This is a genomic window from Agrobacterium sp. 20P9.1.2 (assembly GCF_057799395.1).
On sequence record NZ_JBYOKI010000003.1, the window covers coordinates 342,730 to 400,006 of the forward strand.

General features: G+C 56.2%; 55 protein-coding genes (1 of these 55 cut by a window edge). 31 read left to right on the forward strand and 24 right to left on the reverse strand.

Annotation, left to right across the window (positions count from 1 at the left end; genetic code table 11):
- Positions 1 to 83: 83 nt before the first annotated feature.
- Positions 84 to 3,629 carry a YobI family P-loop NTPase gene (locus AC27VJ_RS10975; RefSeq protein WP_488684044.1) on the reverse strand — a complete coding sequence of 1,182 codons (3,546 nt, stop codon included), beginning with the start codon at positions 3,627 to 3,629 and terminating at the stop codon, positions 84 to 86.
- An 800-nt stretch (positions 3,630 to 4,429) separates the two neighbouring features.
- Between AC27VJ_RS10975 and AC27VJ_RS10980 the strand changes: the two genes are divergently transcribed.
- Positions 4,430 to 5,128 (forward strand): competence protein CoiA family protein, encoded by a 699-nt coding sequence (locus AC27VJ_RS10980; RefSeq protein WP_488684045.1) that lies wholly within the window; start codon positions 4,430 to 4,432, stop codon positions 5,126 to 5,128.
- Positions 5,129 to 5,132: 4 nt separating this feature from the next.
- The gene (locus AC27VJ_RS10985; protein WP_488684046.1) at positions 5,133 to 5,906 is read left to right on the forward strand and encodes a hypothetical protein; all 774 of its coding nucleotides are present in this window, start codon (positions 5,133 to 5,135) and stop codon (positions 5,904 to 5,906) included.
- 321 nt (positions 5,907 to 6,227) lie between these two features.
- Here the strand turns inward: AC27VJ_RS10985 and AC27VJ_RS10990 are convergent, their stop codons facing one another.
- On the reverse strand, positions 6,228 to 6,536 hold the full coding sequence (locus AC27VJ_RS10990) for a hypothetical protein (RefSeq protein WP_488684047.1): 309 nt from the start codon (positions 6,534 to 6,536) through the stop codon (positions 6,228 to 6,230).
- Positions 6,537 to 6,729: 193 nt separating this feature from the next.
- Here AC27VJ_RS10990 and AC27VJ_RS10995 point away from each other — a divergent pair, with 193 nt between their 5' ends.
- From AC27VJ_RS10995 to AC27VJ_RS11015, 5 genes are all read left to right on the forward strand, one after another.
- Entirely contained in the window at positions 6,730 to 8,796 is a 2,067-nt protein-coding gene (locus AC27VJ_RS10995) for an ATP-dependent helicase (RefSeq protein WP_488684048.1), read from the forward strand.
- A gap of 9 nt (positions 8,797 to 8,805) precedes the next feature.
- Positions 8,806 to 9,483 (forward strand): SOS response-associated peptidase, encoded by a 678-nt coding sequence (locus AC27VJ_RS11000; protein WP_488684049.1) that lies wholly within the window; start codon positions 8,806 to 8,808, stop codon positions 9,481 to 9,483.
- Positions 9,484 to 9,563: 80 nt separating this feature from the next.
- Entirely contained in the window at positions 9,564 to 10,637 is a 1,074-nt protein-coding gene (dinB, locus tag AC27VJ_RS11005) for a DNA polymerase IV (protein WP_488684050.1), read from the forward strand.
- Positions 10,638 to 11,115: 478 nt separating this feature from the next.
- Positions 11,116 to 11,841 (forward strand): type II toxin-antitoxin system VapC family toxin, encoded by a 726-nt coding sequence (locus AC27VJ_RS11010; protein WP_488684051.1) that lies wholly within the window; start codon positions 11,116 to 11,118, stop codon positions 11,839 to 11,841.
- Between the two features lie 207 nt (positions 11,842 to 12,048).
- Entirely contained in the window at positions 12,049 to 14,214 is a 2,166-nt protein-coding gene (locus AC27VJ_RS11015; protein WP_488684052.1) for a DNA cytosine methyltransferase, read from the forward strand.
- Here the strand turns inward: AC27VJ_RS11015 and AC27VJ_RS11020 are convergent.
- Positions 14,199 to 14,909, reverse strand: a complete 711-nt coding sequence (locus AC27VJ_RS11020; protein ID WP_488684053.1) for a hypothetical protein — start codon at positions 14,907 to 14,909, stop codon at positions 14,199 to 14,201. The two genes, AC27VJ_RS11015 and AC27VJ_RS11020, sit on opposite strands and share 16 nt — an antisense overlap.
- 631 nt (positions 14,910 to 15,540) lie before the next feature.
- On the opposite strand from AC27VJ_RS11020, the gene AC27VJ_RS11025 reads away from it, so the two are divergent.
- From AC27VJ_RS11025 to AC27VJ_RS11055, 7 genes are all read left to right on the forward strand, one after another.
- Entirely contained in the window at positions 15,541 to 15,900 is a 360-nt protein-coding gene (locus AC27VJ_RS11025; RefSeq protein ID WP_488684054.1) for a hypothetical protein, read from the forward strand.
- Positions 15,901 to 16,148: 248 nt separating this feature from the next.
- Complete coding sequence (locus AC27VJ_RS11030) at positions 16,149 to 16,991, forward strand: hypothetical protein (protein WP_488684055.1); 843 nt, start codon at positions 16,149 to 16,151, stop codon at positions 16,989 to 16,991.
- Positions 16,992 to 17,003: 12 nt separating this feature from the next.
- Positions 17,004 to 19,256 (forward strand): Mu transposase C-terminal domain-containing protein, encoded by a 2,253-nt coding sequence (locus AC27VJ_RS11035; RefSeq protein ID WP_488684056.1) that lies wholly within the window; start codon positions 17,004 to 17,006, stop codon positions 19,254 to 19,256.
- Positions 19,256 to 20,365 (forward strand): ATP-binding protein, encoded by a 1,110-nt coding sequence (locus tag AC27VJ_RS11040; RefSeq protein WP_488684057.1) that lies wholly within the window; start codon positions 19,256 to 19,258, stop codon positions 20,363 to 20,365. Before AC27VJ_RS11035 ends, AC27VJ_RS11040 begins: the two co-directional genes overlap by 1 nt.
- Positions 20,362 to 22,188, forward strand: coding sequence for a TniQ family protein (locus tag AC27VJ_RS11045; RefSeq protein ID WP_488684058.1), 1,827 nt, complete (start codon positions 20,362 to 20,364; stop codon positions 22,186 to 22,188). Before AC27VJ_RS11040 ends, AC27VJ_RS11045 begins: the two co-directional genes overlap by 4 nt.
- Before the next feature lie 342 nt (positions 22,189 to 22,530).
- A complete protein-coding gene (locus AC27VJ_RS11050) occupies positions 22,531 to 23,553 on the forward strand; it encodes a DUF3644 domain-containing protein (RefSeq protein WP_488684059.1) in 1,023 nt (340 codons plus the stop codon).
- Between the two features lie 82 nt (positions 23,554 to 23,635).
- Positions 23,636 to 23,923 (forward strand): helix-turn-helix domain-containing protein, encoded by a 288-nt coding sequence (locus tag AC27VJ_RS11055; RefSeq protein ID WP_488684060.1) that lies wholly within the window; start codon positions 23,636 to 23,638, stop codon positions 23,921 to 23,923.
- Between the two features lie 43 nt (positions 23,924 to 23,966).
- Here the strand turns inward: AC27VJ_RS11055 and AC27VJ_RS11060 are convergent, their stop codons facing one another.
- A complete protein-coding gene (locus tag AC27VJ_RS11060) occupies positions 23,967 to 24,167 on the reverse strand; it encodes a hypothetical protein (protein WP_113087943.1) in 201 nt (66 codons plus the stop codon).
- 222 nt (positions 24,168 to 24,389) lie between these two features.
- Positions 24,390 to 25,649: a glycerate kinase type-2 family protein gene (locus AC27VJ_RS11065; protein ID WP_488684061.1), complete on the reverse strand. Its 1,260-nt coding sequence runs from the start codon at positions 25,647 to 25,649 to the stop codon at positions 24,390 to 24,392.
- Between the two features lie 157 nt (positions 25,650 to 25,806).
- Here AC27VJ_RS11065 and AC27VJ_RS11070 point away from each other — a divergent pair, with 157 nt between their 5' ends.
- On the forward strand, positions 25,807 to 26,040 hold the full coding sequence (locus AC27VJ_RS11070; RefSeq protein ID WP_488684062.1) for a hypothetical protein: 234 nt from the start codon (positions 25,807 to 25,809) through the stop codon (positions 26,038 to 26,040).
- Here the strand turns inward: AC27VJ_RS11070 and AC27VJ_RS11075 are convergent.
- Entirely contained in the window at positions 26,037 to 27,764 is a 1,728-nt protein-coding gene (locus AC27VJ_RS11075) for an ABC transporter ATP-binding protein (RefSeq protein ID WP_488684063.1), read from the reverse strand. The two genes, AC27VJ_RS11070 and AC27VJ_RS11075, sit on opposite strands and share 4 nt — an antisense overlap.
- A gap of 223 nt (positions 27,765 to 27,987) precedes the next feature.
- On the opposite strand from AC27VJ_RS11075, the gene AC27VJ_RS11080 reads away from it, so the two are divergent.
- Complete coding sequence (locus tag AC27VJ_RS11080) at positions 27,988 to 29,187, forward strand: AI-2E family transporter (RefSeq protein WP_488684064.1); 1,200 nt, start codon at positions 27,988 to 27,990, stop codon at positions 29,185 to 29,187.
- Between the two features lie 19 nt (positions 29,188 to 29,206).
- On the opposite strand, the gene AC27VJ_RS11085 is transcribed toward AC27VJ_RS11080, so the two are convergent.
- The gene (locus tag AC27VJ_RS11085) at positions 29,207 to 29,662 is read right to left on the reverse strand and encodes a GNAT family N-acetyltransferase (RefSeq protein WP_488684065.1); all 456 of its coding nucleotides are present in this window, start codon (positions 29,660 to 29,662) and stop codon (positions 29,207 to 29,209) included.
- A 114-nt stretch (positions 29,663 to 29,776) separates the two neighbouring features.
- Between AC27VJ_RS11085 and AC27VJ_RS11090 the strand changes: the two genes are divergently transcribed.
- A complete protein-coding gene (locus tag AC27VJ_RS11090; RefSeq protein WP_488684066.1) occupies positions 29,777 to 30,187 on the forward strand; it encodes a hypothetical protein in 411 nt (136 codons plus the stop codon).
- Between the two features lie 90 nt (positions 30,188 to 30,277).
- Here AC27VJ_RS11090 and AC27VJ_RS11095 read toward each other — a convergent pair whose 3' ends face one another.
- From AC27VJ_RS11095 to AC27VJ_RS11105, 3 genes are all read right to left on the reverse strand, one after another.
- Entirely contained in the window at positions 30,278 to 31,414 is a 1,137-nt protein-coding gene (locus AC27VJ_RS11095; protein ID WP_488684067.1) for a DUF2336 domain-containing protein, read from the reverse strand.
- A 150-nt stretch (positions 31,415 to 31,564) separates the two neighbouring features.
- Positions 31,565 to 32,173 carry a flavin reductase family protein gene (locus AC27VJ_RS11100; RefSeq protein ID WP_488684068.1) on the reverse strand — a complete coding sequence of 203 codons (609 nt, stop codon included), beginning with the start codon at positions 32,171 to 32,173 and terminating at the stop codon, positions 31,565 to 31,567.
- Positions 32,173 to 32,754, reverse strand: a complete 582-nt coding sequence (locus AC27VJ_RS11105) for a nitroreductase family protein (RefSeq protein ID WP_488684069.1) — start codon at positions 32,752 to 32,754, stop codon at positions 32,173 to 32,175. Before AC27VJ_RS11105 ends, AC27VJ_RS11100 begins: the two co-directional genes overlap by 1 nt.
- Before the next feature lie 109 nt (positions 32,755 to 32,863).
- On the opposite strand from AC27VJ_RS11105, the gene AC27VJ_RS11110 reads away from it, so the two are divergent.
- On the forward strand, positions 32,864 to 33,844 hold the full coding sequence (locus AC27VJ_RS11110; protein WP_488684070.1) for a hypothetical protein: 981 nt from the start codon (positions 32,864 to 32,866) through the stop codon (positions 33,842 to 33,844).
- Positions 33,845 to 33,856: 12 nt separating this feature from the next.
- Here the strand turns inward: AC27VJ_RS11110 and AC27VJ_RS11115 are convergent, their stop codons facing one another.
- From AC27VJ_RS11115 to AC27VJ_RS11135, 5 genes are all read right to left on the reverse strand, one after another.
- A complete protein-coding gene (locus AC27VJ_RS11115; protein WP_488684072.1) occupies positions 33,857 to 34,168 on the reverse strand; it encodes a type II toxin-antitoxin system RelE/ParE family toxin in 312 nt (103 codons plus the stop codon).
- Entirely contained in the window at positions 34,168 to 34,428 is a 261-nt protein-coding gene (locus AC27VJ_RS11120) for a CopG family ribbon-helix-helix protein (RefSeq protein ID WP_488684073.1), read from the reverse strand. The genes AC27VJ_RS11115 and AC27VJ_RS11120 overlap by 1 nt, the downstream gene beginning before the upstream one ends.
- Before the next feature lie 126 nt (positions 34,429 to 34,554).
- A complete protein-coding gene (gene thrS, locus AC27VJ_RS11125) occupies positions 34,555 to 36,567 on the reverse strand; it encodes a threonine--tRNA ligase (RefSeq protein ID WP_488684074.1) in 2,013 nt (670 codons plus the stop codon).
- A gap of 116 nt (positions 36,568 to 36,683) precedes the next feature.
- Positions 36,684 to 37,052 (reverse strand): membrane protein insertion efficiency factor YidD, encoded by a 369-nt coding sequence (gene yidD / locus AC27VJ_RS11130; protein WP_488684075.1) that lies wholly within the window; start codon positions 37,050 to 37,052, stop codon positions 36,684 to 36,686.
- Positions 37,053 to 37,055: 3 nt separating this feature from the next.
- Positions 37,056 to 37,496, reverse strand: a complete 441-nt coding sequence (locus AC27VJ_RS11135) for an iron-sulfur cluster assembly scaffold protein (protein WP_488684076.1) — start codon at positions 37,494 to 37,496, stop codon at positions 37,056 to 37,058.
- A 262-nt stretch (positions 37,497 to 37,758) separates the two neighbouring features.
- Between AC27VJ_RS11135 and folE the strand changes: the two genes are divergently transcribed.
- The 3 genes from folE to AC27VJ_RS11150 all read left to right on the forward strand — a co-directional run bounded on the left by folE (position 37,759) and on the right by AC27VJ_RS11150 (position 40,036).
- Complete coding sequence (gene folE, locus AC27VJ_RS11140) at positions 37,759 to 38,385, forward strand: GTP cyclohydrolase I FolE (protein WP_488684077.1); 627 nt, start codon at positions 37,759 to 37,761, stop codon at positions 38,383 to 38,385.
- Between the two features lie 87 nt (positions 38,386 to 38,472).
- Complete coding sequence (gene hisI, locus AC27VJ_RS11145; protein ID WP_488684078.1) at positions 38,473 to 38,949, forward strand: phosphoribosyl-AMP cyclohydrolase; 477 nt, start codon at positions 38,473 to 38,475, stop codon at positions 38,947 to 38,949.
- Between the two features lie 133 nt (positions 38,950 to 39,082).
- Entirely contained in the window at positions 39,083 to 40,036 is a 954-nt protein-coding gene (locus AC27VJ_RS11150; RefSeq protein WP_488684079.1) for a patatin-like phospholipase family protein, read from the forward strand.
- 25 nt (positions 40,037 to 40,061) lie between these two features.
- Here AC27VJ_RS11150 and AC27VJ_RS11155 read toward each other — a convergent pair whose 3' ends face one another.
- Both AC27VJ_RS11155 and AC27VJ_RS11160 read right to left on the reverse strand, forming a co-directional pair.
- A complete protein-coding gene (locus AC27VJ_RS11155) occupies positions 40,062 to 40,496 on the reverse strand; it encodes a CBS domain-containing protein (protein WP_488684080.1) in 435 nt (144 codons plus the stop codon).
- Positions 40,497 to 40,654: 158 nt separating this feature from the next.
- On the reverse strand, positions 40,655 to 41,404 hold the full coding sequence (locus AC27VJ_RS11160; protein WP_488684081.1) for a rhomboid family intramembrane serine protease: 750 nt from the start codon (positions 41,402 to 41,404) through the stop codon (positions 40,655 to 40,657).
- Between the two features lie 232 nt (positions 41,405 to 41,636).
- Here AC27VJ_RS11160 and AC27VJ_RS11165 point away from each other — a divergent pair, with 232 nt between their 5' ends.
- The 3 genes from AC27VJ_RS11165 (at position 41,637) to AC27VJ_RS11175 (ending at position 44,075) form a co-directional block, all read left to right on the forward strand.
- Positions 41,637 to 42,191, forward strand: a complete 555-nt coding sequence (locus AC27VJ_RS11165; RefSeq protein WP_488684082.1) for a PAS domain-containing protein — start codon at positions 41,637 to 41,639, stop codon at positions 42,189 to 42,191.
- A gap of 93 nt (positions 42,192 to 42,284) precedes the next feature.
- On the forward strand, positions 42,285 to 42,896 hold the full coding sequence (locus tag AC27VJ_RS11170; RefSeq protein WP_113087712.1) for a PilZ domain-containing protein: 612 nt from the start codon (positions 42,285 to 42,287) through the stop codon (positions 42,894 to 42,896).
- Positions 42,897 to 43,463: 567 nt separating this feature from the next.
- Positions 43,464 to 44,075: a transglutaminase-like cysteine peptidase gene (locus AC27VJ_RS11175; RefSeq protein ID WP_113087713.1), complete on the forward strand. Its 612-nt coding sequence runs from the start codon at positions 43,464 to 43,466 to the stop codon at positions 44,073 to 44,075.
- 138 nt (positions 44,076 to 44,213) lie between these two features.
- Here AC27VJ_RS11175 and AC27VJ_RS11180 read toward each other — a convergent pair whose 3' ends face one another.
- Together AC27VJ_RS11180 and AC27VJ_RS11185 are read right to left on the reverse strand one after the other, a co-directional pair.
- On the reverse strand, positions 44,214 to 44,648 hold the full coding sequence (locus AC27VJ_RS11180) for a DUF1489 family protein (RefSeq protein ID WP_113087714.1): 435 nt from the start codon (positions 44,646 to 44,648) through the stop codon (positions 44,214 to 44,216).
- Between the two features lie 54 nt (positions 44,649 to 44,702).
- A complete protein-coding gene (locus AC27VJ_RS11185) occupies positions 44,703 to 46,106 on the reverse strand; it encodes an L-serine ammonia-lyase (RefSeq protein WP_113087715.1) in 1,404 nt (467 codons plus the stop codon).
- Positions 46,107 to 46,160: 54 nt separating this feature from the next.
- Between AC27VJ_RS11185 and AC27VJ_RS11190 the strand changes: the two genes are divergently transcribed.
- Both AC27VJ_RS11190 and AC27VJ_RS11195 read left to right on the forward strand, forming a co-directional pair.
- Positions 46,161 to 46,463, forward strand: a complete 303-nt coding sequence (locus AC27VJ_RS11190) for a hypothetical protein (RefSeq protein ID WP_488684083.1) — start codon at positions 46,161 to 46,163, stop codon at positions 46,461 to 46,463.
- Between the two features lie 324 nt (positions 46,464 to 46,787).
- The gene (locus tag AC27VJ_RS11195; RefSeq protein WP_113087716.1) at positions 46,788 to 47,141 is read left to right on the forward strand and encodes a hypothetical protein; all 354 of its coding nucleotides are present in this window, start codon (positions 46,788 to 46,790) and stop codon (positions 47,139 to 47,141) included.
- Between the two features lie 12 nt (positions 47,142 to 47,153).
- On the opposite strand, the gene AC27VJ_RS11200 is transcribed toward AC27VJ_RS11195, so the two are convergent.
- From AC27VJ_RS11200 to AC27VJ_RS11210, 3 genes are all read right to left on the reverse strand, one after another.
- Entirely contained in the window at positions 47,154 to 47,906 is a 753-nt protein-coding gene (locus AC27VJ_RS11200; RefSeq protein ID WP_113087717.1) for a phosphodiester glycosidase family protein, read from the reverse strand.
- A gap of 184 nt (positions 47,907 to 48,090) precedes the next feature.
- Complete coding sequence (locus AC27VJ_RS11205; protein WP_488684084.1) at positions 48,091 to 48,252, reverse strand: entericidin domain-containing protein; 162 nt, start codon at positions 48,250 to 48,252, stop codon at positions 48,091 to 48,093.
- A gap of 116 nt (positions 48,253 to 48,368) precedes the next feature.
- Positions 48,369 to 49,265 (reverse strand): LysR family transcriptional regulator, encoded by an 897-nt coding sequence (locus AC27VJ_RS11210; RefSeq protein WP_488684085.1) that lies wholly within the window; start codon positions 49,263 to 49,265, stop codon positions 48,369 to 48,371.
- Between the two features lie 218 nt (positions 49,266 to 49,483).
- Here AC27VJ_RS11210 and AC27VJ_RS11215 point away from each other — a divergent pair, with 218 nt between their 5' ends.
- Positions 49,484 to 49,699, forward strand: a complete 216-nt coding sequence (locus AC27VJ_RS11215; protein ID WP_488684086.1) for a hypothetical protein — start codon at positions 49,484 to 49,486, stop codon at positions 49,697 to 49,699.
- Between the two features lie 125 nt (positions 49,700 to 49,824).
- A complete protein-coding gene (glgX, locus tag AC27VJ_RS11220) occupies positions 49,825 to 51,900 on the forward strand; it encodes a glycogen debranching protein GlgX (protein WP_488684087.1) in 2,076 nt (691 codons plus the stop codon).
- Between the two features lie 52 nt (positions 51,901 to 51,952).
- Here the strand turns inward: glgX and AC27VJ_RS11225 are convergent, their stop codons facing one another.
- On the reverse strand, positions 51,953 to 52,381 hold the full coding sequence (locus tag AC27VJ_RS11225) for a response regulator (RefSeq protein ID WP_353575951.1): 429 nt from the start codon (positions 52,379 to 52,381) through the stop codon (positions 51,953 to 51,955).
- Between the two features lie 402 nt (positions 52,382 to 52,783).
- Here AC27VJ_RS11225 and AC27VJ_RS11230 point away from each other — a divergent pair, with 402 nt between their 5' ends.
- Positions 52,784 to 53,824 (forward strand): GlxA family transcriptional regulator, encoded by a 1,041-nt coding sequence (locus tag AC27VJ_RS11230; protein WP_353575952.1) that lies wholly within the window; start codon positions 52,784 to 52,786, stop codon positions 53,822 to 53,824.
- A 2-nt stretch (positions 53,825 to 53,826) separates the two neighbouring features.
- Here AC27VJ_RS11230 and AC27VJ_RS11235 read toward each other — a convergent pair whose 3' ends face one another.
- The gene (locus AC27VJ_RS11235) at positions 53,827 to 55,296 is read right to left on the reverse strand and encodes an NAD(P)H-hydrate dehydratase (RefSeq protein WP_488684089.1); all 1,470 of its coding nucleotides are present in this window, start codon (positions 55,294 to 55,296) and stop codon (positions 53,827 to 53,829) included.
- A 348-nt stretch (positions 55,297 to 55,644) separates the two neighbouring features.
- On the opposite strand from AC27VJ_RS11235, the gene AC27VJ_RS11240 reads away from it, so the two are divergent.
- Both AC27VJ_RS11240 and glnA read left to right on the forward strand, forming a co-directional pair.
- Positions 55,645 to 55,983: a P-II family nitrogen regulator gene (locus AC27VJ_RS11240; RefSeq protein ID WP_007753933.1), complete on the forward strand. Its 339-nt coding sequence runs from the start codon at positions 55,645 to 55,647 to the stop codon at positions 55,981 to 55,983.
- A 69-nt stretch (positions 55,984 to 56,052) separates the two neighbouring features.
- Positions 56,053 to 57,277: the 5' portion of a type I glutamate--ammonia ligase gene (gene glnA, locus AC27VJ_RS11245; protein ID WP_062449491.1), read on the forward strand. 185 nt of this gene lie beyond the right edge of the window; only the first 1,225 of its 1,410 coding nucleotides appear in the window; the start codon lies at positions 56,053 to 56,055; its stop codon lies beyond the right edge, outside the window.

Genomic DNA, 57,277 nt, shown 5'->3' on the forward strand with positions numbered 1-57,277 from the left:
AGATGCAGGCCGCGTGCTGTCGGTGTGCTATCGGGCGAGGATACTGGGAGCGCTTGTGCTGATTCACAACACTCACGGTTGCTCTACTGCATCTTTCGAAATGTGTTCAGCCGAATCTCGTCACCACGAAAAGTTAGTGTCGATGAAGAGATGAGTCGTCTTGCTGTCAGCCATGAGACAAGTTCCTCGTTGAGTGGATGGCGCTCAAGTTTGGGCGATTTTCCGAAGATAGAAATGTCGCTATAAGGTTTTGGCAGTTGCTGGATAATGGTACGCACCTCCTGCGGGGTCATCGACCGGTGCAACTTGTTGAGCAACGATACCTGAAGGGAAGCTGGGCGTGAGTTTACGATGACTGCGTGGATAAAGGTATAGTCAGGGTCTGCAACAACTTCAGTCGATTGGTTTAACACAGGGCCTATGGCCGCAGCCAGTGATGGATTGCCCGGAACAATGTCAGGCGCGACGTCCGCGACAATCGCAAACTTGCACGACAGAGCCAGGTCGGATCTCAATAGCTGAACGCGAATATCGTCGGTGATGGGCAGTTTTTCACGAACCGTGCGATAGGATTCGAAGTTGAACTTGATGAACAACGCCCTGAGATGATCCTCTTCAAGTTGCTCAAACGCCACCCTTGAGAAGGCCACTTTTTTCTCTTCGATCAATATCCTTGTCTTCGTTTGGCCTACATCTGGAAAGTTCGCGACAGGCGATGGAAGCTTGCGTACGTATGATCGATAGACGTCGTCTGGGAGCACATCGTTCTCGATAACAAAACTGCGCAAAACCGACGCTGGCTTCTCGTTGGGCAGCATTCGCCGAGACAATGAGCGACAAACTTTATCTTCCTGCAAATAACCGGTCAGGATTTCGGGAACGAATACGCTACCCGAGATGAACGCAAGGCAGTTTTCCCAGGTATTTTCGATTTTATGCTCTTGCAACAGCGCTTGATGAAACTCGGGCGGGACGCCCGCGAACGAAGGAAAGACGGCCGTCTGCATGGAAAGAAACTCGGACCGTAATTCGAGACCTATGTCGTCGTTTGACAACACTGCTTTTATCGCCTGCAAATCTTCATTCGTGTTGCTGTTCAATTTCAATAAAACAACCTGCACGTATTTTTCAAAATTTGACTCGACGAGTGCTAAAAGAGGTTGGTAGCCGGACTCGCGCAGTGCCGAGTAGTGTTTCCTTTCGAGGTCGCTAAGCTTTGGATACTGAACCACGTGTTCCATTACATGCCGAATATTTGCAATCGACAGTCTATACAAACCCTCTGATGCGACATAGGCAAGGAAGTCAGAGTGCCCGCCGAGACTTGAAACATCCTCGGTCTGTAAGCGTAACGATTTGAGGATGGTGTAATCGAATCTCACAGGTTCGCCGAGGATTCGATCCATCGCTTTTGAAGCAAATCGTGATAACGCAAAGCCGACGGGTTTTTGTGGATCGATATCGGCTGGGGCGTGAGCAATAATCCTTGCTGCGTGCTCGACCGCAAGGCCCCCCTTTAATGCAGCTACGACGAAACGCGGCGAGAGCTTAAACAGCGTGGTGATCAGCTTGTCCACGTGCTTGCCCTGAGCGTAGTAACTCCGAAAGAACATTTCGCAGTCATCTACGTGTGTGGCCATGAACTCGGATGCGCTAACTAACTGAGTTGAAAAGTCTGTCTCATTCTCAAGTAGATAGTCCACGATGAAGCGGTTCAGCACATAAGAGCGGCCGAAGTCCTCTTCCCGCATTGATTCGATTACTTCCGCTACGCTATCGAGTTGGAAATCAGGATCGGGATTATTAAAGCTCCGGATCTTGATCAGGAATTTGTTGTCATTGCGCGAGATTCGCCCGCTGTGGAAGAGTGACGTGTAATGGTAATAGGTGTCGTCCAAATGGCCTTCGAGAATAAGAAATCTGAGTAGATCCCTATGCTCGCTAACTTCTTCAAAAGCTTCCTCTATCGACATCGAGCTCTCCGCAACGATGTCATTGAATCTGCGGGTTCGCACTGAAGCAAGTTGGTTCTTGAGGCTCAGAGCCTCAACATTTCTGCGCTCTCTGTACTCGACTGAGTTATGTTCGACGTAGGCTTTGCGCTCAGCAAATGAACGACGGGGATCAACAGCAGCCTCCACCCCCCGGAGTTCGATGGCGGAACTATTGCCCCTATACGGATTCGTAACCCTGACCGACTGCTCTGCGAGGATTTTCTCAAACTCTGGGTGTCCCGCAAGTTCATTGAATGCAATCTGCCCGTATGTGGTATCCAGATGCGAGAACTGAGGTTGCATTCTTTTCAGCACTTCAAAAGCATAGATACTACGCAGCTCAGCTACGTCATTTAGCAATTGAGAGTCAACCGCGGCCAGATCGAGTTGAACAGCCTCAAGTTCCGCCCGGATTTTTTCTTCGGCGCTTTCAACGAGCTGGTCATACCGGCGCAGTACTTTCGAGAGTGCGCCCTCTTGGCGATGTAATGCGGCGAAGTCTTTCGGAATGACATTCTTGTAGATCAATACTGCAAGCAGTTTGACAGGGTCGAGGGCTTTGTCCGTTTCCACTCTTAGATTGGATGAATATATGACGTATTCATTAAAAATGTTCGCGATCAGTCTTAGATCGTCTAAGAAGCGGGAGACGTCACGAATGAAACGCTTCACCAGTGGTCGGTCGAGATCAAGATTGATGCGCTTGGCATGCTGTAGGACTTTATCGATAGAGTTTGAGTGATTGATCACCGGAATGACTGGGATGATAAATTCGAAGAATTTCGTTCTGTCCGTGTTGACGAAAATGTCGTCACGCAAGGCATAAAGGAAGCGAATCTTCCGGTGAATCCCAGCGTTTTCGTTTACGAGTGCGTTTATCTCCCGCAACGTGACGAAGATGTCGGGATTGTCGAACCGATCCAGGTCTTCAATCACGACAAGATCGTATTCCGTGGCCTGAAAGAAGTAGATTATCTCATCGAGATGCTTGTTGAGGATGGAGTCCTCGCTTGTCGCGTTGGGAGCAATCTGTATGTCCTTGAGCGATATGCTTTTGAGAGAAAGGTTGAAGCTTTTTAGGTATAATCTGAAGATCGCGCCCCAAACGAAAGCGCAACAAATAATCAACGCGATGATATTGAACCAATCGTATCCAACGGTGGAGTTGAAGTATTTTCCGGAAAGGATGTCGGCCTGATTTGAAAAAATATACCAGAGGCACGACACTCCCAAAAAAACAGTCAGAGACCAAAAAGCGGCGACTAGCGCCCTCGGAATCTCGATCCTTTTGAACCGTGAAAGCGGCAACTTGTCAGCGCCCGCGCCATATAGGATCTGTTGTAGTATGCTCCTCTCGATCTCCTGCTTTGTAACCCTGATGCCCTTGACCTCTCCTTCCGGCAAAAACGCTGCCAACGACAGTTCCAACGAAGGCCGCGGGTACTTCAACAGAAACGACTTGATGACGCTGCTTTTGCCGGATCCGTACGGTCCGGTGAGAGCGATGTTGAGCACCTCGCTGCTGTTGGTAGCGAACCGCAGGGCATCTTGGTAGATTCCGGTCTCGTCGGCGTCGCTCGTTGGAGCAAGGTCGACAAACTTTGCGCGCGGCGACGCCTGCTCGGATCCGCCCACTAGAAATTTCCATATATTCTTGAGAGGGCTCATCGCAGTTTTCCGAGTTTTCCTAATGCAGAATCATCGATACCATTCGCGTAGGGGGAGTTCTGAACTGGGAAATTTCTACAGAGGGTACAACTTCTGGCAATATCTGAGGACGGTCCGACTTCAGCTATCCCGCGTTTTTTTCAGCATGGCATCTTGGCCCCTCCTTATTTTACCTCGTAGCCGAGCCGAAAGCTCCACACGGCGCAAACAACGCAGTGTAGTTGACGCCTACAGCATTGAACTAAAAGATTTGCTTCTAGGCGGTGTTCACCGCCAGGACCTCGGCATCGCCACTGTCAACGAAGGGAACGTTGGGAGGGCGGGCGTCAGCTCCTAAGCTTAAGATCCGCACCTCTCTGCTACTTGCACGGGACTTCGAATGCTTTGATTTCGAAAGCTGCCGGATGACAACATCCACGTATTTCGATACCTCATGATCTGCTCCTGAAATGAAGGGCCTATGTCTTTTTGACCTTTGCAGGCAGATGAAAATCGGTTCTGGAATGACCGCTTAGGGCCTAGAGGTGTCTGCCGCTCAGCGCCAACCCCAGACAGTCGCTTTTGGCGGTGCCCGTCCGATACAGGGCCGTTTGCAGATTGCCGGGGGGGGGGGCGACGAAAGGCAGATAGCTGCTTGCGACCAAACCCGCCTTTCACCAGAAACACCGCGGAAGTCCCAATGCGACAGAAGCAGTCATTTGCGTGACAAGGTGAAGCTGATATTCTGAAGGTCAGGCATTACAGCGACAGGCGCGGGGGATTATTGCGTGATCTATGCTTGGATTGATGGCGTAAAGCGGCAACCGATCGCCAAGGGCGAGCGCACCGTCTGCAAGGATTGTGGCGGGCTCCTCACCTCCGTCATGCCCGCGCAGAACGTCAAGCACTGGCGGCACAAGGTGGGCGATTGCGACCGCTGGGGCGAAGGCGAAGGCCCCTGGCATCTGGGCTGGAAAGAGCAGTTCGACATGGGATGCCGCGAAATTGGCCTTTATGACGCCGCCGCCGGTGAGTGGCACCGCGCCGATGTGCTGTGCGGTGCCGGCACGCCGATCGCGACCGTGCTGGAGCTGCAACACTCCAGCATCAGCGAGCAGGAGCGCATGGAGCGCGAGGCCTTCTACCGCCAGAAGCATCGCATGTTCTGGCTTGTTCACCTGCACGACGAGCATAGCTTTACCGGCACCAGCTTCCGCCTGTCGCTGGGCCTCGGCGCGCGCACGGCGACCGTGGACGGCCAAATTTTTGAGATCGTGCACTTCGCGTCGCGCAGCAGCCAGTTCATCGAAAAATGGAAGCGATCGAGCGCGCACGTCTTTTTCGATTGTCAGGGCCACGTCTTCTACCTCGCCAACGAGAGCGTGGCAGCTCGAGCCAATGGCGGTCTTCCGCTGAAGAAAGGCTATTTTGCCTATTCTCGGTTATCGCGGGAAGACTTCATCCGTGCCGTGCACGGGGCGGGCTGACACCATGACCGACCCGAACGGCGGCCTGATGGCAGAAATGGACAAAGGCCTCGACAGCTATATGGCTGCGGCCGACGAAACCGCGGCTGAGCTGCTGCAAGGAGACGACGGCCTGGTAGCCGCGCTCCGGCGCTATGACGATTATCTGCGCCGCGGCCTCTGGGCGCATGTGACACGATCGTCTGCCATCGGCTTCATCCTGCAAATGAACGCCTACATGGTGTTTCTTGCCGGCGTCCGGATGGCCTTGAGCGGCCATGCGGCCGCAGTCTTTCCCCTCCTCCGCACCGCCTTGGAATCCGCTTGCTACGGACTGCTGATCGAGCGCAATCCCGTCCTCGCCGACGTATGGACACACCGCCATCGCAGCGAGGCCGACAAGAAGGCATGCCGCAAAGCCTTCACCTTCGATCAGGGCATCGTCCACCTGAAGGATATGGCACCCGATGTCTATGACCTCGCTAAGCTCGCCTATGAAGGCGCAATTGACTTCGGCGCGCATCCGAATTTGAAGGGCGTCGCCAGCCACCTCTCGATCGACGAGAACCGTCCGGACGGCATGACCGCCGTTACCCTCACCAGCCTGTATGGATCGGCGGACGTCGAAACAGTGCGCGGCCTTTGTGCCTGCCTCGATTTCGGGTTTGCGATTATCGGCATGATCGCCCTCGCTACGCCCGATCCCGGCGAGGATCGGGTAAAGCGCCTGATCGAGGAGCTGCAAGCGCTCGTTGACCTGAAGAACGATGCCGTTGCGCCCTATCAGCGCCCCGAATAGCTATCCGCACGCCGCACGTTTCCGCTGGCCTGTCAGGGTGGCACCACTGATTTGCCCAACATTCGGAATTGGTTGGTTAAGTGACCGGCAGGTTGTGTGCCGGAAGCCGTCATACAGTTGGGTCCTGAAGAATGGCCGCTTTGTCCCAAACACTGCCGGTCCCACTTCAACCGGAGCGATGACTGCTTTCAGGAAGTCGGCGGCAAAACCTGTATGACCTAGATGAAGGCGCGAAGCGGCTGCTTCGTCCGGCCATCAATGACCGCTTTGGGACGGTGCTTTCTTCCACTCCGCGCCACCAGCGGACATAAGAAAAGTACGCTAGGCCATTCTGATCGCTGAAAACTTTGTAATTGCGCTTGGTGCCATGGCACCGTTACGGTTGTCGGACGGGATGTCTGCGGACACTTCGATCTCACCTTCGAGAGAGGCATCGCCGCGCACCGCACCACTTTTCGAGACATCGCCACCAGATGCAACTGACCCTGAGGTGTTCTCCGCGGTGGCTGACTGAATAAAGATGTCCGGACGCGAAATGCCGTGCTGCTGGACGAGGTGCTCCACCGCTAGATTGGCGGCAGAGCGTGTATCAAATGTCGCTCGGATTGTGTTGGTGCTGTCGTCAGCCACTATTTCCACCTCCCAATTGCTCATTTTCACAGACCTCAACGCCTTGGCTCATGGTAAGTTCGAACCAACGGCTCTCAGGGTGAATGATTGTTTAGAGATATGAACAATGACCTTCCAAATTATCCAGCGACAATATATGTTCCGCATTTGTTCATAACGCTTCCCTTCCACTTTCTGCATCAAGCGAGCTCCTATGGCAGTTGCCTACCTCGAAAAACTGAACGAGCAGCAGCGCAAGGCCGTCGAGCATGGCGTTGGGCTGGCTGAGGGCAACACGGCAGGGCCTCTGTTGATCATTGCTGGTGCAGGCTCCGGCAAGACGAACACGCTCGCACACCGGGTGGCACATCTCATCGTCAATGGTGCGGACCCGCGCCGCATTCTCCTGATGACCTTTTCGCGCAGAGCCGCCTCGGAAATGGCCCGCCGCGTCGAGCGCATCTGCCGCAATGTGCTGGGTGCCAATGCCGGTGTCCTGACAGACGCCCTTGTCTGGTCCGGTACATTCCACGGTATCGGTGCGAGACTGCTGCGGATGTATGCCGAGCAGATCGGTCTCAACCTGGACTTCACAATCCACGACCGGGAAGACAGCGCTGATCTGATGAACCTCGTGCGGCACGAACTCGGATTTTCCAAAACAGAAAGCCGCTTTCCGACCAAGGGCACCTGTCTTGCGATCTATTCACGCGCAGTCAACTCGGAGACGCCGCTGAACGAGATCCTGCGCCAGCATTATCCATGGGTCGCCACATGGGAAGAACAATTTAAGGAATTGTTCGGAGCTTATGTCGAGGCCAAGCAGGCGCAGAACGTGCTCGATTACGATGACCTTCTGCTCTACTGGGCGCAGATGGTCAGCGATCCCGATCTCGCCGACGATATCGGCAATCGCTTCGACCATGTCATGGTCGACGAGTATCAAGATACCAACAAACTCCAGTCGTCTGTCCTGATGGCGCTCAAGCCCGGCGGGCGTGGCCTGACCGTCGTCGGCGACGATGCCCAGTCGATCTATTCGTTCCGGGCAGCGACCGTTCGCAACATTCTCGACTTTCCAACATCTTTCAGCCCTGCCGCCGATGTCATCACACTCGATCGCAATTACCGCTCGACCCAGCCCATTCTGGCGGCAGCCAATGGCGTGATCGAATTGGCGCGCGAGCGTTTCACCAAAAACCTGTGGACCGAACGGGAGTCGCTCGAGCGACCCAAACTCGTGACCGTCAAGGACGAGACCGAACAGGCCAATTTCATTGTCGAGCAAGTTCTGTCCAATCGTGAGACTGGCATGACGCTGAAACAACAGGCGGTCTTGTTCCGGACGTCCAGTCACAGCGGTACGCTCGAAGTCGAACTCACCCGTCGCAATATCCCCTTCGTCAAGTTCGGTGGCCTGAAGTTTCTCGACAGCGCCCACGTGAAGGACATGCTGGCCGTGCTGCGCTTCGCCCAGAACCCGCGTGACCGGGTTGCGGGTTTCCGTCTTCTCCAAATGTTGCCGGGCATCGGTCCCAAAAAAGCTGGCACCATTCTCGACACCATCGCCTCCGACCCCGAACCGCTCCTAGCACTCGCGGAAATTCCACCACCACCGAAGACAGGCGAAGACTGGACATCATTCGTTCAATTGCTGGGAGGGCTTCGCAAAACGCAGGAAGGCTGGCCGTCGGATATCGCGCAGGCCCGTCTCTGGTACGAACCCCATCTCGACCGCATCCATGAAGACGCCGATACTCGCAAGGCCGATCTCCTGCAGCTCGAGCAGATAGCCAGCGGCTATCCCTCGCGCGAACGTTTCCTGACCGAGCTGACGCTCGACCCGCCGGATGCCACCAGCGATCAGGCGGGCGTACCATTGCTCGACGAAGACTATCTGATCCTGTCGACCATCCACTCGGCCAAGGGACAGGAATGGCGTTCCGTCTTCATGCTCAACGTTGTCGATGGCTGCATACCGTCGGACCTGGGGACAGGAACGACGCAGGAGATCGAGGAGGAACGGCGTCTGCTCTATGTCGGCATGACGCGGGCCAAGGACAGCCTGTCGCTGATCACGCCGCAACGATTTTTCACACATGGTCAGAACTCGCAGGGCGACCGGCACGTTTATGCATCTCGGTCCAGGTTCATCCCCGCGACATTGCTGCAATATTTCGAAGCGATGGCTTGGCCGAAAGTCTCGGCCGCTGCATCTGAACGCAGTGCCCAGCAGATCCGCATCGATGTCGGCGCACGCATGCGCGGCATGTGGAAATAGGAGTGAGGGATGTGTAACCTCTACAACGTAACAACAACGCGTGACGCTGTCCTGCAGTTCACCAAGGCATTCCGCGATCTGGCCGGGTGGAACGAGGCAAGCTTCGACGTCTACCCCGGCTACCAGGCTCCCATTGTCCGCGTCGCGGAAGACGGTCAAAGAGAGATCGTCCGGGCAACATGGGGCATGCCTTCACCTCCGGCCTACGTGAAGAACTACGATCCCGGCGTCACCAATATCCGCAACGTCGGCTCTCCACATTGGCGGCGGTGGCTCGGACCGACCAGTCGGTGCGTCGTTCCCTTCACGTCCTTTGCGGAACCGGATCCTGCAAGCAAGGTCGGCGGCGGACGCGTCCCGAATGCCTGGTTTGCCAAGGATGAGACCAAACCCTTGATGTTCTTCGCAGGCTTTTGGACGCCTTGGAAAGGCATTCGCAAAGTCAGAGACGGAGAGCAGGAATTTGAACTGTTTGGCTTCCTGACAACGTCGCCCAACGAGATTGTCTCACCCATCCACGAAAAGGCCATGCCAGCTATCCTGACGACGCCGGAAGAAGTCGATACGTGGCTGACGGCACCTTGGGACGAGGCGCGTCACCTTCAGAGACCCCTGCCCGGCAACATGCTGGTCATCGTGCCTCCGGATACAAAACCCGACCTGCCGGAAGAAGGGCTGTTGCTGTGAAGAGATCACGTTGCATCGACCCGGCTCGGGAGCAAATCGACTTCTCTGGGAAGCACAAGGTCGATCGGTAAGGCCCTGACATGCACCCCGTTCGCAAGATCATTCACGTGGATATGGATGCCTTCTACGCCTCCGTCGAACAACGTGACAATCCGGAGCTCCGTGGCAAGCCGCTGGCGGTCGGTGGATCTGCTGCCCGCGGTGTCGTGGCAGCCGCGAGTTACGAGGCAAGAGCCTTCGGCGTCTATTCAGCCATGCCATCAGTCACCGCCAAACGAAAATGCCCTGACCTGATTTTCGTGCCCCCTCGCTTCGAGGTCTATCGTCAGGTTTCCCAGCAAATCCGCGAAGTCTTTGCGCAGTACACACCTGTCATCGAACCGCTTTCACTCGATGAAGCCTATCTCGACGTCACCGAGAACCTGAAAGGCATGGGGATCGCTACTGACATCGCTTTGGAAATCCGCGCGAAGATTAAGGAGGTCACTGGCCTCAATGCTTCTGCTGGCATCTCATATAACAAGTTCCTGGCGAAGATGGCGAGCGACCTGAACAAACCCAACGGCCAGGCGGTGATCACTCCGAAGAACGGACCAGGCTTTGTCGAGGCCCTGCCCGTGAAGAAATTCCACGGGGTTGGCCCTGCAACGGCCGAGCGGATGAAACGGCATGGCATTGAGACGGGCCTGGATCTGAAATCGAAACCACTTTCCTTCCTGCAACAACATTTCGGCAAATCAGGCCCATACTTCTACGGCATCGCCCGCGGCATCGATGAGCGGCAGGTCAAGGCCAACCGCATCCGAAAATCCGTCGGCGCCGAAGATACGTTTGTCGAGGACATCGACCCGCTCGATCTTGCTCAAGCCGAGCTGCGCCCTTTGGCCGAAAAGGTCTGGCGGTACTGCGAAGCGCACGACATCACCGGAAAAACGGTGACTGTCAAAATCAAATATTCGGATTTTACCCAGGCGACACGGAGCAAGACACTGTCCTCATGTGTCTCAAGCGCCGAGATGCTCATCGATGCCGCTGAAATTTTGCTGGCGTCTGTCTTTCCATTCAGAAGGCCAATCCGGCTTGTCGGTGTCACGCTGTCGTCACTCAGCAACGAGGACGTTGGACAAACCCCACAGCTAGAACTTGGCTTGTGATCGCCGGGCCGAGGCGCAGACTGCTTGAAAGAGGTTTCCTACCCCACCGCTTCTAGTTTGAAAGCGCGTCGTCTGGTTGAGGGCAGAGGTTCACCACAAAAATCACCACTTTCGCAGAAGACATTTCGCAGGGCTTGAGAGTAGGACGCCTCCCTGATGCGAGATAAAAGTTGAACGAAACGACGTCGTTACCAGAGAGCTGCTCAGCGTAGAGCCAGATGCGTCTTTGATCGTCGGATCGGCGTACTGTTACACCCCACCTATCACCTTCGAATTCCACCGTGCAGAAACCCGTAGGGAGACGCGCTAGACATCGCTGGAACTCTAGCAAGTCGTCGTGGGAAGAGACACTACAACTCTTCGTCGTCATCTAGGGTACCTGGGAGTTTAGCCCAGTCCTTTACAGGCATCTTCCCCGTGCGGCTAAACGTCAGAACGAAGTGACCGTCGACATCCTCTATGATCTGCGGACCGTCTTTTGACGCGTCGAACAGCTCTTTCGGGTCACTTTCCGCTTGCTGCCGAGTCCACGCCTTATTCATACGAGTTGGTACCTTCAAAGTCCCATGAGACCAAATATTTTGACGCCGGTTCAATTGTACTGTTTTCTGCCGACAACGGCAAATCGATCTTTGGAAAGACGATGCTAAAACAGGATGCTAAATCCAATAGGCGGATGCTGCTTCTGGACACGACGATCCTCAGCGCTCGTGCAAGGAAGCGTCCACCTGAAGGCCTAAGAGATTGGCTGGCGGAAGCCTCCGAAGTCGCCCACCTGTGCATATGCTTTCCAGTTCTAATGGAGATAAAGCGCGGTCTTTATCTTTCAAGAGACGAGGACACAAAAGCTCGTGTCCTACGGGCGATTGAGGATATTGAACAATCGAATTTCTTCTATTTGGGATTGGGGCGTGAAACAGAGGACATACTTGCGCAGATGATGGCTAGTCCGGCGCTGAAAAAATTCTGGTTTCCAAACCCAATTCAAAGACGCCAACGGGTCAGCCACGACCTAATGATTTCAGCGGTCGCAATAACCTACAGTACGCCTATCCTAACAACCGACAGCGATTTCGCCGAGATCCACCGCCACTTTCGACTACCGGGTGTCTATAACCCCCTCACCGACGAATGGGCGGTGGATCCACAGGAGCCGATAACTCTGCCCAAGATAAACTCACCATCTACAGGACCTGTTTTCTAGTCTTACCACTGAGTGCCGCCTCTGATTTCACGCGCGCCGATAATGACGAGACCCATACTTCCAGTTCCGCTCCTCCGCGTTGAGCGCGCTCCTTTTGAAGTCTCACCGCATGCAAATCCTTTTGGGAGGACTGTGTAAATTTAACCATGTCGTTTTCGAAAGTCGAAATCGATGTCTGATACGCGTGCGTCGAGAGGGAGTTCGACGATGCAAGATTACGAGTCAGCGGACGAGAAGTGGATTTTGGAAACAGCAGATGCGATCGGCGACATCGTCGAGAAGATATCCACCGTCTTCGCCAAGTCGGCCCCGCTCATCAACAGGCTCGATGCACTTGGTGACGAGCAGTTTGTTGCCTCTCTTTTAAAAATCCGATCGGGTGTCGGTCGTCATCAGCTCGCGACATTTCGTGCGCTTGCACAAATCTTAAAACAGCGCGAAATCACCGCCAAGGTCTCGCCACGCGCGGCTCTTGTTTTACACGGCGTTACACACGAGATCTGCAGTGAAGCGCTGGACCTTCAGGGTGCTGGTAAGAGCGTGGACGAAGACGCCCTCGATAAGCTCGAATCCTTCGCAAGTTTCACATCGATGACCGATCACGAGAGGTCGGAAGCAAAGCGTTCGAGGCTCCTCGAATCCACGATGATCAAGGCGTCGCCAAGGGCGTTCCGGCTGATCGAGTCCTCTGTCGACACGTTGATCCACGCAGTGAACCAATTCCGCTGGGATCACTTCCCGAGGGACATCTCGGAAGAATTCGAACCGGCTATACTCAGGAAGGAATATCTCGCTGCCTACTCGAAGGTGATGAAGCTAGCCAAGGCATCACTGAAGCATTTCGAGCAGTATCTAGGTCGTGTCGAATCCTTGATCGCCGGGCAACCCGGATCGCACGAAGAGGCGCTGAAGAAAGCCGGAACAGCTCTCGAAAGATTCGCCACAGGCGCATTTGGTGACCGGGGTGGTTTTGCCTTTGAGGGAGATCCATCGATGATCCTGGCGACCGAAATGACCGACGCCCTCCTGTACCTTGCATCCGAGCAGACCCTTTCATATGAAGACGGCCCTCATGCGACCCAATCACAGAAAGCGCTGAGTGCCGTCGAGCTCTGCGCAGGCGCGGGCGGCCAGGCAATAGGATTGATGTCGGCCGGCTTTAGTCACGTGGCTCTATACGAGAAAAGCCATAAGCGAGCTCGGACGCTCAGAAAGAACTGGCCGTCATGGAAGGTTCGCAGGGCCGACATTCGAGAGGTCTCGGACTCCGAACTACTCCAATACCACGGTGTTGACCTGCTTGCCGCCGGTCCGCCGTGCGAACCTTTTTCCCAGGCGGGTACCCGCACTGGTCGCCACCACGACGAGAACTTATTTCCTGAGATGATCCGAGCAGTACGCTTGATACAGCCGCGCGCGTTCATGTTCGAAAACGTCCCAGGTATGAGCCACGATGCGCACGCGGTCTATCTCGCAAGCATCTGCGCGGAGCTTGCGGAACTCGATTACAAGGTTGACGTCTTCACTCTTGACGCAAAGGAATTCGGCCTCCCCCAGGATCGTCGACGGCTTCTGATAGTCGGGATTCGCAACGACGTGGAAGGAACATTCCTTCCACCGGTCTTGAAGCGCCCGCTATACAGACGTGTCTCGCAAGGTCTGGGGCCGGTTATCATCAAACACGAAACACCGAGCCATTTGAGGCATTCCGTGAGGTCAGGGAGCGTCCAGGATCGCTACGACCGATGGGCCGAATCTTGGCGTAAGCAACACGCCGAGGACTATCTCCCGACGATTACCAAAACATCGTCTGAGAAACGGTCAGACCGGTTAGCGAACTGGTTGAAGTATGGATTCGACACGTCCTCCTATGCTGTCGAAGCGCCCACTTTGGACGAGGTCTCCGGCTGCGATTTCAAGCCTAGATACACGCTGGAGGCTTGGGCATGCGCTCAAGGTTTCCCGAGAAATTGGGCCTTCCATGCGACCGGGATAGGCAACTTCAAAATGGTAGCGGACGCCTTCCCCCCTGTGATGGCGAAGGCGATCGCACTCGCGATCCGGGCTGCGCTAACTGGACTGTGTATCGATCTCGACGCCGCACTCTCGGAGGCGCTGATCGACGAGGAAAGGATAGGGTACCGACCACTACGTAGTAGGATAGCTAGATCCTGGCAGGAGACCGAGGGCTTGAAGAAAGCGCATCGAATCCTCGCCGGCGAACCGGAGGCCGACGTCGAGCCGAATGCCAAACGTAGACCAATGTTGCGCGACGTTGTCGACGGTTTAGTGGCGGATAGGGATACGTTCGAATCCTCCTCCCCCACCCAGCTTGAGCAAACCGCATCGGGCCGGCGTCAGTATCGTAGGTGAGACCCCGCTCGCCCACTTTTATCCGCGTATAGGAAATACGCCATCGTCGCGACAGTGCTTTCGCGAGAATTGTGAAAATAGCCGACAGGTTCTCCATCTACGAACGCTCGACATTTCGCCCCGGTTTGATGGAATTCGAGCATGACCTGTCGGCCATGAACGTCGTCAAACACGATGCTTTCGACTAGCCCTTCGTCGGTGAACTGCTGCTCGATCGCCAATCCTTCTATGCGCAGATGCTCTGGAAGCCTTACGATGTTCTGGTAAGCATCATAAAGCTCTTCGCTTTTGATCTCGTCCGATCCGATCTCCATGGTCACGAACGGCTGCTCCCTGAAGTTTTGCTCGATGAACTGCCACATCGCTTCGGGTTCGGCCGGTAGCTCGCAGAACCTCGAATCCCACCAACGACGATGGTACCAGCCGGTATCGCCGATGGGTCGGCGCTCATGCTGCTCGACACTGAGACACGCCCTTTCCCAAGTCGCTTCCGGCAGACCCGTCGCTTTCCTGTCGTCAAAAAAGATGGAGACGGTGCTGTGTGAGAGAAACGGGTCAAGTTCCTTTTTGCGGGGCACGAAATAGACTTCGATGCCGCCGTTGTTCTCCTGCGTTTGCGCACGAAGGTTCAGCTCCTTGAGCAGTGGGCCAATACGTTCGCGGAATTCCATCATCCGGTTTCTGATGTACTTCACGGCTTCCTCCAACTGTTTCGTTGGTGGAAGGATCGGCGAGTACCACGCATGGGACAAAACCGCGTGCTCGTGTGCTCGTGTACGCGCGTGGGCGCCATTGCAGGGCGCCGATGCTGCGGCGTCAATCCAGCCGGATTAAAATAAATCCGTGGACAATTTTGGGTTATGCGGTTACCGATTCGCTCATCGGTCAAGATCTTCTCGATGGAGAGACGACATGTACATCCGCAGCCGAATATCGATACGGGCCTTCCCGCTCTAGCGGAGATCGCGACGCCGTTTGGCCGTCTTCCGGTCTCCCTTCGATCATTGAACCGGAGACCCTGTCATGTGCACCGAAATTACCAAGAACCACACATCCACGCGCTGCCAAGCGAAAAAAACGAATCGCCGCGATATTTTTTCAATTGGGGTCCTGACCACTTATCCGGTTTCGGTTATACGATCGAGAAACCGGAGACGAACGCATGGTGAAGAACAGTGCGGCGGACGCCAGACGGCGACGCTGATCTAAATCAATGAAATCCCAAGAGCTTTGCTAGCCTGCGGCACCTGCCGCCGGAGCGGGAACTCTTGTCCTTAACACTTTCAACGCGACGGCGAACGCCGCCTGCGAATGAGGATCTGTGCCTTGATGACTTTAGAAGATCTTTACTCACGACTGTGTAAGCGCCATCCACATTTCCGCGGCTGGGTCGGCAACTTGGGGCCGGAAAACTTCGCCGTCGGGGCCAGTTTCGCGGTGATAGACCGCTGGCATCGGGAGTGCGGCGGCGATGTGGACGCCCTTCACGACAAGCTTCGTCTGGCGATAATCGAGTTCAATGTGCGCAGGTCTTCCGCGGTGCCGATGCCAACCCGCGACCAGTTCGCGCAGTATGTCGCGCTACACCTGCCCATGATGCTGGGCATCTCATGGCAGAGGATACGAGATGAAGTCCGGATTCCTGCTCCAGAGGAGTCCATCGTCCGCGTGAAACGCTCGCGATAGGAAAACATCGCTTGGCCCTGACGGCTTTAGCGTTCCTATCAGCCCGAGGAGGCTGAACCGGGCATCGCGCGTCCTTCCCCGTCCAGCGGGTTCCAAAGCAACACAGAACAGCCCAACGGCGCCGAACGCACCGGCGGCGAAGCCATGTCATTTCAAGGAGACAACAATGAGCAAACCGAACTCAGAGCATGGGCTCATCCGTATCGAGGCCATCAAGTCTTGGATTTTGACGAGAACAGGAGGCGCAGATGCTTGAGCGCCGCCTGATCGACTACATGGAACGTAAAGAGCGTGGAAGCATTCGCCAAAACAGCGGATCGCGGCGTGTTACGACGGCAGACCGTCCCGCGGCCGGTCGTCTGATCGTAGTGGGCGTCACCCCGCCCAGCGATCCGGGCCTCACGTTCGAAGAAGCGGGAGATCGGACAGACGTCGCTTGGGAGCCGCCCATGCCGTCGACGGCAAGCCGCAAGATTTCTTTGAAGTCGGCAAGTTCCGTCCGTGGACATATGGTCGACATCGCCCGCAACCGACTGCTTACCTTCGAGAGCATGTTGGAATTCTACCTCGCCAACATGCTGCTTTCCTGGAGGCGGACAGTTCTCGTCGAGGATCAGCCACCAGCGCTTGGCTTCGTCTTGGACGGCGTCGAAGCCACGCATACCTTCGATTTTCGCGGAACCGACGACCGAAACTTCCGTACTGCGTATGCGGTCAAGCCACACGATCAGCTTGCATCCGATCAGACATTCCGGAAGGTCGAAGCAATCGGTGCGGCTCATTTTCCGCGCTATGCCCATCAATCTCTCGTTCTTTGTGAGATGCAGATCACCAACGCCAAGGGTTGGAACGCTGTGGACATCAACGAGGCTAGGTCTGCGCGCTGCCAGAAAGATTGCGATCTGGTCCTCGAAGCGCTGAGATCCACAGGTAGGCCAATTGAGATCTGGCGCCTGCAGGACAAATTGTCCGAGGATGCCGCCGTTTGGAACGCGCTCCTTTGCCTCCATTTCGATGGACTGGCACAGATCGAGAGGCCCGGCGTCCGGTTCACCGACGCCGCCCGCGTCGTGGCGACCACGCGGCACTGACGGGGGCTTGTCATGGCGAGCAACCCATTCGAATTCGGTCGCTATGATCGAATTCATCTCGACGAGATCGAGATCACTTTAGAGATCGACGGGAAGGATAAAAAGGCTTTCGTCCGCAAGGAGGGAGATCGGAGTCCATTTATCATGGACAATGACGAGATCAAAGCGGCCCTAGACGGCGACGAACTGGTCGTGGAGCGAAATTACTACGACCCGAGGCGCAAGGATCTTTTTGACCTTATCGCACGCTACGCACGCGATCTGCCGATCCGCCAACAGCAGAAGATCGGCAGGAAGCTCTTTTGGATCATGCTGCTGCGGCAGAAGCGCGAAGCGATAGGCGGAATTCCGCACGACCGCCGCGCTTTCATCATGGCCGAAATTCGCGCCGATTTCATGCGCGACTACAAAGACATGACCAAGCTCGCAGCGCTCGGCGTGGACGTCAGGATACATTACAACAAGCTGCCATCAATCGGCGAACCTCCGCCCTACGATACGGTGGCGAAGTGGTCATCCAAGCTCGACAAGGCCGGCGGCGACGCAAGGGCCTTGATCGACGGGCGCGGGTTGGAAGAGAAAGTATCCAAGTTCAGCACAGAGGAGCGCGAGCTGCAGGGACGCTTTGTATGGCGCGTTTGCTCAAGCACCGAGCCGAACGTCGACTATCTCTTCAGACTGATGAAGGCAGTTGAGCGACGCCTCAACAAGCATCGTCCGCCCGGAATGCAGCTCGATCTCGGCAGCCGATCGACTTTCTACAATCGCGTCGCAGCGATCCCCGATTTCGCGATCTATCTCGGTAGATATGGAGAGGCAAAGGCTAAGGCGAAATACAATATCGTGATCGGCAAGGACCGCGGTCTGCCGATGGATCTTGTGGAGGCCGACGAGTGTCGTCTGGACATCGTCGCACTCTTGGAAATTCTCGGCGTCATGAAGGACCTTTCGGAGGACGAGCAAGAAGCTTTCAGGAGAGCTCGCCTTTGGTGCTCTGCGGTCGTCGATCATGCCACTGGGTATTTCCTGTCATTCAAGCTCCACACCCGCCACCCTTCGGTTGATACCGCACGCGCAGTATTCGAACTGGTCACCATTAACAAAACTCAAATCGCGCAGAACGCGGGGTGTAAGTCGGACTGGTCGCAGACGGTCGGATTGCGAAAGGTCAGATTGGACTGCGCCTCGTGGTACGCAAGCGACGCCGTGATCACCACAATCACCGACGCGAGCGCATCGAAGCTACATCCTCCTGTGAAAAAGCCATGGCTGAGAGGCACGATGGAGCGGGTGTTCGGCATCCTGTCCGCACTTACGCTGCAGAGCTTCAGCGGCCAAACATTTTCCAACGTTGTAAAACGAGGAGACCGTGATCCGACTAAGGGAGCATCCGTCGACCCCGCGATGCTGGAAGCCGTCTTCTTAAGGGCGATTGTCGACATCTACCACAATATAAAAAGCACTGGAAAGCTTGGAGGCATGTCACGTCGCCAAGCTTGGGACGAAGGATGCGCCATCAAGCCGCCGCCCCCGCCTCCAACTTCGTTCCACAGACGCCACATCTACGGCCTCAACTTGGAACGCGTGATCACCACCGAGGGGATCGAGGTCATGGGTTTCTTCTATCAAAGCCTGGAAATCCAGGGAATGCGCCGCAACCGAACAGCGGTCAAGGTGAACATCCGCATCGACATCTGGGACCTGGGCGAAATCACGGCTTTCGACGAGACAGGCCTGAGCTACCGGGTTCGTGCGCGGCTCGAACGGATGAAGGGAATGTCGTACTGGAAGGCGACGACCCTGCTCCACGAACTGCAGCTTATCGACGTGGCGTACACAGACCGCACTCTCGAACACGTGGACGACGCCATCCTCGCGATCGACAACTATGCCGAAGTTGCACGGATGATCCACAGCATCGCCTCCCCCATCATCACGCAGGAGCACGTGGATCGGGTGGAAAAGCATATCCAGCGACCCATGCGGGTCGTTGAAGTGTCCACATACACGCGCCAGCTCTCAACGCAGGACTTCTCGATGGTGCCTTTTCTCGCAGAGGCGTGGGGCCTGGCTGACGAGCCGGACGCCGACGATCTCGAGGTTGCGGCAAGCCAGAGCGAGGCTGCGGTTGCGGCGAAGTATGGCGAACCCGTCAAGTCCAAGCGCAAGCGCTCCAAGAAAGGTGCAGAGGCGCATGAGACGAAGGATGAGACCGCCCAACAGTATCCGACGAGATTTTCAGCTCGCTACACAGAGGAACACTGATGTCTGACCCAATACATGGACGAAGCCCCATCGACGAGAGGCGCAACAAGGCCAACGAACACCTTCGAGCGGTCATGGATCAAGACGATGTACAGCTTGCCGCACGCATGGACGCGATCCGCATGAGAAATTGCTCCACCCCTCGTGACGCACTCGTAAAAGACCACCTCAAGGCCATGAAGCGTAGTCTTGTTTCGACGAAAGGCGAAAAGAAGGCCAAGATCCTTTTTATCGTCGGCGAATCCAATGCGGGAAAAAGCCGTTTGATCGAGACTGCGTTGGCTGGTGACCCTGCGTTCCAGTCTTACGACGACGAATACGGACACGCCATGCAGATGTTGTCTAGTACGGCGCCGTCCCCTTGTCCTCAACGTAACATGGCGATCAGATTCCTGAGAGATATGAGCTATCCCGTAAAGCCCGATATTTTAAAGTCACGTGCCTGGCCGCTGTTCGAACAACAGATCAGGTTCCGCCGAGCGCGATGGATCCTTCTGGACGAGGCTCAGCGAATGATGAGGCTCGATAACCCGACTGACCTCCAGGAAGTATCGGACAATATTATTTCGCTGGTCGATGCTGATGACTGGCCAATCAGGATGATCATGGTCGGCGTGTATCCGTTGGCCGAGTTGAGAAACCGCGACGAACAGATGGAGGCTCGCTCCGAGATCATTGAGTTGTCGCCTGTGCCACACGACAAAACCGCCCGCGTCGAGACCTGGCTCAAGGAGATCATCGAAGATCATGCGGGGCTCGTGATGAACCCGCAGGACTTCACTCCCGAGAACATCGTCTTTGTGGCTCAAAAACTGATCCACGGGTGCGCTGGCAATGCCGGATCTATCATCGAGCAGATCAGATCCGCTGTCGAGGTGTCGATCAGGGCCGGTCGCGGCGAGGTCCTGATCGCGGACTTCGCGCAGGCTTATCACAACGCAACGCGGTGCCTGCCGCATGACAACATTTTCGAAGTCTCGACCTGGAGACACGTTCAAGGGGGAGCCGCCAAGATGCTGGTCAGGAACGAAAAAGACGAGAAGCCGACGACGTTTACTCAGGACAACGCCGGCTTCAGCAAGCCGAAGACCGGAGATCGTCCACGATGAACCAGCTTGGTATGACGGTAGAATTTTATGGAGATGAGACAGTGCCGAGCTTCTGCTCCAGGCTGGCTGCCGCAAACGGGGACTCCAGCATGCGTGCGTTCTGCTCGAATGTGGGTCTCAATGTTCAGAAGATCATCTCTGGCAGCACCAGCGAAATAGAGAGACTAATGCTCTTGGCAGGGCTAGAGCCGCGCGTTGCAGATCGAGGGTATCCTCAGAGGTTCGATAGTCTGGCAAACGCAAAGGGAGAGGTGATCCTAGCGCGCTCCTACTCCACCGCCCGTCTTCGGTATTGTCCTAGATGCCTGCTGGAGGATATTGAGCACGGATCGGGCCCGAAACCGACGCGTCCGTACGGGAGGAAAATCTGGTGCTTGAGCTTCATACGCGCCTGCAGGAAACATGAAGTCGGGCTTCAGACCATCAATAAACGCGATTTTCTTCCTGCCATCCAGCACGACGTTGTCAGGATGATAGATAAAGTACGCAAAGACCTTGATGCCGATCTTCCAAAGCAGGCCTATACCCCCTTCGAACGTTACCTCGAAGACAGAATTACAGGCGGCAACAGAGCAACTTTATGGATCGACGAATTTCCGCTGTACATGGTCGCCCGCCTTTGCGAGACGCTCGGCGCGATGGAGTTGTTCGACAAGATGTTCATGTCCGAACATAGGTCCGAAGCCGATTGGGCCGACGCCTCGCAGGTTGGCTTTGACGTATTGAGCAAAGGCCCAAAGTCATTCGAGGCCCACCTTAGGACTTGCCTAGAGCCGTTCTGGAAATCGAGGAGCCACGTGGGAGGAGGCGTAATATACGGACGGCTCTATCAGTATCTTGATCGCGAGATCGACGACGAGGTGTACGATCCAATCCGAAAAATAATGCATGATGTAGCTGTCGAGACCCTTCCCTTCGGCGAGGGCGACTATCTCTTCGGATCGATAAAAAGGCGTCAGATACACTCCGTGCATTCCGCCGCTTTGGAATACCGGATGCACTGGAAGACCATGCACAAGCTGGCCAAGAGCGCAGGGATAATCATACCTGGAAGCGGATCTACGCCCGAACGCACGCTGATGAAGGCTGGCGAGTTAAGAAAATTGATGGAGGATGTCGGCGATGGAGTCGACTGGGAAACTGCCAGGGATCGGCTTGGGATCAGCGTGGCGATGTGGAAAAGTCTTGCCAAGCATCATATCCGGCCGCTCGCGGTTACGAACCGCCCGAACATTCACTCGCTATATGAACCCGCGGAGATTGCTCGGTTCATCGAGATGGCGATTTCGAAGTCTACGGTGCCCCTGGGCTCATCAGAAGGACTTCTTCCTATCTCAATGATCGTCCGCAAGGCTAACTGCAAATTTTCTGACGTCATCGACCTCCTACTTGAAGGGCGGCTTACGAGGGTAGCGTTCGTCGATCAGGGAGTTGGACTAGGACGTTTGCTATACGACCTGGAGGAAATCGCCGAGCTTGTCCGGCTTCCCGATCACGGACATCTTAGCCTACACGCTGTCTCCAAGAGGATGAAGATCGGTGACGGGGTAATCCGGCGTCTGGTTGATTTGAACTACCTTCCGTCGGAACTCGTTATCAACCCGGTCAAGCGCCGGAAGCAACAAGTCGTTTCAGAGGAGGCAATAGCGCGTTTCGAGCAAGAGTTCGTATCCCTTCATCTTCTGTCGAGGTCGCTTAATCGCATAGCGAGGTTGGTGAAATCGGAGCTTACAAGCCTAGGGGTCGAACCTGCCTTTCCCCGTGGGGAAGTCGGCGCTACCTTCTACCGAAGGCAAAACCTGCCGAAACTCAAAAGCATGTAGCAAAACATAGCCCGGCTATTATGTCGGGCTTTGTTTTATCCGGTCGGGAGCGTGTTCTATTTGGACCGGGGGAATGTTGTTTAGATGGGCAGAAAATAGTTAAGTATTTTCAGTGGGGGTAAGTAGTGGCGGGAGGCTATTTTGGTTGGACGCGACAAAAAACTCACATTATGAATCTCCGGGCACCATAAGTGCCCGGAGATTTTTTATGAAATAAATCCAACAACCATTCTCGAGGCTATTCTCTTGGGAATTGGGCATATTTTAGTATTGAAAAAATAAACGTAACGTTGAAACCTGGCTGGACATCAATCAGTAAAGATTCGAACGCTGGGAGTCGCTTTGAGACGTGCAGGGTATTTTAAGCTGGTAGAGAAATCGCGGGCTGCATGTGTGGCGGCTATCGAGACTTACAACAGAGCATCGTGTCAGTATCGAGAGGAGTCTTTTTCAATACTTATGATAAATGCTTGGGAGTTACTTCTTAAGGCTCGCATCATGCAAGCTAACAACGGAAAAGTTTCAAGTCTACACGAGTTTCGTCACAAAAGAAGGAAGGATGGAACTCCCAGTAAATTCAAGGAGTTGAAGACAACTAAGTCGGGTTCGCCAATGACTATTGGTCTCGAAAAATGCTGTAATATAGTTGCTGGCTATCCAGTGAACCGGATTGACCAACACTGCTTAAAAAACATCGAAGCACTTGTAGATATCAGGGACAGCGCGACCCATTTCATCAATGACAACCCGCTTCTGAAACAAGCACTCGTGGAAATCTCACTTGCATCAGTAAAAAATTACGTCATTTCAATTCAGAAGTGGTTTTCCGTCAGCTTTTCGGATCTCAACATCGCCTCAATTCCAATTTCATTCAATCTTGATCAAAATGAAGTGGAGGCGATTGCCAAGAAATCTCCTGACGCGGTAATAAAATTCCTTGCGCATATGAAGGCATCAGAAGTTGGTTTAGCGTCAATTTCGTCCGACTATTCATTCTCAGTGAAGGTACAATTCGACCTTATCAAGAGTAAAGCTGATGATGCTGTTAAGGCATCTATTGTGAATGTCGATCCGGATCTGACTTTAATCGTTGAAGATGGAAAGGTTCCGCCTGCATATGCATGGGATTACAACACGCTTTGCGGCAAGCTGAGGAAGCGATATTCGAACTTTATTATAAATTCCACATATCATACGCTTAGGAAAACTCTAGAAAAAGATGCGAAGCTCTGCCTCAAAAGATACCTTGATCCAAGCAAGAAAGGCAGCAGCAGCAAGAATTTCTATAACCCGAACATAATAAAAAATTTCGACCAGCATTACACAAAAAAGGAATACGATCTGTTTTCTCACCAAGACGACTGAGCACGCTTAGGCAACAAGAAACAAAAGACGGGTGTGGAAATACCTGAATCATATGAATTACTAGTGGACCTGCCTCGAAGCCATGACCGACGAAGAAGCGGAAGCAAACGCGAAATCCGATGCTGACAATCCGCCTATGACGCAAGAGCAACTTCGGTCTGCTCCTCGTATGCCGCAGGTTAAAGTCATCCGCCGGGCGCTTCGGCTCACTCAGGAAGAGTTTTCGGCTCGCTACCAAATCCCACTTGGGACATTGCGGGATTGGGAGCAAAGCCGCAGCGAACCGGATCAACCCGCTCGGGCTTACTTGAAGGTGATTTCCGTCGATCCGGCTGGCACAGCGGCAGCGCTGCATAAGGGCGCGGCCTGAGGAGGCTGTGTTGGTGCCACCAAGCCTATCCAGCCAAATCCATTCACGTCCGCCGTGCTTCCAACCGGCGCTTGTCGCGGTTGACATATTCCAGACCCAGGCTCGTCAACCGGAACTGTCGTTTTTGAAACTCGCCGCGAATCTGGATGAAGCCCTGCTCTTCGGCTTCGGCCAGCGTTTTCAGGCCGGTGCCTTTCGGCGGTGACTGCCATTCGACGCCGTTGGCGCTGTGCAGCAATACCATTATCTTGATAATCTCGGCTCTCCATGGCTATGCCGCAAACGTGTTTCTTGGCCAGAAAATACCTTCCGGCCAGATTTCGCATCCTTAACGGCCATATTGCAGGCAAAGGCAAGCGGTTTTTGATGCGGGTCTATTGGTCGGACGTCAGCAGACCCCATCCGGTAACGCAGCACACCCATTCCGAGACGGGAGTTAGTGCCTAAAACACCCCACCTCCAAAAATCACTCCAGCAGAAACGCCCGGAAATCATTCACATTTGTTCCCGTCGGTCCCGGCACGAAGAGGTCACCGGCCAGATCGAATGCAGACCACGCATCATGGCCGGAAAGCAGCGCTCGGGCATCGCCGCCGGCGGCGCGGATGCGGCTTATGCTGTCGCCATCGGCAAATGCGCCCGCATTGTTTTCAGACCCATCGATGCCATCCGTATCAGCCGCCAGCGCGGTGATGCCGGAGGCTCCTTGCAGGTCGAGGGCGACGGAGAGGAGGAATTCGGCGTTGCGGCCACCTTTGCCGTAACGTCCGCTGCCGATGGTAACCGTGGTTTCGCCGCCGGAGAGCAGGACCATAGACTTGTCGAAAGCGGTGCTTGCCGCGAACTCGCGCGCCAGTGCCGCATGCATACGTCCAATGTCTCTCGCCTCGCCTTCGATACTATCGGAGAGGATCAGCGGGTGAACGCCTTGGCTGCGGGCAAGATCGGCTGCCGCCTCTAGCGAGACGCGCGCCGAGGCTATGACGTGGACTTCGTGTCCGGCAAAGGCCGCGTCGTCAGGCTTGGGAGCCACCGCGCTGCGGTTGCTCTGGACAATGCGCTCCGGCAGGTCGATGCGATAATCGCGGATGGCGCGCAGTGCATCCTGCGCATCACTCTCATCCGGCACCGTCGGGCCGGAGGCGACGAAGGCAGGGTTGTCGCCCGGTACGTCCGATACCACGAGGCTGACGACCCGCGCCGGATGCGCCAGCGCCGCCAGCCTGCCGCCCTTGATGCGGGAGAAATGCTTGCGCACCACATTCATGGCTGAAATCGGCGCGCCGGAAGCCAGCAGCGCTTCATTGAGTGCAATCTCATCGGCCAGCGAAAAACCTTCGGGCGGTGCAGGCAAAAGTGCCGAGCCGCCGCCGGAAACCAGTGCGATGACGAGATCATCCGCCGTCAGCCCCCTGACATGCACCATCAGCGCCTGCGCTGCCGCAATCCCCGCCTCGTCAGGCACCGGGTGGGCGGATTGCAGAATTCTGCTGCGCTGGCATTCAGCCACCGGCCCGTGGCGCGCCACCACCAGCCCATCGAAAGGGTGCGGCCAGGCGCGCTCGAAGGCCTGCGCCATCTGGCTTGCCGCCTTGCCCGCGCCGATGACGACGGTGCGCCCCTTGGGCGGTTCCGGCAGGTGGCGAAGGATCGCCTCATAGGGGTCGGCTGCCTTCACCGCTACAAAAAACAGCTCCTCTAGAAACGCGCGCGGATTGGAAATCAACTCTGTCCTCCCTCAAGGCAAATCGTTTCGCTTTCCGCGCACAATGGCCCGGTCGTTCCGCTCCGGCAAGTCTGCAAGCGGCCAAGGCGTTCGCTGATTGAACTTCTCTCGCACTGAGGCGTTGGCCTAAACAGAAAATCGGAATTCGGAGGGAACCATGTCCAACACGGAAAATCTCGGACCGGAATATCACGATGACCCGGAAAAGAAGCGTGTGCGCGGTCGCCGCATCGTCTGGTCGCGACGCCGGTCGAAGCCGTGGACATTCACCTTGATCGTCATCGGCACGCTGATCGTCGCGGCCAGCGCCGTCGGGGTGACCTACCTCGTCACCTCGCATCCCGGCAAGCCGGAGCCGAACCCCGGCATCGAAGCGCCAGTAAACCCTTAAACCAGCAACTGTGCGCCAAACTGAGCTTCGTAAAGGCGGCTGTAAGGGCCCTTGGAATTCAGAAGCTCCTGATGGTTACCGGTCTCCACGATACCGCTTTCATCCACCACCACAATGCGCGAGGCATCGCGAATGGTAGCCAGACGGTGGGCTATGACCAGCGTCGTGCGGCCCTTGGCGAGTTCGGCCAGGGACGCCTGAATGGCACGCTCGGTTTCCGTGTCGAGCGCCGATGTCGCCTCGTCCAGAATGAGAATCGGTGGATTTTTGAGGAACATGCGGGCAATTGCCATACGCTGCTTCTGGCCACCGGAAAGCTTGACGCCGCGCTCCCCGATCACCGTATCCATGCCTTCAGGCATATCGTTGATGACGCTATCCAGCCGGGCGCGGCGCGCCGCTTCCCAGATGTCGGCATCGCTGGCGCCCAGACGGCCATATTCGATATTCTCGCGAATGGTGCCGCCGAACAGGAACACATCCTGCTGCACGATGCCGATCTGGCTGCGTAGAGAGGCCAGCGTCAGTTTGCGAATGTCGATGCCATCGATGCTGATCGCACCGCCCGTAACCTCGTAGAAACGTGGCAGCAACGAGCAAAGCGTCGTCTTACCCGCCCCGGAAGGGCCAACGAAGGCGACCGTTTCCCCTGCCCGGATGGTCAGGTCGATGTTCCGCAGAACCTGCTTGCCATCGCTATAACCGAAGCTGACATTGCCATAGGCGATCTCGCCGCGCAGAGCCGGTGCCTCGACGGCGTCAGGCGCATCGGCAATATCCGGGTCGGTATCGATCAGCTCGGTAAAGCGGCGAAAACCGGCAATCCCCTTCGGGTAGGTTTCAATGACGGAATTGATCTTTTCCACCGGGCGGAAGAAGACGTTGACGAGCAGTAGGAAGCCGATGAAGCCACCGCTGGTCAGATCGCCCGTCAGCACGAACCAGGCGCCGCAGATCATGATGATCATCTGCGTAAGACGCATGCTCATATAGCTGAGTGACGTACTTGCCGCCATGATCTTGTAGGCATCGAGCTTCGTGCGGCGGTAGCGCTGGTTGTCCGCCTCGAACAACGCCCGCTCATGGTCCTCATTGGCGAAAGCCTGCACCACGCGCATGCCGCCGACATTCTCTTCTATGCGGGCATTGAACGCGCCGACACGGCCATAAAGCGCGCGGAAATTATTGGTCATGCGGCTGCCGTAACGGCTCGTAACCCACGCGGTGATAGGCACGATGGCAGCGGTGATCAGTGCCAGTGGCACATTGACGGAGAGCATCAGCAGGAACGCACCGAGGAAGGTCATGATAGCGATGAACAGGTCTTCCGGCCCGTGATGCGCCACTTCGCCAATTTCCTCGAGATCCTTGGTCAACCGACCAACCAGATGCCCGGTCTTCTGATTGTCGAAAAAGCGGAAGGACAGTTTCTGCAAATGGTCGAAGGCGCGGCGGCGCATATCGGTTTCGATATTGATGCCGAGCATGTGGCCCCAATAGGTCACGGTCGCCATCAGCCCCGTATTCAGTACGTAGATCACCAGAAGCCCGATGGAGGCCAGCACGATGACCGGCCAGTCGCCAGCCGGCAGCAGCACATCCACGAAGGCCTTGACCGCCATGGGAAAGCCAAGCTCCAGCAGGCCGGAAAGCACAGCGCAGGAAAAGTCCAGAATGAACAGACCACGATAAGGACGATAATAGGCGAAGAAACGGGCAAGCATGATCGTGTCCATAACAGCGTTACCGCCGTCGCGATTGTAAAATTCGCCTTCAACTCTCATATTTGTGTAAAGAGGCCAAGGCGCGTTGCGTTATTTTTACCAAAATCGTCCAATAAGATGTGCGAACAATATAAAAACTAAATGCTGGCAGAATATGTTGTAATCTGTCTACCAAATGATGGCAGACTGCAAACTGTTCGGGGAATGCGAAAGAGACGCGATTTTGAGTAAGGTTGACAATCCACGCAAGACCAGTGAGCCCCGTTGGCTCGGCCCTGCCACGCATGCACGCACCGCACTCGTGCCGTCCATTTCCGCGGCCCGCTGGCTTCTGGTTCTGATTGTCGCTGCCGGAATCTACTTCTTCTACGGCTTCCTCGTGCCGGTGCTTGCCGCACTCGTCATCGGCTTTGCAAGCTGGCCCGTTTATCGTGAATTGCTGCGCCGTGTTGGAGGCAACAACACGGTTGGCGCAACGGTCGCGCTGCTTCTCATCATCGCCTTCCTCATCGTCCCCATTTTCATTGCCGCTTCCTACACGGGCAGCGAAATCCGTGAATGGTTTGGCTGGGCTGTAGAAGTCAACAAGGTCGGCGCGCCCGTGCCAGACTGGATCGCCGCCCTGCCCGGCGTCGGCGCCTGGATGAGCGAGCAATGGGTGCGCTACATCGGCACGCCCGGCGCCATCGGTGAAGTCATTCAACTGGTCAGCGGCGCCAATATCGGCAATATCTACCGCGCCATTGTCGCCGCCGGAAACGGCGCGTTCCACCTGATTCTCACGCTACTGTTCATGCTGATCGCGCTGTTCTTCGTCTACCGCAACGGCGTTGCCTTTGCACGGCAGATCGATCTGGTGGGCGAACGTATTCTGCCTACGCGCTGGGAGCGTATCTCGCGCGTCGTTCCGGCCACCATCAGCTCCACCGTCACAGGCATGACACTGATCGCCATCGGTGAAGGCATCATTCTTGGTATCGCGTACTGGATCGCAGGCGTGCCCTCACCCGTCACGCTTGGCGTCTTGACCGGCGTCATGGCCCTCATTCCCGGTGGCGCGCCGCTGTCCTTCACGCTGGTGTCGGTCTATCTGGTTGCCAGCGGCTCTGTCGGCGCAGGCATCGCTTTGTTTGCCTGGGGCTCGGTGGAACTCTTCATCGTCGACAAGACCATTCGTCCACGCCTCGTTGGCGGGCCGATCAAGCTTCCCTTCCTTCCAACCTTCTTCGGTCTGGTTGGTGGTGTGAAGACGATGGGCTTCCTTGGTCTGTTCATTGGCCCGGTGCTGATGGCACTGCTGGTCGCCGTGTGGCGCGAATGGGTGCGTGAAGTCGAACTGTCAGCAGCAGAAGCCGAAGCGGAGACAATCGAAGCAGAGGTGGAGATCGACGCACCTCCACCGCTTCGAAAAACCGCCTCCTAGGAAACAGTTGTTTCAGAACTCAGAGCTTGAGTTCCATGAACAGGCTGAGCGGGTCTGGCTTGTAAGGTGGAAAGGGTTCGATATCCACAAAACCCGCCTTATGGTACAGACCGATGGCTTCCGGTTGACTGATGCCGGTTTCCAGACGAATGGCTGTGACGCCATGCTGCCGCCCAAACTCCACCAAGGCCTCAAGCATCAACCTGCCGATTTTCAGGCCACGGGCCTGCGGATCAACGAACATGCGCTTGATTTCCGCCGTGCCATCACCCGCCTCAACAAGCGCGCAGCAGCCGACGATCGCTCCATCATTGCGAGCCACGAAGAAAGAAACATTCGGCTTTTCCAGCGTGGTGATATCGACCAGATGGTTGCTTTCCGGTGGATAAAGCGAAGCAGCATAGGCATCCGACATCTCCAGAAGACGAATGATCTCGGGCTGGCGTGGGCTTTCAAGGGTGATGGAGACTGGCATGCTTGTTCCCGTTTATTTTGTGAATGCGGAGTTCCGCGTCGCAATAAGAATGCAATTCCGCTAGATCATTGCGGCTTGTAAGACACTTCCCCTGCCAGAGGCAACAGAGCGACAATGAGAACAGCGCTTGTTTTGATGACCATTCTCGGCTGCGATGACTCCGCAACCGATTGCCAGCATATCGCCACGCTGCAACAGCGCTGGACGAGCATCGAACTATGCGATGCCGAATCGGAAAAGCAGCTGGGCAATTTCGCCAACGCATCCTATCCCGTCGTCGTTGCGGTCTGCCAGACACCGGAAACGCCGCAGACCGAAACGGCCAAGACCGACAGCCAGACACCGGATACAGCGGCCACGACACCCGCTCTGGAAGCACAGGAAGAGCAGACGCTGACGCAACGCGCCATAACCCGCGTGCGCAGAATTTTGCCCTCCACCGAAGGCGTGAAGGAAGTGCTGGGCAAGCCGGTGCGTATGGTGGAAGACAGCTATTCTTGGATCGCCCGGCGTTTTACGAAGTGAGATTACGGTCGCCAGATGTTTTGGGCGGCTCAGCACCCTCGTCTCCGTCATCCCGCGCTCGATGCGGGTGACGGTGGGCTACGATGACGGTTAAGCGGCTTCCGCAACAAGGTCGCTAGCCAGAGAACGAGCGCGCTGTCTGTGCTGCGACATTTGCAACTTTTCGACCATATGCAGAAGCTCGCGCATCGTTGCGTCACCATCGACATGGGCGAATTTTGCCAGCAGGCCCGATGACAGATCAGCCACGGGGTTTGAGTAAGGCGTCTCCACAACATCCCGCCACAGCAGCGTTGCTTCCATGAAGATATCCAGCACTGCGCCGAACAGACCGGCGGAATGGAACAGCGCCTTCAAGGCGTGATGCCGTCCGGTTGCGAGGATGGAGCGGACCTGCCGTTCGGCCAGACCGGAGAGATTGGAAATGGCCTGCGCGAAGAAATCCAGTTTGCCGGAGCAGAGTGTGTTCATCAGAAAAGCGGGCGTCAAATCGCCTCTTTCGCGCAGATGTTCGACCAGCATCGGCATGGCTTCCGCGGTAACATCACCGGCGATTACCACCGTGGCCGCTTCATAGGCTTCGCGAATGACGCCGTGAGCGCGCATGGGTGTCATGGCGTAACAAACGAGATGGGATGTCGCCAGTGCGGCGCCGATATGCCCGACGATGGCGTAGCGCACGTCTGCTGGCAAATCATCCCGCTGTAACAGAAGATCACGGATTTCCGCATCATCAGCGAAACGCTCGGCAACACGTCGCAAGGTGAAAGGTGTAATGCAGGCGCTTCGGTTTTCGAGCAGCACCGAAAGCTCCAGAAACTCACCGATTTCGGCGAGGGCAGCGCAGGCGCCAGCTTCCAGCGCGGGACGAGCGGCGATCATGGCGCGGGTGATCGCGGTGCCATTACCGACGAGATCAACCAGATCGGTTTCCCGCAACACAGGCGAATGGATGATGACGAGGCAGGCGATTTCGGGCTGATCCTGCGCCAGGCAGAAAATGATGGCGCGCGGCGCTTCCGTCGAAAAGGCAAGCGTTTCGGCGAGCGCAAGACGCACTTTGGGCGATGGATCGTCCAGCAGATAGGTCATCGCGTCATAGGCGCTATCGTGACGGTCCTGCGGCAGGGAGGATTGCAAATAGGCCTGCGCCAGCGCGGTAGCCGCCTTGGACCGGTCGCTCGATCCGGCCTTTTCAGACCAACGAAGAAATGCTTTTAGGATCACCCTGCGCGCCCCAACAACAGACAATACCGACTGTTTCGGCGGGGACCGACTCACATGCGAGTCTTTGCCCCTGCCACCCATCGGCGACACTAGGGGCAAAAGGTTTACGTTTGGTTCACCATATAAATTAACCGCTTGGGTACGTCAGGATCAGCGTGCACCCGGCCTTGCCAGCTGGAAGACATCCACGCCGCCGTCGCAATAATCGCGGTAACCCATGCGCGCGATAGGACGGGCGCGGGCCATATCGATGCGACCGTCTTCAATGACAGCTTCATCCAGATGGATGCCGACGACCTGCCCGAACACGACCCAGCTTTGCGCCTCCACACCATCCACATCCACAGGGCGGATGATCTGAGTGACGCGGCATTCCAGCGCCGCATAGGCTTCCGCCACAAAGGGTGCATCTACCAGTTCGCCCGGCTGTGCAGTGAGCCCGGCGATATCGAACTCATTGACGTCATAGGCAACCGGGGCGGATGACGCATTCATTTTCTCCACCAGATGGCGGCTGACGAGGCTTGCGGTGAAAACGCCGTTTTCCTGCACATTGCGCAGGCTGTCCTTCTGGCCGCTGGATGAGAACATCACCAGCTTGGGCGTATCGGAAACGGCGTTGAAGAAGGAATAGGGCGAGAGATTGAGCGAACCGTCCCTGCCCTTCGAGCCGATCCAGCCGATGGGGCGCGGCGCGACGATGGCCTTGAAGGGATCATGCGGCAGGCCGTGAAGATTGCTGTCCGTGGCGTAAAACATCAGGCTTCACCCATCCATGACACGACATCGGCAAGCTCCGGGCGCGGACGTTCCACAGCGGGGAATGTCGTCGAACCGATATGGATGAAGCCAGCCACTTTCTCACCCGCCTTGAGACCGAGGTCGGGCCAGAGGGCTTCGTCGTAGGACACCCACTCCGTCAGCCAGTTGGCGGCGTAGCCATTAGCGTTGGCTGCGAACAGCATATTGAGGCAAACCGCACCTGCAGACATGACCTGTTCCCATTCCGGGATTTTGACATGCGGTGCCGCCGTGCTGACGACTGCAATGACAACGGGTGCGCGGGTAAAGCGCGTACGTTCCACCTCCTGCTGGTCCGGGCCAAGCTGCGGTGTTTTTTCCAGCGCGCGCTTCAAACTCGCCTCGCCCAGCCGCTTGCGCTCTTCGCCCCGATAAACGATGAAGCGCCATGGCGCGATCTTTCCGTGGTCGGGTACGCGCACCGTCAGACGCAATATCTCCTCGATTTCTGCGCGGTCCGGGCCCGGTTCGGCCAGTTGCAGCGCCGGTGTCGAGCGGCGTACATTCAGATAATCGATGAGCTTGATATTGTCTTTCATGTCAGAACCGTTCCATTGTCGTACATATGAAATTAAGGGCCTTGAAATAGCCACGGCATTGCGTTTGAAGTGGTCCCAGAAAAACAAGAAGTCAATCCGGTTGAGAGAAATGACGTCCATCAAATTTGCGGCTGGCCTTTGCGTGGCGCTGGTTTCCAGTGTCGTGCCGCATGGCGTTGCCTTCTCGCAGGATGCCTTCAAGGAATTCAAGCAGCTCGGCGGCACGCCGAAAATGCCCAAGCTGAACGCCTTTAGCGCCCCCATCGCTCCCGATGTGCAGGAAACAAAATCCCGCGATGTCGTGATGGAAGCCAAACTCACCAATGATGGCGAGCCGATGATGGAAGGCCTGGCGTGGCGCGTGTTCAGCCCCATTCCCGGTTCGGACGGCAAGCTGCCCATGCTGGCAAGCTCGGATGGCGGCTCGGCAGAGTTCCATCTTTCTCCCGGTGAATATTTCGTCAACGTCTCCTTCGGTCGCGCAGGCGTGACCAAGAAGCTGAACATACCGACCAGCGGCAAAATCGACAAACAGGTGCTGATCCTCGATGCTGGCGGCTTCGTTTTGAACGCCGTGGCCGGCACCGACAAGCGCATCTCGCCCAACCAGCTTAAGTTCTCGGTCTACTCCTCCGACACGCAGGAAGATGGCGAGCGCCGTCTTGTCATGTCAGACGTCAAGCCCAACACGGTCATCCGCCTCAATGCAGGCACCTACCACGTCGTATCCGAATATGGCGGCATCAACGCCGTCGTGCGCGCCGATATACAGGTGGAAGCAGGCAAGCTGACGGAAGCGACGCTTCAGCACCATGCGGCGCAGGTCACGCTCAAACTCGTGTCCGAACATGGCGGCGAAGCCATTGCCGACACCGCCTGGTCGGTCCTGACCGGCTCCGGCGACATCGTCAACGAAAGCGTCAGCGCGTTTTCAACGATGGTGCTGGCTGATGGCGAATACACGGCCATCGCCCGTAACAAGGACAAGGTCTACCAGCGCACATTCAAGGTCGCTGGTGGCCAGGACTCGGATGTCGAAGTGCTGATGAAGGATCAGGCACCGGAAGAGACGACTGGGGATTTTGAGTGACGCCAGTCACATCTATTCAAAATCTTCGTCCGGATCCAATGTAGGCGTCAGAGGTCGCATCCGACCGTGCCTTATTGCAACGATCTCCATGACATCGGGTTTTCGCACATAGTCCATCAGATAATCACCGAACACCCAGGTCCTGTACCCAGGAACGGCAAGCTCTTCGCTTTCCTTGCCAATATCTGGAAAGCTTTCCAGATTGCTCCGCGCATCGATAAAGGCATTCGTAAAACGCGCAGCGGCAGCGCGACTTTTGCTTTTTAGATACTGAACTTCGTTTCGCAGGTATGTCGCTGCCGAACGCGAAATAATGACGCGCATCAGGCAGCCTTTTCGGACGAGACTCTTTTCAGATCATCGATGACATCGTCGATGTTTTCGTAATCGCCATCATCAATTTCATTGCGCCCCTGCCGGACCGCGAGAATGTCGGCACCTTCGTTCAGCAGATATGTCTTGAGAGCGCGGACGATTATCCAGCTGCGAGACCTTTCAGTGGTTTCGGCGATTGCTTCAATTTCGGCCAAAACTTCCTGCGGAATGCGTAGCGTGATGGGATTGGAAAGAGCTTGCTTTGTCATTCAATCCTCCTGAAATCTGTATTTCATTGTAATACAATTGAACTTCAGGAGCCATAAAAAAATCACCCCCGGATGCATTCCGAGGGTGATTGATTAGCACGTCAACTCTGACACCGCCTGAAGACGTTAAGCAGCTTTCGCCTTGGCAGCCTTCGCCGCACGCTTGCGCTTCACATCCGGTGGTGTTGCTTCATCCACCAAGTTCGCAATCGCCTCATCCAGCGCGTAGGATGTCTGGGCCTGCGAGCCGAGGCGGCGGATGTTGACGGTGCGTTCTTCGGCTTCCTTCTTGCCGCAGACGATGATGACCGGGACCTTGGTGACCGAGTGTTCGCGGACCTTGTAGTTGATCTTCTCGTTGCGGAAATCGGTTTCGACCAGAAGGCCTGCGTCACGCAGGGCTTCCGCCACTTCGCGACCGTAATCGTCAGCATCCGATGTAATGGTGGCGACGACGACCTGCAGGGGGGCGAACCAAAGCGGCATGTGACCGGCGAAGTTCTCGATAAGAATGCCGAGGAAGCGTTCCATCGAGCCGCAGATGGCGCGGTGAATCATGACTGGCTGACGCTTTTCGGAGGCCTGATCGATGTAGAAGGCACCGAAGCGTTCCGGCAGGTTGAAGTCCACCTGCGTGGTGCCGCACTGCCATTCACGACCGATAGCGTCTTTCAGCGTGTACTCAAACTTCGGACCATAGAACGCGCCCTCACCCGGCAGAATGTCGGTCTTGATGCGGCCTTCGGACTGGTCTTCGATGGACTTCAAAACATCGGTCATGACGCTTTCGGCGCGATCCCAGACGTCGTCGGAACCGACGCGCTTTTCAGGGCGTGTAGACAGCTTGACGACGATTTCGTCGAAGCCGAAGTCCTTGTAAACCGACAGGATGAGGTCGTTGATGCGCAAGCATTCCGCCGCCATCTGCTCTTCCGTGCAGAAGACGTGCGCATCGTCCTGCGTAAAGCCGCGAACGCGCATCAGGCCATGCAGCGCGCCGGAAGCTTCGTAGCGGTGAACGTTGCCGAATTCCGCAAGGCGAACAGGCAGTTCTCGGTAAGACTTCAACCCGTGCTTGAAGATTTGAACGTGGCCGGGGCAGTTCATCGGCTTCAAGGCGAAAACGCGGTTATCCGCTTCCTCGTCCTTGGGGTGGGTAAACGCATAGGCCGATTTCACGGCGAACATGTTTTCCTGATACCAGCCCCAGTGACCGGAAGTTTCCCATAGCGAAGCGTCCAGCACCTGCGGCGCGTTGACTTCCTGATAGGTGCCTTCCAACTGACGGCGCATATAGCTGGTCAAGGTCTGGAACATGCGCCAGCCCTTGCCGTGCCAGAAGACCACGCCCGGACCCTCTTCCTGAAAATGGAACAGGTCCATTTCGCGGCCGAGCTTACGGTGATCGCGCTTTTCGGCTTCGGCCAGAATGTGCAGATACTGGTCGAGTTCTTCCTGTGTGGCCCATGCGGTGCCGTAGATGCGGGTCAGCATCGGGTTATTGCTATCACCACGCCAATAGGCACCGGCAACCTTCATCAGCTTGAAGGCCGTGCCGATCTGTCCGGTGTTGGCCATGTGCGGGCCACGGCAAAGGTCGAACCAATCGCCCTGATAATAAATCTTAAGGTCCTGCCCCTCGGGAATGGCATCCACGAGTTCGACCTTGTAGCTCTCACCCTTGGCGGCAAAAACTTCCTTGGCTTTTTCGCGCGACCAGATTTCGCGCGTGAACGGCTTGGACCGACCGATGATCTCCTTCATCTTCTTTTCGATCTTCGGCAGATCTTCCGGCGTGAAGGGCTCGTTCTTGGCGAAATCGTAATAGAAACCGTTTTCGATGACCGGGCCGATGGTGACCTGCGTGCCGGGCCACAATTCCTGCACGGCTTCGGCCATGACGTGGGCGGCATCGTGGCGGATCAGCTCAAGCGCTCTGCTGTCGTCACGGGTGACGATCTCGATCTTGCCATCGACGATGGTGTCGGAAAGGTCGCGCACAGTGCCATCCAGCGCAATCGCGACGGCTTTCTTTGCAAGCGACTTGGAAATGGATTCGGCAACATCGCGTCCAGTCGTGCCGGGGGCATACTGGCGAACGGAGCCGTCGGGAAATGTAAGGGAAACGGCTTCAGACATTATAATCTCCTGTCCAGTCCCGCCAACGAATGCGGGTGGTTTTCATGTGTGGTGATAAGTAAATGCTTACTTATTTGACGCGGCTATTTAAACGTGTTCGCCGCATGGGTAAAGGCTCATTGCTGGGGGTAATGCGAACGAAAATACCGCCATGGCAAATACCACTTCTGTCGTGCGTCCAGCTTTTCCACGACCGGATCAAGCCCGCTGGTGCCACCCGGTCCGCAGCGTGCGACGCGAAACAGGGTCAGCCAGCCACCTGCCCAGAAACCATGCCGGGCAAAAGCCTCATAGCCATATTCTGAACAGGTGGGAATGTGGCGGCAGGAATTGCCGATGAAGCCGGAAAGGACCAGTTGGTAAAAGCGGATGAAGCCCATGCCCAGAAGACGTCCCGGTGTCTTGCGAAACGGGCCGGACCAGTTACGGGAGCGGTTGCTCGGCCTTGGCCTCTCTTCGTGCTGGCAGTTCGGGTCGTTGCACACGGCTCAAGCCGAAAGCGGCTGGTCGGCCTCGATCTGGTCGAGACAGTCGCAGATGGCATCGAAGGTCAGCATGGTGGAGGCGTGGCGGGCCTTGTAATCCTTGACGGGCTTGAGAATGCGCATGTCCTCGAAGCGTCCTTCCGGCCCCTCGCCGCCTGTCGTCAGCATGGCCAGCATGTCGGAGCGTGCCTGACGCACTTCGTCGGTGGTCGCACCAATGACATGATGGGCCATGATGGAGGACGAGGCTTGACCAAGCGCGCAGGCGCGCACCTCGTGGGAGAAATCCGTGACCAAGCCATCGGCCAGCTTGACGTAAACCTTGACCTTGGAGCCGCAGAGCTTGGAATGTTTTTGCGCGCTTGCATCCGCATCAGGCATGGCGCCGGTCAGGGGAATGTTGCCAGCGAATTCCAAAATACGGTTGTTGTAGATATCGTCCATTGGCTCGTCCATTCGCACAGGATTGATTTTTCAAACATGGCGCTATCAGTTGGTAAGGCGTTTCTGCGCGGTGTCACCATTATATGTTATGAGACACCAACGTCATCAAGGTGCGGCAAATTTAATCATGGCGCGTTGAAAAAGTGATGACAGACTTGCCAAATTGCCTGAAAACAACCAGATAGCAGGCGCGGCATCTTTATAAGTCATGCCGTAACCAAGTTCAGATGCGGCATTTCAACCGCATCGGGAGACCCAAGAGATGGATGCAATCGTGAAGAATTTCCCCGGTGCAGGCACACCCAACGGTGCAGCAGACCAGCGCCCTACGCAGGCTGAAGCCGAAGACGCCGTGCGCGTCCTGCTTCGCTGGGCGGGTGACAATCCCGAGCGCGAAGGCCTGCTCGATACGCCCAAACGCGTTGCCAAATCCTACCGCGAACTCTTCGGCGGATACGAGCTGAATGCCAGCGACGTTCTCGGCACGACGTTCGAGGAAGTCGGCGGCTATGACGACATCATTCTCGTGCGTGACATTCCATTCTACTCCCATTGCGAACACCACATGGTGCCGATCGTCGGCAAGGCGCATGTTGCCTACCTGCCGGCTGGCCGCGTTCTGGGCCTATCCAAGATCGCCCGCGTGGTCGAAATCTACGGTCGCCGACTGCAAACGCAGGAAACCATGACGGCGCAGATTTCGCAGGCCATCGAAACGACGCTGAAGCCGCGCGGCGTGGCCGTGATGATCGATGCCGAACACATGTGCATGTCCATGCGCGGTGTGCAGAAGCAGGGTTCCACCACGTTGACCACCAGCTTCTCCGGCACCTTCAAGTCGGAGCCTGCCCAGCAGGCCCGCTTCATGACCATGGTCTACAATCGCTGAGATCAGACCGGTCTGACAGGGCGGCGCTAGCCGCCCTTTTTGATTTTAGCCACGGCAGTGCTTTGCCCGTTCTCATCAGAGGTTTCCATGTCTTCGACATTTCCGCCCGTCCCTGCGGACAAGGAAGAGCTTGAATCTGCCGGTCTGTTTACGCCCAAATTCGATGCGCACGGCCTCGTCACGGCTGTTGTCACCGACATCAAGGACGGCGAGTTATTGATGGTCGCGCATATGAATGCGCAGGCGCTGTCGCTGACGCTGGAAACAGGCATTGCGCATTATTACAGCCGCTCGCGCGACAAGATTTGGAAGAAGGGCGAAACCTCCGGCAATCTCCAGACCGTGCGGGAAATGCGCACCGATTGCGATCAGGATGCCATCTGGCTCAAAGTATCGGTGGCGGGCTATGATGCGACCTGCCACACCGGGCGTCGCTCCTGCTTCTACCGCACCGTCTCGCTTGAAGACGGCAAGGCAGTGACGATGATTACCGACGACGTCAGACATTTCGATCCTGCCGAGACCTATGGCGTGGATGCCGGGCACTCACACCCGAAAGACTGATCTTTCCGGTTCTTTATCCTTTTGCTACCAATATGACAGGGGTCGGGAGGTCGACTGACACCTTGGAGCGGAGCGCGCCTTAAAAAGGCGAAATGTCTCCTTGAATGTCCGCATAGCACTTGGGAGCAGAAGAATGTTGGGTTGGGGACTGAACCGCGAAAATCCGGCGACGGCAACGGCTTTGGAAAAGGTCGAACAGCAGGCGCCATCTCCCATGCCGAAAATCGCTTCGAACCGAATTGCGTTGGCGCTGGGCGGCGGTGCTGCCCGTGGATGGGCTCACATCGGCGTGTTGCGTGCGCTGGATGAGGCAGGCGTCAAGATTGGCATGATCGCGGGCACCTCCATCGGTGCTCTGGTCGGCGGTTGCTATCTCGCTGGCAAGCTGGATGAACTCGAAGATTTCGCCCGCTCGCTCACTATGCGCCGCATTGCCGGTCTGCTGGACCTGACGATTGGCGGCGGTGGACTGTTCGGCGGCATGCGGCTGACCAAGCGCATGCAGGAACACCTCGTCGGCCTCAATATCGAAGACCTAGAACACCCCTTCATCGCCGTCGCGACCGAACTCAAAACCGGCCATGAGGTATGGGTACATCAGGGGGATCTGATCACGGCGCTGCGCTCTTCCTACGCCCTGCCCGGCATTTTCGAACCCGTGCGCTGCAACGGCAGAACCCTGATCGATGGCGCGCTGGTCAACCCCGTTCCCGTCTCCGTCTGCCGTGCCTATGAACAGGCGCTGGTGGTGGCCGTAAACCTCAACTACGATATTTTTGGGCGCTCCGCCGTGGTCAAGCATGGCGCTGGCACCGCTAGCCTCGACACGACAGCCAAAGCTCCAACGGAAGCATCCTCACGCGTTGGACTTCCGGGTGTGATGGTGCAGGCTTTCAACATCATTCAGGACAGAATTTCCCGCTCACGCCTCGCAGGCGACCCGCCGGATTTGACGCTGCACCCTCGCATCAACCACATCGGCCTGTCGGAATTCCACCGCGCGGCGGAATCCATCGAGCGCGGATATGAGGAAACCCGATCGCGGATTCCGGAATTGCAGCGGATGCAGCAGGTGTTTGAGGCGTAATCGTTCCGCCACGTCAGTGGCAACCCTACCCCGCAATATAAGCCTTGATATGCTCCGCTTCCGCCTCGACCTCGCTGATGCGGGCCTTCACCACGTCACCAATTGAGATGATGCCGACCAGACGGCCATCTGCTTCCACCGGCAGGTGGCGGAAGCGACCGCCGGTCATGAGTTCCATCAGATCATCCGTGCTGGAACCCTCGTGACAGCGAGTGACATTCTTGGTCATGACGTCAGACACTTTGGCCTGCAGGGCGGCGGCTGCTTGCGCCGCGATGGCTTTGACGAGATCGCGTTCGGTAAAGATGCCGAGAATGGTGCCCTTGTCATCAGTCACGACAACAGCACCGATGCGGTTTTCGTGCAGGGTTATTGCAGCATCTCCCAGCGACATATCAGGCCCGACGGTTACGACATCGCGGCCCTTGAGGTCGAGCAGTTCTTTCACAAATATCGGCATATTTCCCTCCGTGTCAGACTGGTCTTTTGATCCCGCGCCATGTCTCCTCCACGGGCGCGCGATCAATCTGGAAGGCAATGGTGCGCCAGCGCTCAGCGGAAAGCAATATGTTTCCGACCGCTCAAATACTTCAATCGATTGAGTAGCTTCGCGAGAACCTACCGGCGCTCAGCGGGGTTGCGGTCGAAGAGTGCGAAGAACAGAAAGCCCAGCAGGAAGCCGAAAATATGCGCGTCCCACGCCACTTCACCGCCCACATCACCCACCAGCGGAATGCCGAAGGCAATCAGCACATTGCCCAGCAGCCACATCAGCGTGAAGATGAGAACGGTGCGGTTCGACAGGGATTGAAGAATGCTCTGGCGTGGCAGAAGATGCCCCACGGCGGGATGATAACGACCACCCTGCGATGGAAAGACAAAGCGGCAGGCCGCACCCATGAGTGCGGAGACCACGCCGGACGCGCCGATCAGCACCGTGACATCGCCCCAATGCAGGAATGCATGGCCGAATGCGGCAACGGCGGCTGAAATGCACCAGAGCAAAGTGAAACGCATCGTCCCGATTCGACGCAGCACCGGCGCGCCAAAGGCCATAAGCCACAGACCGTTAAACAGGATATGTTCGATGCCACCATGCAAAAACGAGTAGGTAACGGGCGTCCAAAGCCATTCCAGCCCCTGCTCGGAAAGAGCCGTGGCGTAACGCAGCGGAATGAAGCCGAAAGTGAAGATAAACCAGCCATAACCATCGTCTGAGAGCACATAGGTCGCGACGAGGTGCACCGCGATCATGAAGCCGAGAACGGCAACAAGTGCGCCAGGCAGGTTGAAAACCGGCGATTTCTGCGCGACCTCGGGACGGGCTTTCTCTTCGGCTTCCGGCGATCCGCCTTCATTGTGCGTCATAAGCAAGCTTTCCTTCCCGTCGCGTTCCGCATGTATGCTGTGAGCAATATAGTAACGTTGCGGGAAAAAGAAGCGCCGAGACGTGACTGCTGCTGCAACTTAACAGGCCCTTACGGATTGTCATTGCGCAAGCGCGTGGCATGGAAATCGCATGGATATCTTTAAGCACCGCAAATGAACGTGGCTCTGTATCGAAATGACACAGATCCCCTGCGGGCTCGGAGACCGTGTCATGAAGACAAACGCAAGCCTGGAGATTTACTCCTACTGGAATGATTTACGCGGCAACCGCGCCGCCCCATTGCGCAGCGAGATCGATCCCTCGCATATTCGCCAAGTCCTGCCCGACCTTTTCGTGCTGACTGACACCGGCGAAGACGCGCCAGTATTTCGCTTGACGGGAACGCGGCTCTACAATCTTTTCGGCTGCGAGCTGCGCGACACGGCTTTTTCGATGATCTGGCAGCCGGATGCATCCCATTATGCCTGTCGCATCGCCCATGGGGTGATGCAGCATGAACGTCCCGTCATCTTCGATCTATGGTCGGAAAGCGAGAGCGGCCATGCCGCGCAGGAATTCGAAATGCTGCTTCTGCCGCTGGAGGCCGAGCCGCATTTTCCGCCGCGGCTTCTGGGCGCTCTCGTCTCCGATCCACCGCTTGCGGATTTCGGCCAGCCCTTCAAGCCGCTGGCACTGACACGCAGTCAGTTGCTGGAAGAACCTTGCGATGATGCGGTCAATGGAATAGCGACAAACCGTCCATCGGCATCGCACGTATCGTTATGAGATCAAGTGTGAATATTCGCAGCTTTCCGCGGAACGGTCTGTTAACTCGGGCGCTGTAAAGAAGAGCGATTATTCCTCTTTATTGTGCCGCCCATGTTCTCATCTCGCTCGACCACCGTCGCTTTTGCCGCTCGTTCCGTGGAGACACCTCCCGCGGAGGTTTTGCCCGTAGCTTTGAGCGGCAGATTGATGGTGCCATCGCAGGATGAGTATGATTGCGCAGCACATGAAATGACAGCGGAAACAGCCCGCATCACCTGCTTCGTGCGCCCCAGAAATGGCGACCGCATCATTGCCTATCTGCAGCATATCGGTCGTGTCGAAGGCGTCGTCAAAGCGCTGACCGCCGATGGCTTCACCATCGCCATCATGGCGACGGAGCGCAAGCGTGAAAAGCTGGCCGCACAGCTGGCCTGGATTGCCAAGCGTCACGCGCTCGGCCTTCCCGAAGACCGCCGCCATGACCGTCTGACGCCACGCAATCCACGCGCCGATTTGATGTTGAGCGATGGCAATATCGTGCCATGCCGCATCATCGACTTGTCGCTATCGGGCGCAGCCGTCGAAACCGAAATCCGCCCTGCCATGGGCAGCAATGTGCGTCTCGGCAACATGGCCGGTCGCATCGTGCGTCACTTCATGGAAGGCGTGGCCATCGAGTTCGATGCCGTGCAGTCTCGCGACGCACTGATCGAGTTCCTCTGATACCGTCATTCTGGCTTCGCCAGCAACAACCGGCAGCGCCTCGCGTTAGCCGGTTTTTTTGTGCCTGAAATTCACCTCGGGCACTGCTCGCTCCTCCGTTTTGCTCGTCTCCCGCAGAAAAATCACAGAAAAAACCTGTGCCATCTTGGGAAAACGAAGAAATTTCAGAAAAATGACGAAAAAAATCGGCCTAAAAACGTCAATTCTGCGCAACCTTAAATAGATTTTGGCATCCAGTAGTTGAGTTTGAGCTACTGCAAGTCAGTTTCGACAGACTTAAGTATAGTCAAAGAATAGTTTAAACGAGCACTCATCCACCAAAAGCGGCCTCACGCATTAACCAGATCGCCGACATAACCAATTAAAAACAGAAACTTGAATACCTAAAGCCCCGAGAAATCATAATCGAAACGATAAAATTCTAATCAAATTTTCTTCAAATACAGATCAAAACAAAATCAAATAAAGCGTTGTTTTTCCTAAATTTTACCTCGAATTTGAGCGCCGTTATTTGCCGCCGCTCAAAATATCGATGGCATTCTTCTCCTCACAACGGGGAGACAAGAAATGAAAAACATCAGCCGTTTCGGATTTATGATTGCAGCAATGATCGCAGGTGCATTTGCGGGCCAAGCAGAAGCATCTCCAGCAGCAGCCATGCGCATCATGGGTAAAGCCAATCCACCGATTGGTCACTACGAATTCTGCCAGACCTATCAGAGCGAATGCCAGCCGACATCCGGCGACCGTGGCCCTCTGAGACTGACGGAAGAAAACTGGAAGATGATCCTGGACGTGAACTACACGGTCAACACCACGATCACGCCCATGACGGACATGGAAATCTACGGCGTTGAAGAGCGCTGGGCCTACCCGACCACGGTCGGCGATTGCGAGGACTATGTTCTGCTGAAGCGCAAGATGCTGATGAACAAGGGCATCTCGCCATCCGACCTGCTGATCACGGTCGTTCTTCAGCCAAACGGTTCCGGCCACGCGGTTCTGACCGTGCGTACCGACCGCGGCGACTTCATTCTCGACAACCTTCGCAACAAGGTCATGGACTGGTCCGAGACTGAATATACCTACCTCAAGCGTCAGGACAGCGCCAATCCGGGTCGCTGGGTCAAAATTCAGGATGGCCGTAACGTCAGCGCCGTCGCAGGTATCAAGGAATAATCAGGCGGGCGGCGTCTCCCCCGCCCCTCTCTACCGAGTTATTGGCCGGTCAGGTCACCCCGTCCCCGATGTTGACCGTGCCACGGGCCGGTTCCGTTGCCCCGGAACCGGCTCTTTTTTTGTCTGGAATTTTGCTGGTTAGAGCAGGCCAAGTTCGGCGAGTTCGCGGCGAAGGTCTGATGGCATGTCGTCGGACAGGCCGTTGCCACCAAGATCACGCGGGGCTTCTTCCGCGTTCAGGTAACGCCATCCCTGAAACGGTCTCTTGGGCGCAGGCGAGGTTTCGATGACCTCCGGCCCAAGCACCAGATCGCAGCGGCTGATGCCGTCTTCACCTTTGAACGAGCGGATATCGAGAAGCGACTGGCGGGCCTGCACCTGGCCTTTGATGACCCAATAGAGCGAGCCGCCATCCAGCAACTCTTCCGTCCGCTTGGGAAACATGCGCGTGGTGTGCACACTGTGCGGCTCCAGCCCTGCCGCAATGGCGGTCAGGCACCGGTTGGAAACCCACTCGCGCAAATCCTCGATGGAGTCAGCGCCAACACAAAGCTTGATAAGATGAAGAGCCATGGCGCTATCAAGGCCGTTTTGGCTCGTCCGTCAAGCGTGGATAAGTTGCGCTGTTCAACACTCCACCACATTCACGGCAAGACCGCCGGTGGAGGTTTCCTTGTATTTCTCGCTCATGTCGTTGCCGGTCTGGCGCATGGTTTCGATACAGGCATCGAGCGGCACGAAATGCTCACCATCGCCCTTCAGCGCCAGCGACGCTGCGGTAACGGCCTTCACGGCACCAAGAGCATTCCGCTCGATGCAAGGCACCTGCACCAGACCGGCGATGGGATCGCAGGTCATGCCGAGGTGGTGTTCGAGCGCGATTTCAGCCGCGTTTTCCACCTGTGCCGGGGAACCGCCCATCACAGCGGCAAGACCCGCCGCCGCCATGGCAGCAGCAGATCCGACTTCGCCCTGACAGCCGACTTCAGCGCCGGAGATGGAGGCATTGTGCTTGATGATGCCGCCAATGGCTGCCGCCGTCAGCAGGAAGTCCCTGATATCGTCAACCGACGCATCCTCATGGAAGTGGCGGAAATAACGAACGGTGGCAGGCACGACGCCCGCCGCACCATTGGTAGGCGCGGTCACGACACGGCCGCCAGAAGCATTTTCTTCGTTCACGGCCATGGCGTAAACGCTCAGCCAGTCATTCGCCAGAACCGGGTTGAGCCGGTTGCTGCGCCATTCGGCATTCAGCTTGTCATGTATGGAGCGCGCACGGCGTTTGACCTTGAGGCCACCGGGCATGATACCCTCGCCTTTCAGTCCACGCTCGATGCAGCCATTCATCGCATCCCAAATCTGGTCCAACCGGTCATCCAGTTCCTGCCGTGACATGACGGTTTCTTCATTGGCGCGCTTCATTTGCGAAATGGTGCGGCCAGAACTGTTTGCCATCTCCAGCATCTGCTTGGCGCTGGCGAAGGGATAAGGAACCTTCGGCCCGTTATCCACAGTCTTGCCGCGCTGTTTCATCGCCTCAAGCTCGGTATCCGTCACGACAAAACCGCCGCCGACAGAATAATAGATGCGCTTGAGCAGCATGCGTCCCTGATTGTCATAAGCAGAGAAGGTCATGCCATTGGCATGGCCCGGCAGCGGGTTCTTCTTGTCGAAAATCAAATCTTCTGCGGGGCGGAAAATGTACGTCGGATGGCCCGGAGGTGTCACGCGGCCCGAGGCTTCGACATCGGCAACAAGGCCGTCCATCGCATCGGGATCGACACGGTCAGGGCGCTCGCCCGTCAAACCGAGGATAACCGCACGGCCAGAGCCGTGGCCAATGCCGGTAAAAGCAAGCGAGCCATGCAGGCTGACCTTGATGGCCGAAACCGCAGCACCGGAAGGCCGTGGCCATTCGTCCGACAGGATGGTTTCGAGAAAGCGGTTCGCCGCGGACATCGGTCCCATCGTGTGCGAACTGGAAGGTCCGATACCGATCTTGAAGACGTCGAAGACCGAAAGAAACATGTGTATCCTGCCCTATGTATAGACTTATGGCGCCAGTTTATCTGAAAGGCGCAAATGCGCCATATCAAATATGGGCATGAATTACGCCGACTGCGACATGCGGCAAAGGCTTTTCTGGGCATATTTCAGGCGCAAATGAAAACAGCACGGTTTCTTGGGGAAACCGTGCTGCCATATCTGAAAACTTTTAAGAGAGATTTTTACGGGCTGCCAAAAATGTATGTCAAAGCGAGAAAAGCGGCAAAGCCTGCAAGAGCGCGTATTGTTACAGCCCAGCAGGATTTCTGTGCGGTTTCTTCCATGATTACTCCAGCGTGTTCACTCTCCAGGCCGCTCTTCCGTCGGCCCAGTGGGTGAACCATTTATTAAAAACTCGTGACAAAGGCAATTGCTAAAAACGGCTAAAGCAAGGCGTATTCGCCCACCTGCCATTCACTGCTTGCATAGGTGCAATAAAAAACAATAGGTTAGATGACCATATCGGGACAGGCTATCCACAGGCTCCGTCTCAATTTGGACCAAAGTGTAAACGTGGTTAGATTTGGTTCACCATAAGTGGCTGAGATGTGTATAAACACCCGCAATTTCACAGTTTTTGGTAGACGGGCTTTTCACCGTCTTGAACGTGTCTCGCATCTGCATTATCGGGCGAAAACCAACACGCTAGAGCGGTGAGATATCATGCAGGCAAATGCTTCTTCCTTCCCTGACCGCGAAACGGTCGCGACCAAGATCGCATCCTTGAATGCCGAGGATCAGTCCTGGCTGACACTGCTGCTGGAAAACGCCCTTCAAGACGAAAACCTGCTGGAAGGACTGCATCTGTTTCTGGATCAACAGTCGCAGGCACGGTTTCTCAACACGCTGAAGCTGGAGAAATGCGGTGAGTGGTTTGGCGAACATGCCCCGGCCCGCATGCAGATCCGGCTGCATGAAGTCTCGAAGAGCAGCCAGCACGCGGCCTTCAGCGCATTTCGCAACGGCCTGATGAAGTCCGGCGGTCTGGAAAAGGCCTATCCGAAAGCACCGATCTAAGGATCGCCTGCTTTAATCCGGCACACGCTCGACCACCGCGATGATTGGCCCCATGGGGTGCCAGGAGTCGCGGCGTTTGGCGGCGGGAATATCCACGCTGGAAATGCTGCCATCCAGATAAAGCGCATTCTTCACATGCAGCCGGTCGCGGAACAGCGTGGCGAAATCGTAAAAGCGCACCGCATTTTCCGAGATTGCAAAATGCACGACACCGTCATCCGAGACGCCGACACCGTTGCGGGTGTTGAGGCTGTCGCTCTGCGGTAAAAAGCGCGGATGTAATTCGCCGTCTATTACCAGCATCGGACCTGATTGCGTGGCCAAATCCGGCTTGAGATTAGCGTTGAGATAAGCGCTGGTTTCCAGCACGCCTGCCGTCTGGCCCTTCAGAAAGAAGACGCCATTGGGCTGCATGTGGAAATTGCCCCACCCGCCGCCGGTGCTGATGGCATTCTTTTCCACGCCGTTCTCTATATGCAGTCCCACCGGCGACAGATCGCGGTGATACATGCCGCCATTCATGGCAAAGATGACGAAGCTGTGCTGGCGCCAGAGAGACGTGGAAAGCGCCTCGAAGGAGCCGTAAGGCTTTCCGGCAATATAATCCCACTGATAAAGCCTGATATCGTTTTTCTTCGGATCGAAACTGCACACCGTATAGCGGCCGCCCATATGGTCGAGCGCCTGACAATAGCTCGGCAGTTCCGACGCATTGGCTGCGGTGGAAAACAAAAACGGCAGCAGATATCGAATGAATTTTCTCATCGGTCCTCGTGAATCAGCGAGATTCTATCTGGCACGATAAACTGCCGGAGGACGACGAGAATATGGCTCACATTTCACAGCGCGCTGTTTTCACGAACGCCAGCACGAAAATCTCGTGATAACAAAAAAGCCGGCGAAAAATTCGCCAGCTTCTTTTGGTCTTGGCAGATGCCAAATATGTCGTTTAGTGGCGCGCTGCGCGATCTACGCTTCGTCCGGCAGCCTGCGTGCCGTCTACGGTGCCTGCCACATCCTTGCCGACGCCGCGGATCGTGTTACCGCAAGAGCTGAGGGAAATGAGAGCGATAAAAACAGCAGCAATGCTTGCGAAGAAACGTGTCGACATGCGTGGAAACTCCCCTTGTGTCTGCGTCAATAATGCAGACGATGATCTAAATTGCGCACATAGAACGCGGGAAATTAAAACAGGTTCCGCAGTCGTTCAAAAATAAGTTATCGATCTCAAAGCGGCTGCGCCACATCGCGGAAAGCGTTCCGAATACTGTCGGCCACCGCCTGAACCGGACGCGACGGCTTATCCGCCAGAATGAGGCGAATATCGAAGCAACCAAGCTCCGGCAGCCCATCCTTTTCGCTGAGGATGACCATGTCGTTCTGCACGTAGGAACGCGGCAAAGGTGCGATCGCAAGATCGGCCTCGATGGCCGCCTTCTGAGCCATGGTGTGGCCGCTGAGATAAGCGACGCGGAAACGGCGATTTTGCTTTTCCAGCGAATTGATGGCTTCCGAGCGCCAGATGCAGCCGTCTTCCCAGATTGAAATCGGTAGGGGATCACGCAGATGGGCCGTGCCGCATTTCGCGCCCGTCCACACCAGCCGCTCGCGCATCAGCACCTCGCCGGTATTGCGCATAGGCAGCGACGCGCAATTGACCAGCGCCAGATCGAGCCGATGCTCATCCATGCGCTTGTAAAGCTGCGAGCTGGAATCGATGGTCACATCCACCATGATGGCCGGAAAGGCCTCCGCAAACCGCTTGAGAATGCCGGGCAGCAGCCCACGCTCACCGATGTCTTCCGGCGCACCGAGCCTGACGACGCCGGACAGTTCCGGCATCACGAAACGCGACACGGCCTCGTTGGACAGGGCGATCATACGGCGCGCATAGGTCAACAGCGTCTCGCCATGAGCGGTCAGTGTGACCGAGCGCGCATCGCGCAGGAACAGCGTCGTCTTCAACTGCTCCTCTAGCTTCTTGATCTGCATGGACACCGCCGACGGCGTTCGAAACACGACCTCGGCGGCGGTGGAGAAATTGCCGGTTTCAGCAATCGCGACGAAGGTGCGCAGGATGTCGTTGTCCAACAAAGGCAGCGGTTGGCGGAAGGAAACTGTCATGGCGGATGCCTTCAATTTTTCTGATCAATAAGACGATATCATTTCGTTTGATTGAATGTCAACAATGTCTCATTCTCAAATCCAAGCCAGACGGTGGCGCTGAAAAGCATCACAATTAATCATGGATGACATGACAATCATTCAATTGATTGATGATCGCACTGAGCGCATATCACTATCGTCTGAAACCGAACATGGAGCATGAAAGGAGATACGACATGACCATGATCACCACCCACGGCAGGCGGCCCTCACGGGTTTCGCTGCAGTCGTTCCACTGGTTATCCCGCCTTGTCGAAACAGGCCTTGCACTGCACGCATTATGGCGCCGCAGACAGAACCTGCGTGCCCTTGAAGCCCTGCCTGCAGACACATTGAAGGATATCGGATGGCCAACGACGGACAACAAGCGCATGCAGACTGTTTCCAAGTAAAAGCAGCGCGTAAGACGAAATGAATGGCTCGCAAGACTTGGATCTCGCGAGCCATTTTTTTGCGCTGCGGAACAAATGACAGGCCACCACATTTCCCACTGCCCCAATCAGCTAAGAGGATATCTATGGCCCAGTTCGGTTCCAGCATTTTGCCCGGCGACTTCACCCGCCTTGGCGCCAATTTCGATGGTGATGGTGTCAACTTCGCAATCTTCAGCGCCCATGCCGAACGGGTCGAATTGTGCCTCTTCGATGAGAGCGGAAAAAACGAGATCGAGCGCATCACGCTGCCGGAATTCACCAATGAAATCTGGCACGGCTACATTCCCGGCCTGAAGCCCGGCGCGCTCTATGGCTATCGCGTGCACGGCGCCTACGACCCGGAAAAGGGACATCGCTTCAATCCCAACAAGCTGCTGGTCGATCCATACGCCCGTGAACTGGTAGGTGATATCGAATGGGGTACCGAGCAGTTCGGCTACAAGCTGGACGCCGAAGACAAGGACCTTTCCTTCGATGAGAGCGACAGCGCCGGCAAGATGCCGAAGTGCCGCGTGATCGATCCCAATGATTATGACTGGGCCAACGACAAGAAGCCCAACGTTTCCTGGTCGAAGACGATTTTCTACGAAACGCACGTCAAGGGCTTTACTCAGCTACACCCCGGCGTGCCGGAAAACCTGCGCGGAACCTATGAGGGTCTCGGCGACAAGCAGATCGTCGATTACATCAAGAGCCTCGGTGTAACCTCCGTCGAACTGTTGCCGATCCATTCCTTCCCGGATGACTCGCATCTGTTGGAAAAAGGGCTGAAGAATTTCTGGGGCTACAATTCCCTCGGCTTCTTCTCCCCCGCATCGCGCTACTATGGCCCGAAAGGCATGGCTGGCTTCCGCGATATGGTCAGGGCATTCCACGATGGCGGCATCGAGGTCATTCTCGACGTGGTCTATAACCACACCGCCGAAGGCAACGAGCTGGGACCGACCCTTTCCTTCAAGGGTATCGACAATTTCTCCTATTATCGCACCATGCCTGACGATCCGCGCTACTACATAAACGACACCGGCACCGGTAACACCGTCAACACCTCGCATCCGCGCGTTCTGCAACTGGTGACGGATTCGCTACGTTACTGGGCCGAAGACATGCATATCGATGGCTTTCGCTTCGATCTCGGCACTATTCTCGGTCGCGAGCCTGAAGGTTTCGACCAGCGAGGCGGATTCTTCGATGCCGTGGGTCAGGACCCGGTTCTTTCCAAGCTGAAACTGGTTGGCGAGCCTTGGGATATCGGCCCCGGTGGCTATCAGGTCGGCGGCTTTCCTCCGGGCTGGGCGGAATGGAACGACAAGTACCGCGATACGGTGCGTGAATACTGGAAGGACGAAGACGGCACCGCTGGTGATTTTGCCGCCCGCGTCCTCGGCTCAAGCGATGTCTACGACCTTCGTGGCCGCAGACCGTGGTCGAGCGTCAACTTCATCACCGCCCATGACGGCTTCACGCTGAACGACCTCGTGTCCTACAACGAGAAGCACAATGACGCGAATGGCGAAGACAACAAGGACGGCCATGGCGACAACCGCAGCTTCAACTATGGTGTCGAAGGTCCGACGGACGATCAGGACATCAACGCCGTTCGCGAACGGCAAAAGCGCAACTTCCTTGCCACCCTTCTTCTCTCACACGGCACGCCGATGCTGTTGGCGGGCGATGAATTCGGTCGCAGTCAGATGGGCAACAATAACGGCTATTGCCAGGACAGCGAAGTCAGCTGGGTTCACTGGGAAAACCTGCCGGAAAGCGCTGAAGCCCTGCGCAGCTTCACATCGCGCCTGATCGAATTGCGACAGTCCCATTCGATCCTCAGACGCGAAAGCTGGCGCGACAGCACCCACGCCACATGGCTGAACCCGGGTGGCGGGGAACAGACGCAGGAACAATGGGACGATCTCGGCTGCACCTCGCTCGGTCTTCGTCTGACGCGCGATGATCAGGACGAGGCAGATGGTTGGCAGGACGTGCTGGTTCTGTTCAATCCGCATGATGGCGCAGTGGAGTTCAAACTGCCGGATGCCGATCACGGCTGGATGACGGAGCTGACGACCGCAGACCCAGATGCACCAAGCAACGCCATTGCCAATGGCGAGACTTACACCGCCGAAGGCCGTAGCTTGGTCTTGTTGCGCGCGGCCTGATAAAGCGCCTTGATCTCATCGAACGCCGGAGGAAACTCCGGCGTTTTTGCGTTCAGGGATGTGTGAACTGCAATCCCGCAACGCGGACGCTACGCTTCTTTTTGGACTTTGCCTTGCTGGAGATGGCAGCACGGAGCGCAAAGAAGATATCATCGAAATGGTATGGCTTGCTGAAGAAGCGAACGTCGGACGGCAAATCCAGCGCGTCCGGCGCATGTCCCCCGGAGGTGACAATAATCGAAATATGCTCTTGGCAGGTTTCGAGCATGCGCACCAAATCCAGACCCGACAGGCCGCCGGGCATATCGATGTCGGTGATGACAGCAGAAATCTGGGGCACCTTGCCGATGACGGCCACGGCCTCCAGAACGTTGGATGCTTCAAGCACGGTATAACCCGCTTCTTCCAGCGCATCGGCAAGAGTGAATCTCAGGATCGGTTCATCGTCTACGACCAGAACGGTCAGGCCAGCTTCATGCATACGCAATACTCCGCTCGAAGGCATCGGGCAGGAACGGCACAGTCGTTCTTGGGCAACCCGACACTGAAACACCAGATGAAGCGGCGGTCTTCTGTCTTTTCTTGATCCGCCGTTTCCTCACATCGATAGAACGCGCAACGTGGCGATAGTGTTGAAAGGCTGCGCCGAAAAATTGAAAACAATATTAATAAAATGCAAAATATCGGCTTAAGCCTAAATTAGCGGTTCGGTCCCAGCTCCTCGGCAAGCCCCGGCTTGACGTCCGTCAAACCCCAATCACCCACAGTTTTTTTGACAGCGAAACAGCGGCGTCGTATCTTGCGCCGAGAGTGTCGCAAATGAGATATACAGCGGACGGTTTCCAAGCAAGGAATTGCGTTTCCGCAATGGAGCATGGTCATAATGAGCAAAACTCCTCCCAAGAAACGCTCAGTCGTCTTTTTTATGGTTCCGCAATTCACCATGCTGCCATTCACGGCAGCGGTGGAGACTTTGCGCATTGCCAACCGTATGCTTGGTTACGCAGCTTATGAATGGCGCCTTGCCTCAGCGGATGGGCAGAAGGTCGCCTCCTCCAGCGGTATCGCACTGGAAGCCAACACATCGCTGGCTGAAGAGCGCAAATCGGTCAGCGGCGAAAATCGCCCGAACATGGTGCTGATCTGTTCCGGCATCGATATCGAGCAATACAACAACAAATCCGTCAACGCGTGGCTGCGCGAGGCCAACAACCGCGGCATCGCTGTCGGCAGCCTCTGTACGGGCGCACATGTGCTGGCCCAGGCTGGCCTGCTGAACGGCAAGCGCTGTGCGATCCATTGGGAAAACCTGCCCGGCTTTTCCGAAGCCTTTCCGCAGGTGGAGGTCTATGCCGACCTCTACGAGGTGGATGGCAACATCTATACCTGCGCGGGCGGCACGGCATCGCTGGACATGATGCTGAACCTGATCGGTCAGGATTTTGGCGAAAACCTCGTCAACCGCGTCTGCGAACAGCAGCTGACGGACCGCGTGCGCAACCCGCATGACCGCCAGCGCCTGCCGCTGCGCGCTCGCCTTGGCGTGCAGAACGACAAGGTTCTATCGATCATCGAACTCATGGAAAGCAACCTGTCAGAACCGCTATCCCTGTTGGATATTGCAGATGATGCTGACCTGTCACGCAGGCAGGTGGAGCGGCTGTTCCGACAGGAAATGGGGCGTTCCCCTGCCCGCTACTACCTAGAAATCAGGCTGGATCGCGCACGTCACCTGCTGGTGCAATCGGCCATGCCGGTGGTGGAGGTGGCCGTTGCCTGCGGCTTCGTTTCCGCGTCGCATTTTTCCAAATGTTATCGCGAAATCTACAATCGCACGCCGCAGCAGGAGCGTGCAGAGCGCAAGCTGGTCATGAGCGCATCGCGCATGGCCGCAGCCGCCAGCCAGGGCAAACCCGCTCACTAGTCTTAAAAAGGACGAACCGCCGCGGCCAAATCCTCGGCGGTGAGACCCGGACCCAGACGCTGGGCCGTTTCACCATGCAGCCAGACAGCGGCAGCCGCCGCTTCGAACGCCGGAACCTGCTGCGCCAGAAAACCGCCCGCTATTCCCGCCAGTACATCCCCCGAACCCGCAGTAGCCAGATAGGGCGGTGCATTGGTGTTGACCAGCGCACGACCATCCGGAGCCGCAATCACCGTATCTGCGCCCTTATAGACAATGACTGAATTGCTAAGCACCGCAGCCGCCTGCGCTTTCTCGATCTTGCTGAGACTGTCGTCTGCCGCAATGTCAGGAAACAGGCGACCGAACTCGCCCTCATGTGGCGTCAGAATGCGGGGCGCATCGGCAGCGAAGAGATCGAAGAGACGCTGCGGCTCCTGCTTGAACGCCGTGATGCCATCGGCATCCAGCACCAGCGCCTTATCCTTCAACAGAGAGACGAAGCGGCGCGCTTTCTCAAGATAGCCAAAGCCAGGGCCGAGAACATAGGTATTGTGGCGCTTGTCGCCAGCCCACGCTTCAAGCTCCTCATCGCTTTCGATACCCGACACCATCACCGCCGTCAGCGTCGCAGAAAGCACGCCCAGCGCCTCATGTGGCGCGGCAACAGTAACAATGCCTGCACCGGCGCGAAAGCCCGCCATCGCCGTCATGCGGGCAGCGCCGGTGGCGTGGGATGGGCCGGAGAAGACGGTGAGATGCCCGCGCTTGAACTTGTGCGTATCTTCGTCCGCCTTCGGGAACGCACTCATCCAGAGCGAAGGATGGTTTTCGCAGATCAAGCCGCTGTGCTCCCGAAGAATTCGATACGGAATGCCGATATCGAAAACCTCAAGCTCACCACACAGCGACCGCCCCGGCATCAGCACATGGCCCGGCTTGCGCGCCATGAAGGTGACCGTTCGCTCTGCCTGAAACGCTCGCCCCAACGGCACGCCCCGCTTTCCGCACAACCCGGACGGCAGATCGATGGCGATAACGGGTATGGCGGCTGTCTCGACCTTATCGATGAGGGTAGCCACCTCAACAGGGACATTACGGGAAAGTCCCGCGCCGAAAATCGCGTCGATCACCACATCGCCGGATCGGGGCTTGTAATCATCGAGCGGTTCGAAAGACTGTGCCATGCCATCGAACGCCTGCTTCGCCGCTCCCTTCAACTTGCCAATATCGCCGAAGACAAAGATAGCAACCTCGGAACCGCTCTCCTTCAACGCGCGTGCTGCCACGAAGCCATCGCCGCCATTGTTACCGATGCCGCAGAGCACGACATAGCGGCGCGCTTGCGGATAGTATTTGAGCGCGCATGCGGCAACGGCCTGCCCTGCCCGTTCCATCAGCGCGGAGACGGATATGCCGCTTCTTTCCGCACTCGCATCAATACGCGCCATGGCGGCCGGGTCGATCAAAGCATGGCTGGCTGAAAACATCATGCGGGCATATTCAGCGCAAAATCTTGCAAAAGGCAATCGGCGCAAAATTAGGCAAATTCACTTGCATAAAATATATTCATTTGCACAAAATTTACCCAGATCACACCGTGCATTTACCTTTGCGTAACACGTTCGAAATTTGGCAAAATCGTGAAAAAACCGTTCTATAGCTGGCGATAGACGGTATTTTCACCCGCGAAAACAGGCAAGTTGCGCCAAATTTCGCCTTGTCCAGCCATTTTTTGAAGATTTTTTATTCAAACCCGCTTCCGATCTGGCACGATACGTGCATTCTTGTGGCAGAGCGGAAAGACCGCTTTAACGGGAGAAGCGGAGAGATATTTTCTCATGAAAAAGATCGAAGCGATCATTAAGCCTTTCAAGCTCGACGAAGTGAAGGAAGCCCTTCAGGAAGTCGGACTTCAGGGAATAACGGTTACGGAAGCTAAGGGCTTTGGTCGTCAAAAAGGCCATACGGAACTCTATCGCGGCGCAGAGTATGTCGTCGACTTTTTGCCCAAGGTAAAAGTCGAAGTCGTGCTTGCGGATGAAAATGCGGATGCCGTGATCGAGGCCATTCGCAACGCTGCACAGACAGGCCGCATTGGCGACGGAAAGATTTTTGTCTCGAATGTGGAAGAGGTTATTCGTATCCGCACGGGTGAGACAGGCGTAGACGCCATATAAAAAGACTGAACCCAGCAGGAAAAGCTGGGGCTTCACCTTGTTATCATTACACTCAAGGAAAAGTTTCAAATGACGACCGCAAACGATATTCTCAAGCAGATCAAGGACAACGACGTAAAGTTCGTGGACCTGCGCTTTACCGACCCCAAGGGCAAACTACAGCACGTCACCATGGACGTAGCCTGTGTGGACGAAGACATGTTCGCCGATGGCGTGATGTTCGACGGCTCCTCCATCGGCGGCTGGAAGGCCATCAACGAGTCCGACATGGTGCTGATGCCTGACACGGGAACGGTTCACATGGACCCGTTCTTCGCTCAGTCCACCATGGTCATCATCTGTGACATTCTCGACCCCGTCTCGGGCGAATCCTATAACCGCGACCCACGCGGCACAGCCAAGAAGGCTGAAGCCTACCTGAAGGCTTCCGGTATCGGCGACACGATTTTCGTTGGCCCAGAGCCTGAATTCTTCGTCTTCGATGACGTGAAGTACAAGGCCGACCCTTACAACACAGGCTTCAAGCTCGACTCGTCCGAACTGCCGTCCAACGACGACACCGACTATGAGACCGGCAACCTCGGCCACCGTCCGCGCGTCAAGGGCGGCTACTTCCCGGTTCCTCCGGTCGATAGCCTTCAGGATATGCGTTCCGAAATGCTCACCGTTCTCGGTGAAATGGGCGTTGTCGTTGAAAAGCACCACCATGAAGTCGCTTCTGCACAGCACGAGCTGGGCGTGAAGTTCGACACGATGGTATCCAGCGCCGATAAGATGCAGATCTACAAATACGTTGTGCATCAGGTCGCAAACGCTTACGGCAAGACAGCAACCTTCATGCCGAAGCCGATCTTTGGCGACAACGGTTCGGGCATGCACGTTCACCAGTCCATCTGGAAGGGCGGCAAGCCGACCTTCGCTGGCGACGAATATGCTGGCCTGTCCGAAACCTGCCTCTACTACATCGGCGGCATCATCAAGCATGCCAAGGCGATCAACGCTTTCACCAACCCAACGACCAACTCCTACAAGCGCCTGGTCCCGGGTTATGAAGCACCGGTTCTGCTGGCCTACTCCGCCCGCAACCGTTCTGCCTCCTGCCGTATTCCTTTCGGCTCCAACCCGAAGGCAAAGCGCGTCGAGGTTCGCTTCCCCGACCCGGCACAGAACCCGTATCTCGGCTTTGCCGCGATGCTGATGGCCGGTCTCGATGGCATCAAAAACAAGATCCACCCCGGCAAGCCGATGGACAAGGATCTCTACGACCTGCCCGCCAAGGAACTGAAGAAGATCC

Coding starts and splice junctions, on each gene's coding strand:
- AC27VJ_RS11090 (WP_488684066.1), top strand. CDS start 29,777: ATGAGAACAGCGCTTGTTTTGATGACCATTCTCGGCTGCGATGACTCC.
- AC27VJ_RS11180 (WP_113087714.1), bottom strand. CDS start 44,648: ATGGCTCTTCATCTTATCAAGCTTTGTGTTGGCGCTGACTCCATCGAG.
- AC27VJ_RS11240 (WP_007753933.1), top strand. CDS start 55,645: ATGAAAAAGATCGAAGCGATCATTAAGCCTTTCAAGCTCGACGAAGTG.
- AC27VJ_RS11210 (WP_488684085.1), bottom strand. CDS start 49,265: ATGACAGTTTCCTTCCGCCAACCGCTGCCTTTGTTGGACAACGACATC.
- AC27VJ_RS11205 (WP_488684084.1), bottom strand. CDS start 48,252: ATGTCGACACGTTTCTTCGCAAGCATTGCTGCTGTTTTTATCGCTCTC.
- AC27VJ_RS11160 (WP_488684081.1), bottom strand. CDS start 41,404: ATGACGCACAATGAAGGCGGATCGCCGGAAGCCGAAGAGAAAGCCCGT.
- AC27VJ_RS11215 (WP_488684086.1), top strand. CDS start 49,484: ATGACCATGATCACCACCCACGGCAGGCGGCCCTCACGGGTTTCGCTG.
- AC27VJ_RS11030 (WP_488684055.1), top strand. CDS start 16,149: ATGCTTGAGCGCCGCCTGATCGACTACATGGAACGTAAAGAGCGTGGA.
- AC27VJ_RS11070 (WP_488684062.1), top strand. CDS start 25,807: ATGTCCAACACGGAAAATCTCGGACCGGAATATCACGATGACCCGGAA.
- AC27VJ_RS10995 (WP_488684048.1), top strand. CDS start 6,730: ATGGCAGTTGCCTACCTCGAAAAACTGAACGAGCAGCAGCGCAAGGCC.
- AC27VJ_RS11000 (WP_488684049.1), top strand. CDS start 8,806: ATGTGTAACCTCTACAACGTAACAACAACGCGTGACGCTGTCCTGCAG.
- AC27VJ_RS11060 (WP_113087943.1), bottom strand. CDS start 24,167: ATGGTATTGCTGCACAGCGCCAACGGCGTCGAATGGCAGTCACCGCCG.
- AC27VJ_RS11195 (WP_113087716.1), top strand. CDS start 46,788: ATGCAGGCAAATGCTTCTTCCTTCCCTGACCGCGAAACGGTCGCGACC.
- AC27VJ_RS11135 (WP_488684076.1), bottom strand. CDS start 37,496: ATGGACGATATCTACAACAACCGTATTTTGGAATTCGCTGGCAACATT.
- AC27VJ_RS11035 (WP_488684056.1), top strand. CDS start 17,004: ATGGCGAGCAACCCATTCGAATTCGGTCGCTATGATCGAATTCATCTC.
- AC27VJ_RS11015 (WP_488684052.1), top strand. CDS start 12,049: ATGCAAGATTACGAGTCAGCGGACGAGAAGTGGATTTTGGAAACAGCA.
- AC27VJ_RS11100 (WP_488684068.1), bottom strand. CDS start 32,173: ATGTTTTACGCCACGGACAGCAATCTTCACGGCCTGCCGCATGATCCC.
- AC27VJ_RS11175 (WP_113087713.1), top strand. CDS start 43,464: ATGAAAAACATCAGCCGTTTCGGATTTATGATTGCAGCAATGATCGCA.
- AC27VJ_RS11235 (WP_488684089.1), bottom strand. CDS start 55,296: ATGATGTTTTCAGCCAGCCATGCTTTGATCGACCCGGCCGCCATGGCG.
- AC27VJ_RS11085 (WP_488684065.1), bottom strand. CDS start 29,662: ATGCCAGTCTCCATCACCCTTGAAAGCCCACGCCAGCCCGAGATCATT.
- AC27VJ_RS11230 (WP_353575952.1), top strand. CDS start 52,784: ATGAGCAAAACTCCTCCCAAGAAACGCTCAGTCGTCTTTTTTATGGTT.
- AC27VJ_RS11110 (WP_488684070.1), top strand. CDS start 32,864: ATGACGTCCATCAAATTTGCGGCTGGCCTTTGCGTGGCGCTGGTTTCC.
- AC27VJ_RS11200 (WP_113087717.1), bottom strand. CDS start 47,906: ATGAGAAAATTCATTCGATATCTGCTGCCGTTTTTGTTTTCCACCGCA.
- folE (WP_488684077.1), top strand. CDS start 37,759: ATGGATGCAATCGTGAAGAATTTCCCCGGTGCAGGCACACCCAACGGT.
- dinB (WP_488684050.1), top strand. CDS start 9,564: ATGCACCCCGTTCGCAAGATCATTCACGTGGATATGGATGCCTTCTAC.
- AC27VJ_RS11055 (WP_488684060.1), top strand. CDS start 23,636: ATGACCGACGAAGAAGCGGAAGCAAACGCGAAATCCGATGCTGACAAT.
- AC27VJ_RS11190 (WP_488684083.1), top strand. CDS start 46,161: ATGCGCCATATCAAATATGGGCATGAATTACGCCGACTGCGACATGCG.
- AC27VJ_RS11150 (WP_488684079.1), top strand. CDS start 39,083: ATGTTGGGTTGGGGACTGAACCGCGAAAATCCGGCGACGGCAACGGCT.
- thrS (WP_488684074.1), bottom strand. CDS start 36,567: ATGTCTGAAGCCGTTTCCCTTACATTTCCCGACGGCTCCGTTCGCCAG.
- AC27VJ_RS11225 (WP_353575951.1), bottom strand. CDS start 52,381: ATGCATGAAGCTGGCCTGACCGTTCTGGTCGTAGACGATGAACCGATC.
- AC27VJ_RS11045 (WP_488684058.1), top strand. CDS start 20,362: ATGAACCAGCTTGGTATGACGGTAGAATTTTATGGAGATGAGACAGTG.
- AC27VJ_RS11185 (WP_113087715.1), bottom strand. CDS start 46,106: ATGTTTCTTTCGGTCTTCGACGTCTTCAAGATCGGTATCGGACCTTCC.
- AC27VJ_RS11165 (WP_488684082.1), top strand. CDS start 41,637: ATGAAGACAAACGCAAGCCTGGAGATTTACTCCTACTGGAATGATTTA.
- AC27VJ_RS11040 (WP_488684057.1), top strand. CDS start 19,256: ATGTCTGACCCAATACATGGACGAAGCCCCATCGACGAGAGGCGCAAC.
- AC27VJ_RS11105 (WP_488684069.1), bottom strand. CDS start 32,754: ATGAAAGACAATATCAAGCTCATCGATTATCTGAATGTACGCCGCTCG.
- AC27VJ_RS11075 (WP_488684063.1), bottom strand. CDS start 27,764: ATGCTTGCCCGTTTCTTCGCCTATTATCGTCCTTATCGTGGTCTGTTC.
- AC27VJ_RS11155 (WP_488684080.1), bottom strand. CDS start 40,496: ATGCCGATATTTGTGAAAGAACTGCTCGACCTCAAGGGCCGCGATGTC.
- AC27VJ_RS11120 (WP_488684073.1), bottom strand. CDS start 34,428: ATGACAAAGCAAGCTCTTTCCAATCCCATCACGCTACGCATTCCGCAG.
- AC27VJ_RS11115 (WP_488684072.1), bottom strand. CDS start 34,168: ATGCGCGTCATTATTTCGCGTTCGGCAGCGACATACCTGCGAAACGAA.
- glgX (WP_488684087.1), top strand. CDS start 49,825: ATGGCCCAGTTCGGTTCCAGCATTTTGCCCGGCGACTTCACCCGCCTT.
- AC27VJ_RS11170 (WP_113087712.1), top strand. CDS start 42,285: ATGTTCTCATCTCGCTCGACCACCGTCGCTTTTGCCGCTCGTTCCGTG.
- hisI (WP_488684078.1), top strand. CDS start 38,473: ATGTCTTCGACATTTCCGCCCGTCCCTGCGGACAAGGAAGAGCTTGAA.
- AC27VJ_RS10985 (WP_488684046.1), top strand. CDS start 5,133: ATGACCGACCCGAACGGCGGCCTGATGGCAGAAATGGACAAAGGCCTC.